37 protein-coding genes and 1 pseudogene (1 of these 38 cut by a window edge) are annotated in these 57671 nt (G+C 71.0%); 33 read left to right on the forward strand and 5 right to left on the reverse strand.

What is annotated here, in order from left to right:
* Window positions 1-687, reverse strand: a pseudogene (locus ACWC24_RS01520) (collagen-like protein); the annotation flags it as partial.
* A gap of 337 nt (window positions 688-1024) precedes the next feature.
* Between ACWC24_RS01520 and ACWC24_RS01525 the strand changes: the two are divergent.
* From ACWC24_RS01525 to ACWC24_RS01580, 12 genes are all read left to right on the forward strand, one after another.
* Complete coding sequence (locus tag ACWC24_RS01525) at window positions 1025-2140, forward strand: glycosyltransferase (protein WP_450660788.1); 1116 nt, start codon at window positions 1025-1027, stop codon at window positions 2138-2140.
* A gap of 103 nt (window positions 2141-2243) precedes the next feature.
* Entirely contained in the window at window positions 2244-3449 is a 1206-nt protein-coding gene (locus ACWC24_RS01530) for a hypothetical protein (RefSeq protein WP_450660789.1), read from the forward strand.
* 48 nt (window positions 3450-3497) lie between these two features.
* Window positions 3498-4274, forward strand: a complete 777-nt coding sequence (locus tag ACWC24_RS01535; RefSeq protein ID WP_450660790.1) for a TIGR03936 family radical SAM-associated protein — start codon at window positions 3498-3500, stop codon at window positions 4272-4274.
* A 274-nt stretch (window positions 4275-4548) separates the two neighbouring features.
* Window positions 4549-8769, forward strand: coding sequence for an Rne/Rng family ribonuclease (locus ACWC24_RS01540; protein ID WP_450660791.1), 4221 nt, complete (start codon window positions 4549-4551; stop codon window positions 8767-8769).
* A gap of 393 nt (window positions 8770-9162) precedes the next feature.
* The gene (locus ACWC24_RS01545) at window positions 9163-10278 is read left to right on the forward strand and encodes a DegT/DnrJ/EryC1/StrS family aminotransferase (RefSeq protein ID WP_450660792.1); all 1116 of its coding nucleotides are present in this window, start codon (window positions 9163-9165) and stop codon (window positions 10276-10278) included.
* A 44-nt stretch (window positions 10279-10322) separates the two neighbouring features.
* On the forward strand, window positions 10323-11300 hold the full coding sequence (locus ACWC24_RS01550; protein ID WP_450661036.1) for a Gfo/Idh/MocA family protein: 978 nt from the start codon (window positions 10323-10325) through the stop codon (window positions 11298-11300).
* Window positions 11301-11422: 122 nt separating this feature from the next.
* Window positions 11423-13093 carry a glycosyltransferase family 2 protein gene (locus ACWC24_RS01555; RefSeq protein WP_450660793.1) on the forward strand — a complete coding sequence of 557 codons (1671 nt, stop codon included), beginning with the start codon at window positions 11423-11425 and terminating at the stop codon, window positions 13091-13093.
* Between the two features lie 9 nt (window positions 13094-13102).
* Window positions 13103-14386: a nucleotide sugar dehydrogenase gene (locus ACWC24_RS01560; protein ID WP_450660794.1), complete on the forward strand. Its 1284-nt coding sequence runs from the start codon at window positions 13103-13105 to the stop codon at window positions 14384-14386.
* A 135-nt stretch (window positions 14387-14521) separates the two neighbouring features.
* The gene (wecB, locus tag ACWC24_RS01565) at window positions 14522-15628 is read left to right on the forward strand and encodes a non-hydrolyzing UDP-N-acetylglucosamine 2-epimerase (RefSeq protein ID WP_450660795.1); all 1107 of its coding nucleotides are present in this window, start codon (window positions 14522-14524) and stop codon (window positions 15626-15628) included.
* A gap of 113 nt (window positions 15629-15741) precedes the next feature.
* Window positions 15742-16947 carry a glycosyltransferase gene (locus ACWC24_RS01570; RefSeq protein ID WP_450660796.1) on the forward strand — a complete coding sequence of 402 codons (1206 nt, stop codon included), beginning with the start codon at window positions 15742-15744 and terminating at the stop codon, window positions 16945-16947.
* 9 nt (window positions 16948-16956) lie between these two features.
* Entirely contained in the window at window positions 16957-17529 is a 573-nt protein-coding gene (locus ACWC24_RS01575; protein ID WP_450660797.1) for a hypothetical protein, read from the forward strand.
* Window positions 17530-17546: 17 nt separating this feature from the next.
* The gene (locus ACWC24_RS01580; RefSeq protein ID WP_450660798.1) at window positions 17547-18953 is read left to right on the forward strand and encodes a glycosyltransferase; all 1407 of its coding nucleotides are present in this window, start codon (window positions 17547-17549) and stop codon (window positions 18951-18953) included.
* Between the two features lie 142 nt (window positions 18954-19095).
* On the opposite strand, the gene ACWC24_RS01585 is transcribed toward ACWC24_RS01580, so the two are convergent.
* Together ACWC24_RS01585 and ACWC24_RS01590 are read right to left on the reverse strand one after the other, a co-directional pair.
* The gene (locus ACWC24_RS01585) at window positions 19096-21330 is read right to left on the reverse strand and encodes a glycosyltransferase family 4 protein (RefSeq protein WP_450660799.1); all 2235 of its coding nucleotides are present in this window, start codon (window positions 21328-21330) and stop codon (window positions 19096-19098) included.
* Between the two features lie 144 nt (window positions 21331-21474).
* The gene (locus ACWC24_RS01590) at window positions 21475-22077 is read right to left on the reverse strand and encodes an acyltransferase (RefSeq protein ID WP_450660800.1); all 603 of its coding nucleotides are present in this window, start codon (window positions 22075-22077) and stop codon (window positions 21475-21477) included.
* Window positions 22078-22428: 351 nt separating this feature from the next.
* Here ACWC24_RS01590 and ACWC24_RS01595 point away from each other — a divergent pair, with 351 nt between their 5' ends.
* The 12 genes from ACWC24_RS01595 to ACWC24_RS01650 all read left to right on the forward strand — a co-directional run bounded on the left by ACWC24_RS01595 (window position 22429) and on the right by ACWC24_RS01650 (window position 47029).
* Window positions 22429-23901: an FG-GAP repeat domain-containing protein gene (locus tag ACWC24_RS01595; protein ID WP_450660801.1), complete on the forward strand. Its 1473-nt coding sequence runs from the start codon at window positions 22429-22431 to the stop codon at window positions 23899-23901.
* A gap of 132 nt (window positions 23902-24033) precedes the next feature.
* On the forward strand, window positions 24034-25629 hold the full coding sequence (locus tag ACWC24_RS01600) for a VCBS repeat-containing protein (RefSeq protein ID WP_450660802.1): 1596 nt from the start codon (window positions 24034-24036) through the stop codon (window positions 25627-25629).
* Window positions 25630-25721: 92 nt separating this feature from the next.
* Window positions 25722-29339 (forward strand): LamG domain-containing protein, encoded by a 3618-nt coding sequence (locus ACWC24_RS01605; RefSeq protein ID WP_450660803.1) that lies wholly within the window; start codon window positions 25722-25724, stop codon window positions 29337-29339.
* Window positions 29340-29459: 120 nt separating this feature from the next.
* Window positions 29460-36365: an RHS repeat-associated core domain-containing protein gene (locus ACWC24_RS01610; protein WP_450660804.1), complete on the forward strand. Its 6906-nt coding sequence runs from the start codon at window positions 29460-29462 to the stop codon at window positions 36363-36365.
* Window positions 36366-36483: 118 nt separating this feature from the next.
* Window positions 36484-36768, forward strand: a complete 285-nt coding sequence (locus ACWC24_RS01615) for a hypothetical protein (RefSeq protein ID WP_450660805.1) — start codon at window positions 36484-36486, stop codon at window positions 36766-36768.
* Between the two features lie 203 nt (window positions 36769-36971).
* On the forward strand, window positions 36972-37292 hold the full coding sequence (gene rplU, locus ACWC24_RS01620; protein ID WP_007381993.1) for a 50S ribosomal protein L21: 321 nt from the start codon (window positions 36972-36974) through the stop codon (window positions 37290-37292).
* A gap of 14 nt (window positions 37293-37306) precedes the next feature.
* Window positions 37307-37561, forward strand: coding sequence for a 50S ribosomal protein L27 (gene rpmA, locus ACWC24_RS01625; protein WP_040253648.1), 255 nt, complete (start codon window positions 37307-37309; stop codon window positions 37559-37561).
* A gap of 145 nt (window positions 37562-37706) precedes the next feature.
* Window positions 37707-39143 carry a GTPase ObgE gene (obgE, locus tag ACWC24_RS01630; RefSeq protein WP_450660806.1) on the forward strand — a complete coding sequence of 479 codons (1437 nt, stop codon included), beginning with the start codon at window positions 37707-37709 and terminating at the stop codon, window positions 39141-39143.
* Between the two features lie 345 nt (window positions 39144-39488).
* Window positions 39489-41042: an alkaline phosphatase D family protein gene (locus ACWC24_RS01635; RefSeq protein WP_450660807.1), complete on the forward strand. Its 1554-nt coding sequence runs from the start codon at window positions 39489-39491 to the stop codon at window positions 41040-41042.
* A 761-nt stretch (window positions 41043-41803) separates the two neighbouring features.
* Window positions 41804-43303, forward strand: coding sequence for a D-ribitol-5-phosphate cytidylyltransferase (locus tag ACWC24_RS01640; RefSeq protein WP_450660808.1), 1500 nt, complete (start codon window positions 41804-41806; stop codon window positions 43301-43303).
* 173 nt (window positions 43304-43476) lie between these two features.
* Window positions 43477-45585 carry a hypothetical protein gene (locus ACWC24_RS01645; protein ID WP_450660809.1) on the forward strand — a complete coding sequence of 703 codons (2109 nt, stop codon included), beginning with the start codon at window positions 43477-43479 and terminating at the stop codon, window positions 45583-45585.
* A gap of 223 nt (window positions 45586-45808) precedes the next feature.
* The gene (locus tag ACWC24_RS01650) at window positions 45809-47029 is read left to right on the forward strand and encodes a glycosyltransferase family 2 protein (protein WP_450660810.1); all 1221 of its coding nucleotides are present in this window, start codon (window positions 45809-45811) and stop codon (window positions 47027-47029) included.
* 66 nt (window positions 47030-47095) lie between these two features.
* On the opposite strand, the gene ACWC24_RS01655 is transcribed toward ACWC24_RS01650, so the two are convergent.
* Window positions 47096-48487, reverse strand: a complete 1392-nt coding sequence (locus tag ACWC24_RS01655; RefSeq protein ID WP_450660811.1) for a polysaccharide pyruvyl transferase family protein — start codon at window positions 48485-48487, stop codon at window positions 47096-47098.
* Between the two features lie 233 nt (window positions 48488-48720).
* Here ACWC24_RS01655 and proB point away from each other — a divergent pair, with 233 nt between their 5' ends.
* The 5 genes from proB (at window position 48721) to ACWC24_RS01680 (ending at window position 53784) form a co-directional block, all read left to right on the forward strand.
* Entirely contained in the window at window positions 48721-49827 is a 1107-nt protein-coding gene (gene proB, locus ACWC24_RS01660) for a glutamate 5-kinase (protein ID WP_450661037.1), read from the forward strand.
* Window positions 49828-49964: 137 nt separating this feature from the next.
* Entirely contained in the window at window positions 49965-50450 is a 486-nt protein-coding gene (locus tag ACWC24_RS01665; protein WP_450661038.1) for a hypothetical protein, read from the forward strand.
* A 123-nt stretch (window positions 50451-50573) separates the two neighbouring features.
* Entirely contained in the window at window positions 50574-51860 is a 1287-nt protein-coding gene (locus tag ACWC24_RS01670; RefSeq protein ID WP_450660812.1) for a glutamate-5-semialdehyde dehydrogenase, read from the forward strand.
* A gap of 180 nt (window positions 51861-52040) precedes the next feature.
* Window positions 52041-52625, forward strand: a complete 585-nt coding sequence (locus ACWC24_RS01675) for an SCO2584 family spore wall biosynthesis protein (RefSeq protein ID WP_450660813.1) — start codon at window positions 52041-52043, stop codon at window positions 52623-52625.
* An 88-nt stretch (window positions 52626-52713) separates the two neighbouring features.
* Window positions 52714-53784, forward strand: a complete 1071-nt coding sequence (locus tag ACWC24_RS01680) for an SCO2583 family membrane protein (protein WP_450660814.1) — start codon at window positions 52714-52716, stop codon at window positions 53782-53784.
* An 87-nt stretch (window positions 53785-53871) separates the two neighbouring features.
* Here the strand turns inward: ACWC24_RS01680 and ACWC24_RS01685 are convergent, their stop codons facing one another.
* Window positions 53872-54999, reverse strand: coding sequence for a M48 family metallopeptidase (locus ACWC24_RS01685; protein WP_450661039.1), 1128 nt, complete (start codon window positions 54997-54999; stop codon window positions 53872-53874).
* A gap of 148 nt (window positions 55000-55147) precedes the next feature.
* On the opposite strand from ACWC24_RS01685, the gene ACWC24_RS01690 reads away from it, so the two are divergent.
* The 4 genes from ACWC24_RS01690 to ACWC24_RS01705 form a co-directional block, all read left to right on the forward strand.
* Entirely contained in the window at window positions 55148-55309 is a 162-nt protein-coding gene (locus ACWC24_RS01690) for a hypothetical protein (RefSeq protein ID WP_450660815.1), read from the forward strand.
* A gap of 145 nt (window positions 55310-55454) precedes the next feature.
* The gene (locus ACWC24_RS01695) at window positions 55455-55619 is read left to right on the forward strand and encodes a hypothetical protein (protein WP_450660816.1); all 165 of its coding nucleotides are present in this window, start codon (window positions 55455-55457) and stop codon (window positions 55617-55619) included.
* A gap of 80 nt (window positions 55620-55699) precedes the next feature.
* Window positions 55700-56431 (forward strand): nicotinate-nucleotide adenylyltransferase, encoded by a 732-nt coding sequence (gene nadD, locus ACWC24_RS01700; RefSeq protein ID WP_450660817.1) that lies wholly within the window; start codon window positions 55700-55702, stop codon window positions 56429-56431.
* A 16-nt stretch (window positions 56432-56447) separates the two neighbouring features.
* Window positions 56448-57671, forward strand: the 5' portion of a protein-coding gene (locus ACWC24_RS01705; protein ID WP_450660818.1) for a LytR C-terminal domain-containing protein. 525 nt of this gene lie beyond the right edge of the window; only the first 1224 of its 1749 coding nucleotides appear in the window; its start codon is at window positions 56448-56450; its stop codon lies off the right edge, out of view.

Consider the following 57671-nt stretch of genomic DNA (forward strand, 5'->3'; position numbering starts at 1 on the left):
GGCGCCTGTGGCTCCGGTGGCTCCGGTGGCGCCCGTGGCACCGGTGGCTCCGGTGGTGCCCGTTCCGGTGGCGCCTGTGGCTCCGGTCGCTCCGGTCGCGCCCGTGGCGCCCGTGGCTCCGGTAGCGCCGGTCGCGCCAGTGACACCCGCTCCGGTGGCACCCGTGGCACCCGTGGCACCCGTGGCACCCGTGGCTCCGGTGTGTCCGGTGGCGCCGGTGGCGCCGGTGGCTCCAGTGGCTCCAGTGGCTCCGGTGTGTCCGGTGGCGCCGGTGGCTCCGGTGTGTCCGGGCTTGCCCTTCTCACCCTTGGGACCCCTGGGCCCCCGGTCGCCCTTCTCGCCCTTGGGGCCCCTGGGCCCCCGGTCGCCCTTCTCGCCCTTGGGACCCCTCGGACCCGTCGGACCGGTGGGACCCGTCGGCCCCTTGCAGCCGCCGTTGCCGCCCCCCATCTCCTCGTCCTCGGCCGCGGTCTCGTCCGGCAGCGACCTGTGGTCGGACTTGCACTTGTCGCCGCCGAGGCTGACCGACGTCCTCTGGGAGTCGGTGACGTTGTTGGCCGCCGCGACCGACGGGCCGGCCACGCTGGCCGCCATCACGAGGGTGAGGGAGGCGAGCATGCCCGCCTTTCTGAACCGCATCCGGGCCACGGGCCCGAGACGCGAGGGGGTCCTGTGCTCAGGACTCATCAGTGCGCTCCTTGTGTCAACCGGTTCGGGTGATCCACCGAACTCGGGTGCGAGCTTGACGGTGTCCTGACGGCCCGACGCGCACCGGCGGACGAGACGCGCCTTTTTACGTTGAATCGGACTAATCCCATGCGTGCGGATGGGGCACTGTTTGCCCGCGGTCACTCGTCCGGCCTGGAACGCGGCCGTTCGGGGAGCGTTGCGGGCCGTCTCCGCGTGGAGCGACGGCGGGGTGCGGCGGCTGTGTCACGTTGACGTCCACAGGGAGGCGGGAGCGGACGGACCCGCACGGAGACGGACAGGTGAAGCCGTGAAGCAGCAGACCCTCTGCCTTTGCATGATCGTCAAGAACGAGGCCCGGGTGATCGAACGGTGTCTGGGCTCCGTACGTCATCTGATCGACACCTGGGTGATCTCCGACACCGGTTCCACGGACGGCACCCAGGAACTGATCCGCAAGGTGCTGGACGGCATCCCCGGCGAACTCCGCGAGGAGCCCTGGGTCGACTTCGGGCACAACCGGACCGCGAACATCCGGCACGCCCGCGGCAGGGCCGACTACATCCTCACCCTCGACGCCGACCACGTGATGCGCCAGGACGCCCCGCTGCCCCGGCTGACGGCGGGCTCGTACATGCTGCGCTACGACACCCCCGGCACCCAGCACCGGTTCAAGCACCTCATGCGGGGCGACTGGGCCTGGCGGTACGAGGGGGTCACCCACGAGTACCCGTGCACCGACGAGCCCGACCGGCAGGAGAACCTCGACGCGCTGGTGATCGAGGACCACGCCGACGGCGGCTGCCGCAGCGACAAGTTCGAGCGCGACGCCCGACTGCTGCGGGCCGAGCTCGAGCGCGACCCCGGCAACTCGCGCACCGTCTTCTACCTGGCCAACACCGAACGGGACCGCGGGCGGAGCGAGGAGGCGATCGCCCTGTACGAGCGGCGGGCCGCCATGGGGGGCTGGGCCGAGGAGGTCTACTGCTCGCTCCTGGAGGCCGGCCAGCTCCGGGCGGAGCGCACCGACGACTGGCCGGGCGCGATCGACACCTTCTCCCGCGCCTGGGAATCCCGCCCCCAACGTCTCGAAGCCTGCTACGAGTTGGCGTCACGGCTGCGCCTGAAGGGCCGTTACCGCACCGCCCACGCCCTGCTCTGCCAGGTCGTCGGCCGACCGGAGCCGGACGACCTGCTCTTCACCAGGTCCTGGGTGTACCGCTGGGGCCTGCTCTTCGAGTTCTCCATCACGGCCTACTGGGTGGGCGAGTACGCCGACTCCGTCCGGGCCTGCGACCGGCTGCTCGCGATGCCGGACCTGCCCCGGGCCATCCGCGACCAGACGGAGATCAACCGGGGTTTCGCCGCCGCGCACGTCGTCGCCGTACCCGCGCCCGCCTCCGCGCGCGGACCCAAGGCCGCGCGCGCCGGGAAGGCCGCCCGGCGCAGGTGATACGCGGGGAGCCGCCCCGTTCCGTCCGGACCCGTCCGGACTCGTCCGGTACGCAGGGCCGTGCGACGGCATCCGTACGGGCCTCTCGTGCGTCTGTACGGGCATGGAGCTGGAGAAACCGTCCGCGCGCGGGGTGCCGCAGCGGCAGCAGGACCCCGAGGGCTGCCTCGTCGTGGCGATCCGCATCCCGGTGCGGATCGTCGCGCTCGTGCTGGTCCTGCCGGTGCGGATGGCGTGGGACGCGCTCGTCGTGGGCGGGCGCTTCCTTCGGCGCACCGTCCTGCGGCCGCTCGGCCAGGCACTGCTGTGGGTGGGCCGGATGTTGTTCGTGTGGCCGGCGGTGGGGTTGTGGCGGTATGTCGTCGTACCCGTCGCCGCCGGGTTCGCCTGGGCCGGGAACCTGCTCGCCGCCGGGCTCGCCCGGCTCGGGAACCTGCTCGCGGTCTCGCTCGGCTGGCTGGGCAGGACGTTCGTCGTCGGGCCGGCCCTGTGGTGTCACCGGTACCTGCTGACGCCGATGGGCCGTGCGCTCGTCGGACTGCTGCGGGGGATCGGCGCGGGGGCGGCCTGGGTGTACGCGAAGGCGCTGACCCCGGCCGGACGCGCGGCGGTGTGGGTGCTGCGGGGGGCCGGGCTCGTGCTGGCCGGCCTCGCGGCCGGGGTGGGCGCGGGCGCGGTGTGGCTCGTGCGGTACCTGGTCGTCGTACCCGCGGTGTGGACATACAGGTGGATCCTCGCCCCGGTGGGGCGGGGGGCCGCCTGGCTGGCGGGCGCGGTCGTCGCCGGGGCGGGGTTCTGCCTGTACTGGATCGCCCGGGTGCTGCTCGTGCTGCCCGCCCTCGCCCTGTGGCGATGGGTGCTCGGTCCGCTCGGCCGGTTCCTCGCCGTCGTCGCCCGCGAGGTCGGGGACGCCCTCGAGCACGCCTGGCGGATCGCCGGACACGTCTCCCTCGCCGTCGGGCGGCTGCTCGGCACCCTCTTCCGGTGGATCTTCGTGGAGCCGGTCCGCCGGGTGTACCGGGCGGTGCTGACCCCGGTCGGGCACTTCGTCCGGGACGCCGTGCTGCGGCCCGCCGCCGCGGCCGCGCGCGAGGTCGGGCGCGCCGTCCGGCAGACGTACGCCGCCGTCCGCGAACCGGTGCGCCAGGCGCTGGCCGCCGCCCGTGACTCGGTACGGCAGACCCGCGCCGACGTCCGGCGGGCGCTCTTCGGCGAGCCCCGGCGGCCGGAGGCGATGCCCCGGCGGGAACCCTCGGGCCGCGAGACACGTACTCTTGGTAGCAGTACGACGGCTCTCACGAAGGACTGAACGACACTGGGCAAGCGACAGCCCGAAGGCCCGCCGCCCGCACCCGCGGTGCAGCGCATCCGACTGCGCTACACCAAGCGCGGCCGCCTCCGGTTCACCAGCCACCGTGACTTCCAGCGCGCCTTCGAGCGTGCGCTGCGCCGTGCCGAGGTGCCGATGGCGTACTCGGCCGGCTTCACGCCGCATCCGAAGGTGTCGTATGCCAATGCCGCACCCACCGGCACCGGCAGTGAGGCGGAGTACCTGGAGATCGCGCTCACCGCGACCCGCGATCCGCAGACGCTGCGCGCCCTCCTCGACGAGTCCCTGCCCGACGGGCTCGACATCGTCGACGCGGTCGAGGCGCGTACGTCGGGACTCGCCGACCGGCTGACGGCTTCCGTGTGGGAGCTGCGGCTCGACGGCGTGGAACCGGCGGACGCACAGCGTGCGGTCGAGGCCTTCACCTCGGCCGGGACCGTCGAGGTCCAGCGCATGGCCAAGAACGGCATGCGCACCTTCGACGCGCGCCCGGCGGTCGCGAGCCTGGAGAGCGTGGAACCGCACGATGCACAGGCTGATAGGCCTACCGACCGGCCCTGTGCGATACTGCGGCTGGTTGTTCGGCACGTGACGCCTGCCGTACGACCCGACGACGTCCTGTCCGGTCTCCGCGCCGTGGCCGACCTGGCGCCGCCGGTCCCCGCAGCGGTGACCAGGCTGGCGCAGGGGCTGCTCGATGAAGAGACCGGCACGGTGACCGACCCGCTCGCGCCCGACCGCGAGGCAGCAGCGACCGAGCCCCCCACGGCCGGCGCCGTTGCCGCCGCGAAGGCGCCGCTGTAGGGAAGGTCCCGCGAAGGGACGGACGTCGTAGCGCCGCCCTCGTACTCGGGAGCCACCTGGGTCGGGCAGCGCACCGACCACAAGACTTTCGCCAGGCCGTACGCATTCGGCGTACGGAACCGGCGAGACAGGACACAGAGAGTTCCCGTGCGGCGCCCGCGCCCCGGACGGCGGCCCTTGCGCACTGCGCGAGCCGCGGACGTCAACGGCGATCGACATGGTCGACGCCGGACCAGGCGCGGCGCCCGGGAGCCTTGACGGGAGAAACGCCCGCATGCTCGAGCCGACCGAATCGACGGAGTCCGTGCAGGATTCCGCATCCGACACCCCCAGCGACACCCTGCCGCCGCGCCGCCGGCGCCGTGCGGCTTCCCGCCCGGCCGGTCCGCCGACCGCGGCGGCCGAGGTCGCCACGCCGGTCGTACCGGCCGTCGAGGCCGTGGAAGAAGCCGCAGAACCCGTGGCCGACGTGGCCAAGGACGAAGAAGCCGACGAGAACGCCGAGGTGGTCGTCGTGACGGCGGAGTCCGGGACCGAAGAGACCGCGGCCGAGGCCGCGCCCGCCCCCCGCGCCCGTCGTCGCGCGACGCGCCGTGCGTCCGCGCCCGCCGGAGCTCCGGCCGCCGCCGAGGCCGCCGAGACCGTCGTACCCGCCGCGGCCGAACCGGCCGCCGGGACCGCCGCGGCCGAGGCCGTGGAGCCCGCCGCGCCGGCCGAGGAGCCCGCGCCGCGCCGTGCCCGCCGCCGGGCCACGCGCAGCGTGACCGCGCCCGCCGGTTCCGCGTCGGCCGAGGAGATCGTGCAGCCGACCGCGCCGGTGACCGCCGCCGTCGAGGCCGAGCCCGAGGCCGAGGCCGAGGCCGAGGCGCAGCCGGAGCCCGTCGGCCGTACCCGCCGTCGTGCCACCCGCCGGGTGTCCGCGCCCGCCGAGGCGCCGGCCGCCGTCGAGCCGGCCGAGGCCGCGCCCGCCGCGGGGACCACCGCCCCGGCCGCCGAGGCCGTGGAGGTCGCCGAGCCGGAGTCCGCCGCCGACGAGGCCGCTCCGCGTCGGGCCCGCCGTCGTGCCACGCGCCGGGTGACCACTCCCGCCGAGAGCGCCGAGAGCGCCGAGACGTCTGTCGAGGCACCGGCCGGGACCGCGCCCGCCGCCGAGACTCCCGCCGCGCAGGCGCCGGCCGAGGAGGACGCGGGTCCGCGCCGTCGCCGCCGTGTCGTGCGCCAGGCCGCGATCGGGTTCTCCGAGCCCGCCAGGCCCAAGGCCGCCGAGTCCGACGCCCCGCGCCGGCCCGCCCGGCCCGCGGTCGCCGTGTTCCAGGCGCCCGTCTTCACCGAGCCGCGGTTCCAGACGCCCGAGCGGGCCGCCGCGCAGGCCGCCGCCGAGGCGGCCGAGGAGATCGCGCAGGCCGAGGAGGCCGAGGAGGCCGCCACCACGGCGCAGGCCGCGGAGCCGGCCGAGGCCCCCGCGTCCGCCGAGGAGCAGACCGGTCCGCGGCGCCGTCGCCGCCGCCGGGGCGCCGCCCCCGAGGAGCCCGAGGCCGCGCCGGCCACCGGCGTCACCGCCCGGGACGACAGTGTCGAGGCCGACGAGGCCGACGAGACCGCGGAGAGCGACGAGGCCGAGGCCGAAGGAGTCGAGGAGAGCTACGAGGGCGACGAGACCGAGGAGACCGGCTCGCGCCGTCGCCGTCGGCGCGGCGGACGTCGCCGTCGCCGTGGCGAGCCCGGGGACGCCGACAGCGACGAGCTCGCCGCCGAACAGGCCGAGCAGGACGCCGAGGACACCGCCGAGCAGGCCGAGGAGGACGCCGAGGAGGAGGCCGAGGACGCCCACGACGAGGAGGCCGGCGGCTCCAGCTCCACCAGCCGTCGCCGCCGTCGCCGTCGTCGTCGCGCCGGTGACGCCTCGGCCGAGCCCGAGTCCGGCGAGAGCGACCCCGAGCGCACGGTCGTCAAGGTCCGCGAGCCCCGCAAGCCCGCCGAGCCGTCCGACGAGGTGCAGTCCATCAAGGGCTCGACCCGCCTGGAGGCCAAGAAGCAGCGCCGTCGGGAGGGCCGCGAGCAGGGCCGTCGACGCGTGCCGATCATCACCGAGGCCGAGTTCCTGGCCCGCCGTGAGGCCGTCGAGCGCGTGATGGTCGTCCGCCAGAGCGGCGAGCGCACCCAGATCGGCGTCCTCGAGGACAACGTGCTCGTCGAGCACTACGTCAACAAGGAGCAGGCCACCTCGTACGTCGGCAACGTCTACCTGGGCAAGGTCCAGAACGTGCTGCCGTCGATGGAGGCCGCCTTCATCGACATCGGCAAGGGCCGCAACGCGGTCCTGTACGCCGGTGAGGTCAACTTCGAGGCGCTCGGCATGGCCAACGGGCCGCGCCGCATCGAGGCCGCCCTGAAGTCCGGGCAGTCGGTCCTCGTCCAGGTGACGAAGGACCCGATCGGCCACAAGGGCGCCCGCCTCACCAGCCAGGTCTCCCTCCCTGGCCGCTACCTCGTGTACGTGCCCGAGGGCTCGATGACCGGTATCAGCCGCAAGCTGCCCGACACCGAGCGGGCCCGGCTGAAGACCATCCTCAAGAAGATCGTCCCCGAGGACGCGGGCGTCATCGTGCGCACCGCCGCCGAGGGCGCGAGCGAGGACGAGCTGCGCCGTGACGTCGAGCGGCTCCAGGCGCAGTGGGAGGAGATCCAGAAGAAGGCGAAGAGCGGCAACGCCCCGACCCTGCTGTACGGCGAGCCGGACATGACCGTCCGCGTCGTGCGCGACATCTTCAACGAGGACTTCTCCAAGGTCGTCGTCAGCGGCGACGACGCCTGGGGCACCATCCACGGCTACGTCTCGCACGTCGCGCCCGACCTGGCCGGACGGCTGTCGCGGTGGACCTCCGAGGTCGACGTCTTCGCCACCTACCGGATCGACGAGCAGCTCGCCAAGGCGCTGGACCGCAAGGTCTGGCTGCCCAGCGGCGGTTCGCTGGTGATCGACCGGACCGAGGCGATGGTCGTCGTCGACGTCAACACCGGCAAGTTCACCGGCCAGGGCGGCAACCTCGAGGAGACCGTCACCAGGAACAACCTGGAGGCGGCCGAGGAGATCGTGCGCCAGCTGCGGCTGCGCGACCTGGGCGGCATCATCGTCATCGACTTCATCGACATGGTCCTGGAGTCCAACCGCGATCTCGTCCTGCGGCGCCTGCTGGAGTGCCTGGGCCGGGACCGTACGAAGCACCAGGTCGCCGAGGTGACCTCGCTGGGGCTCGTGCAGATGACCCGCAAGCGGGTCGGCCAGGGCCTGCTGGAGTCCTTCTCCGAGACCTGTGTCCACTGCAACGGGCGCGGTGTCATCGTCCACATGGAGCAGCCGACCGCCCTCGGGGGCGGCGGCAAGCGCCGCAAGCGCGGACGTGGCGGTGACGGCCAGGGCCACGAGCACGAGCACGAGGCGGTCGCCTTCGAGGGCGTCGAGCAGGAGGCCGAGCAGGAGGCCGAGGCGGAGGTCGTCGCCGAGGTCGCCGAGCCGATCGCGCTGCCCGCGCCCGACTTCGCGCCCGACGAGGAGCTGTACAGCAGCATCGCCGAGGCGGAGGCCGCGGCCGGCCGTGGCCGTTCCCGGCGCCGGACCAGCCGGCGGGCCTCGGCCCCGGCCGGTGCACCGCGCGGCCGCAACGGGCGCGGCGCGGAGCCGAGGGCCGCGGAGCCGAAGCCGGAGGAGACCGAGGCCGAGTTCGCGGCCGTGGCCGAGTCCCCGGTGATGCCGGAGCCGGCCGCCGTCGCGCAGGCCGAGCCGGTCGCGGTGGAGGACCCGGTCGTCGGGTCCCCCGCCGCCGAGGCGCCGGCGGTCGAGGCCCCGGCCGTCGAGGAGGCCGCTCCCCAGGGGCGTACGCGTCGTCGTGCCACCCGCAAGGTGTCCGCGCCGGCCGGTTCGCCCGCCGGGGCGGAGGCCGCCGTGGTGACGGTCGCCGAGGCCGCGCCGCAGGAGGCTCCCGCGGAGCAGCCGGCCGCGCAGGCCGAGCCCGAGCCGCAGGCGCCCGCCGAGAGTGCCGCTCCGGCCCGTCCGCGGCGCCGTGCGGTGCGCAAGGCCACCGCCCCGACGGCGTCCGAGGAGGCGGCCGTGACGGTCGTCGCGTCGGCCCCGGCGGACGAGGCGCTCGTCGCCGAGGTCCCGGCCGCCGCGGAAGCCACCGCCGAGGCAGCCGTCGAGGCCGCCATGGAGGCCGCCGTGGAGGCGGGCGCGGAGGCCGAGGCGGAGGAGGCCGCGCAGGCGGCTCCGGCCAAGAAGGCGGCCGCCCGCAAGACGGCGAAGAAGGCCACGGCGAAGAAGGCCGCGACCAAGAAGACGGCGGCCAAGAAGACGGTCGCCAAGAAGACGGTCGCCAAGAAGGCCACGGCGAAGAAGGCCACGGCCGCCAAGACGACGGCGAAGAAGACCGCCGCCAAGAAGACGACGGTGGCGGCCGAGCAGTCCTCGCCGTCCGTCTCGGCGACGACGGAGGACTGACCCCGTAGCGCGTCGACGGAGCGCGGGACACCGAGACGGACGTCGGTGTCCCGCGCTCCTTCGTCGTCCATTGCGGTCGGAGGTCGTTCCGGTAACGCTTTGTGAATCCTGTGATGGATAGCACCTCAACCGCTGGTTTCCCTGTCGTAACCCTGAGGGAAAGATTTGCATCTCTGCTGGTAACGTGACAGTGGACTCGGCAGCTGGTGACATGTGGGCCGTAGACCACACGAGGTACCCCGGGGCTGGGCCTCGTGGGAGATGTTCGCCCTCGCAAGACAGGGCGAACGAACTTCCCAGGGATGCGGACGTGCCACGCTCGACACCGTCCCTTCCCGACCCGTGCACAAACGTGGTGCGCCCTAGAGGTCACTGATGAAGGAGGGGGAGTCGATGAGCGACGCCCAAGAGTTGATACCCGCCGCCAGGCCCGTGATCGGCGAGGCGGAGATCGAGGCCGCCGTACGCGTGCTGCGCAGCGGCCGCGTCGTGCAGGGCCCCGAAGTCGCGGCCTTCGAGGCGGAGTTCTCCGAGGTGGTGAGCAACCGCCACTGCGTCGCGGTCAACTCCGGCACCTCCGCGCTGCACCTGACGCTGCTCGCCCTCGGCCTCGGCCCCGGCGACGAGGTCATCGTCCCGTCGTTCTCCTTCGCGGCCTCCGCCAACGCGGTGCGGCTCGTCGGCGCCGACGTGGTCTTCGCCGACATCGAGGCCGACAGCTTCTGCCTGGACCCGGCCGCGGTCGAGGCGGCCATCACGCCGCGCACCGCCGCGATCATGCCGGTGCACCTCTACGGCCACCCCGCCGCCATGGACAAGATCATGGCCATCGCCGAGCGGCACGGCCTCGCCGTGGTCGAGGACGCCTGCCAGGCGCACGCGGCCGCCCTGAACGGAACGCCGGTCGGCGCCTTCGGCAACGCGGGCACGTTCAGCTTCTACCCGACCAAGAACATGCACAGCCTCGAAGGCGGCATGATCAGCACCGCCGACGCGGAGGTCGCCCGGACCCTGCGCCTGCTGCGCAACCAGGGCATGGAGCAGCGCTACGCCAACGAGATCGTCGGCGCCAACGTGCGCATGACGGACGTCTCCGCAGCCATCGGCCGGGTGCAGCTCACCCAGCTGCACGGCTGGACCGAGCAGCGCATCGCCAACGCCGCGTACCTCACCGAGCACATCAGCGCGCCGAACGTGGTGACGCCGAGCGTCGCCGAGGGCGCCCGCCACATCTTCCACCAGTACACCGTGCGCATCCGCGGCGACCGCGACGCCGCCATGGCGAGCCTGACCGAGGCCGGCATCGGCAACGCCGTGTACTACCCGACGCCGATCCACCGGCTGAAGCCGTACTGGGAGCCGGACCAGAAGGCCGGCCGAACCTGGGACCTGCCCGAGACGGAGCGCGCGGCCGCCGAGGTCGTCTCGCTGCCCGTCCACCCCGGTCTGTCCGCGGACCACCTGGAGCGCATCGTGTCCGCCGTCAACGCGCTGGGGGAGCAGCTGTGACCACCGAGCGCACCCTGCGGGCCGGACTGGTCGGCCTCGGCTCCATGGGCCGTCACCACGCCCGTGTCCTGGCCGGTCTGGAGGGCGTCGACTTCGTCGGCGTCGTCGACCCGATGGGCGACAAGTTCGGTGCCGCCCAGGGCGCTCCGGTCCTCGACACCGTCGAGCAGCTCATCGCCCTGGGCGTCGACTACGCCGTCGTGGCCTGCCCCACCGGTCTGCACGAGTCGGTCGGCATGCAGCTCGCCGAGGCCGGTGTCTGCGCGCTGATCGAGAAGCCCGTCGCCGACACCGTGGAGGGCGCGCGCCGTCTCGTCGAGGCGTTCGAGTCGCGCGGTCTGGTGGCCGGCGTCGGCCACATCGAGCGGTGCAACCCGGCGCTGCGTTCGCTGCGCGCCCGGCTGGAGGCCGGCGAGCTCGGCGACGTCTACCAGGTCGTCACCCGCCGCCAGGGCCCCTTCCCGCACCGCATCGCGGACGTCGGCGTGGTCAAGGACCTCGCCACCCACGACATCGACCTCACCGGCTGGGTGACCGGTCGCGAGTACGTCTCCATCGCCGCGCACACCGTCTCCAAGAGCGGTCGCGCGCACGAGGACATGGTCTCCGCGGTGGGCCGCCTGGACGACGGCACCATGGTCAACCACCTGGTCAACTGGCTGAGCCCGCTCAAGGAGCGCTTCACCTCGGTCACCGGCGAGCGCGGCTGCTTCATCGCCGACACCCTCACCGCCGACCTGACGTTCCACTCCAACGCCGCGATGGCGACGGAGTGGGAGGCCCTCCAGGCCTTCCGCGGCGTCTCCGAGGGCGACATGATCCGCTACGCCATCCCGAAGCGTGAGCCGCTCCTCGTCGAGCACGAGCTCTTCCGCGACGCGGTGCTCGGCAAGGCCGCCGACATCTGTACCCTGCGCCAGGGAACGCGGACGGTGGAGATCGCGGCGGCGGTGCTCGAGTCGGCGCTGGAGAACCGCAGCGTCTCGCTCGTCTCGGAGGACCTGGCCGTCCATGGCAGCTGAGCACGACACACCGGCGGAACCCCGCCGGGCGGGCACCGCGCCCGAGAGCTCCACCGTTTCGTGAGTCCTTCCTTCCAGCGCGCAGCCGCTCGACGGCTGATGGAGACCAGGAGCCGGAAAACATGAGTACCGCACCTGACGTCAGTGTGGTCGTCGCGGTCTACAACACGATGCCGTACCTGACGGAGTGCCTGAACTCCCTGATCGGGCAGAGCATCGGTCTGGAACGGCTGGAGATCGTGGCCGTCGACGACGGCTCCACCGACGACAGCGGCGCCGAGCTCGACCGCTTCGCGGAGCGGTACCCGGACACCGTCAAGGTGCTGCACCAGGCCAACTCGGGCGGCCCGGCGGCTCCCAGCAACCGCGCGCTGGACATCGCCACGGGCCGCTACGTCTACTTCATCGGCTCCGACGACTACCTCGGCAAGGAAGCCCTGGAGCGCATGGTGGCCTGCGCCGACAAGCACGGCTCGGACGTCGTCGTCGGCAAGATGGTCGGCACCAACGGGCGTTACGTCCACCAGGCGCTCTACAAGGAGAGCAACCCGGACGTCGGTCTGACCGACTCTGCCCTGCCGTGGACCCTGGCCAACACCAAGCTGTTCCGGCGCGACCTGGTGGAGCAGTACAAGCTGCGCTTCCCCGAGAACCTCCCGGTGGGCAGCGACCAGCCGTTCACCATCGAGGCGTGCGTGCGCGCCAAGAAGATCTCGGTGGTGGCCGACTACACCTGCTACTACGCGGTGAAGCGCGGCGACGCCAGCAACATCACCTACCGCGCCGACCATCTGGCGCGGCTGCGGTGCACGGCCGAGATCATGGACTTCACCGCCGGTCTCATCGAGGCGGGCCCGGAGCGCGACGCCGTGCTGCGCCGGCACTTCACCTGGGAGCTGGCCAAGCTCGTCCAGGACGACTTCCCGGCGCTGGAGCGCGAACTCCGGCGCGACATCTGCGCGGGCATCGCCCGGCTCGCCGACGCGTACTTCACCGACGGCATCCGCGACGCCATGGACGTCAAGCGCCGGGTGCGCATCGCCCTGGCCCGGGCCGGCGCGGTGGACGAACTGTGCGAGGCGATCACCTCGGAGAAGGAGAACGGCGCACCGCCGTTCGTCGTCGAGGGCGACCGTGCCTACGCCCGTTACGCGGGTTTCCGCAGCCCGCTGGTCGACGTGCCCGACCGGGTCTACGAACTCGTGGGCGAGGCGGTCCCCGGACGGCTGGCGAACGGCACCCGGCTGCTCGCCTCCGCGTGGGAGCAGACGGGCGAGCAGATCACCTACACCGCGTCGGTGCGGGTGCCCGTCCTCGGTGACGTGGACCACGCCGTCCTGCGGCTGGCCGAGGGCGCCATGCCCAAGTCGGCGGACAAGGCCGGGGCACGCAGACTGCCCGCCGGCCACAGCCTGCCGGAGACGGAGGGTACCCTCACCCGGGAGCCCGCCGAGGACGGCGCCGCCACCGTGCTGCACGCCCGCGTGCCGCTCCGGCAGCGCACCGTCAAGCGGGGCGTCCGGGTGTACCTGGACGTCGCCGGTTCGACGTACGAGATCCCTGTGAAGGGCAAGGGCGAGCCCATGCCGCTGGCACGCCGGTGGGGTTCCTATGCGGACCCGTACCGGGCGTCGGCCCTGGTGAACCCCAAGGGGCGTGTGGTGATCGACACGGCCCAGATGTACCCGCCGAGGAAGCCATTGCTGTCCCGGGTGAAGTCGGCCCTCGGCCGTCGTCTCAAGCCGGCCCTCGCCCGGCGACTGAAGTCCCGCCCCGGTTCCAAGAGGAAGTAACGACCGATCATGAACATCTGTGTAGTAGCGCTCGGCAAGATCGGGCTTCCGCTGGCCGTGCAGTTCGCGTCCAAGGGCCACCGGGTCATCGGCGCGGACGTCAACGAGAAGGTCGTCGAGCTCGTCAACGCCGGCATCGAGCCGTTCCCCGGCGAGCACGACCTCGACGTCAAGCTCAAGCAGGCCGTCGACGCCGGACTGCTGAGCGCGACCACGGACACCGCGTCCGCGGTCGCCGAGTCCGAGGCCGTCGTCGTGGTCGTCCCGCTGTTCGTGGACGCCGAGGGCACCCCGGACTTCGGCTGGATGGACGCGGCGACCAAGGCGATCGCCCAGGGCCTCAAGCCCGGCACGCTGGTCTCGTACGAGACGACCCTCCCGGTCGGCACCACCCGCACCCGCTGGGCGCCGATGCTGGCCGAGGGCTCGGGCCTGACCGCGGGCGAGGACTTCCACCTGGTCTTCTCGCCCGAGCGGGTCCTCACCGGCCGCGTCTTCGCCGACCTGCGCCGCTACCCCAAGCTGGTCGGCGGCGTCGACGAGGCGTCGGCGGCCCGAGGCGTCGCGTTCTACGAGCAGGTCCTCGACTTCGACGAGCGCGACGACCTCCCGCAGGCCAACGGCGTGTGGGACCTGGGCACGGCCGAGGCCTCCGAGCTCGCCAAGCTCGCCGAGACCACCTACCGTGACGTCAACATCGGTCTGGCGAACCAGTTCGCCCGGTTCGCCGACAGCAACGGCATCGACGTCAAGAAGGTCATCGAGGCCTGCAACTCGCAGCCGTACAGCCACATCCACCAGCCGGGCATCGCCGTCGGCGGCCACTGCATCCCGATCTACCCGCGGATGTACCTGTGGAACGACCCGGCCGCCACCGTCGTGCGCTCCGCCCGTGAGGCGAACGCCGCGATGCCGCAGTACGCCGTCGACCTGCTGGCCGCCGCGTACGGCGACCTGACCGGGGTGAACGTGCTCGTGCTGGGCGCGGCCTACCGCGGCGGCGTGAAGGAGACGGCGTTCTCGGGCGTCTTCCCGACGGTCGAGGCGCTCAAGGCGCGTGGCGCGGTCCCCTTCGTCTCGGACCCGATGTACACGGACGAGGAGCTGGCGGCGCACGGGCTGACCCCGCACGCCGGTGAGACGGTCACCGCCGCGATCCTGCAGGCCGACCACGCCGAGTACCGCACCCTGACCCCGGCCGACCTGCCGGACGTCACCGTTCTGGTGGACGGGCGCCGCACCACGGACCCGGAGGCCTGGAAGGGCGTCCGCCGGGTCGTCATCGGCGGCTGAAGAACCTGAACCGCGTCCTCTCCGTCCCGCCCGGTGCCGTCCTGTCCGCAGGCACCGGGCGGACGGGGAGGCAGAGCGCCCCGAGCCTGTGATTCCGTCCGTCCTCCACCGACCCGATCAGAAGAAGAGTGCCCAGTGAAAGTCATCAGCATCGTCGGTGCCCGCCCGCAATTGGTGAAGCTGGCGCCCATCGCGGCCGCGTTCGCCGAGACGGAGCACGAGCACGTCATCGTGCACACCGGGCAGCACTATGACGCCGACCTCTCCGACGTCTTCTTCCAGGGCCTCGGAATTCCCGACCCGGACATCCACCTCGGGGTGGGATCCGGGAGCCACGGAGCGCAGACGGGAGCCGTGCTGGCCGCCCTCGACCCGATCCTGGAGCGGGAGCAGCCCGACTGGGTCCTCGTCTACGGCGACACCAACTCCACGATCGCGGGCGCGCTTTCCGCCGTGAAGATGCACCTGCCGGTCGCGCACCTGGAGGCGGGCCTGCGTTCCTTCAACCGCCGTATGCCGGAGGAGCACAACCGGGTCCTCACCGACCACTGCGCCGATGTCCTGCTCGCCCCGACCGAGGAGGCCATGCGGCACCTCGGCGACGAGGGCCTGAAGGACCGCTCGGTGCTGGCGGGCGACGTCATGGTCGACATCTGCCTGCGCATCCGGGACGCCGTGCTCGCGGGCGAGCACGCGGCGCCGGCGCTTCCCGAGGGCATCGATCCCGAGAAGCCGTTCCTGCTGGCCACGATCCACCGTCCGGACAACACCGACGACCCCGGGCGGCTCGCCGCGATAGTCGACTCGCTCGCCGCGCTGCCGCTGCCGGTGGCGCTGCTGGCCCACCCGCGCCTGGTCGCCCGTGCCGAGCAGCACGGCATCGAGCTGGCGAAGGGCTCGGTCCACGTCGGCCGCCCGCTGCCCTACGCCGGTCTGGTCGCCGCGGTGCTGGCCTCCTCGGGCGTGGTCACCGACTCCGGCGGCCTGCAGAAGGAGGCGTTCCTGCTGGAGCGCGTCACGACCACGATCCGTCCGGAGACGGAGTGGGTCGAGACCGTCGAGACCGGCTGGAACACCCTCGTCCCCGACCCGCACGAGCTGCCGGCCGACCAGTGGGCCGCCACGGTGACCCGTCCCGGGCCGGCCGGGGACAAGGGCGCTCCGTACGGTGACGGCAGGGCCGCGCAGAACGTCGTCCGCATCCTCGCGGAACGGCAGCGCCCGGCCCGGACCGACGGCTGACCGGTCGCGTTCGGTCTTCATGGTGACCGGTGTCCGGGCCCGTCCGGACACCGGCGCACCACAAGGTCGTTGATAAAGTGGTGCATCACCGTGCAATCTCATAAGGAAGTCATATGAATCAGGCGGCATCCCGTGACGCGGCCGTGGTCACACCGTGGTATCCCACGCGGGAGTTGCCTTTCCGAGGGTCGTTCGTCAGGGCCATGGTCGAGGCGACGGCACCAGGCTGTGACAACCTCACCGTGTACCACTGCGACCCGTGGGTGGCCCCCATGGGCGAGGCGGCGACGGCGGCCGTCGAAGCGGCCAACGCCGAGCTGATGGCACGGGCCGTGCACCGGGTGCCCACCGCCGGCGGCGCCGAACTCGTGCAGTTCCCCGTCACCACCCCGCGCGGCCAGGGCTGGGCCGCCCAGGCGCTCAACCACGAGCGCCAGCTGCGCAGCCTGCTCGGCGGACAGCCCATCCCCGCGGACGTCGTCCACGCCCATGTGGGACTCCCCAGCGGCTGGGCCGCCCTGAAGAACGCCCGGCCCGACGCCAAGGTCTTCGTCACCGAGCACGCGTCGTACCTGGAGAGCGTCCTGGAGGACCCCGAGGCCGTCGAGCGCTACGACGAACTCCTGGCGGGTGTCACCAAGTTCCTCGTGGTGGGCGACACGATCACCGAGATCCTCAAGGACCGCTTCCCGCACCGCGTCGACAAGATCGGCCGGATCCCGAACCCCATCTCCTTCGGCGAGTCGCGTCCCGGGCCGGTGAAGGACCTCACCAAGTGGCTCTACGTCGGCAGCCTCACGGAACGCAAGCGGGTCCCCCTGCTGGTCGAGGCGTTCGCCCAGTGCCACGCCGAGGATCCCTCGCTCACCCTCACCCTCACCGGCGAAGGCGAGAGCCACCGGCCGGTCGTCGAGCTCATCGCCGAACTCGGGCTCGAGGACGCGGTCACGCTGGTCGGCTCCATCCCGCACGAGCAGGCGCTGGAGCTGATGCGCGAGCACGACCTGCTGGTGCACGTGAGCCGGTACGAGACCTTCGGCATGACGGTCGTCGAGGCCGTCGCCGCCGGCCTGCCACTGCTCGTCACCCGCTGCGGCGGACCCGAGAAAATCTTCGCCGGCATCGAGGACGCTGCGGGCGAGTTCGTTCCTGTGGAAGAGAACCCCGAGTCGATCAGCGACGGCTACCGGCGCCTGCGCGCCCGCTTCCTCGGCGGTGAGCTGGACCTCCGGCGCACCCGTGCGAAGCTCGACGCCGACTACGGCTACGACGCCGTGGCCCAGGCGCACTACCGACTCTGGTTCCCCGACTCCCCGTGATGGAGTGACATGCAGGTACTGTTCCTGGCCCTCGGCGCCGCGCGGAAGCGGGCCGTGGTCGAAGAATCCGCGGCCGTCGCCGCGGCGGGCGGCAGGGCCGTCGTCCTGGTCGCCGACAAGAAGCGCTGGGCGTCCCAGACCTTCGCTCCGGGCGTGAAGCTGATGACGCGGGGCGAGCTGGAGGCCCGCCACCTGCCGCGCCGCCTGGAGCGCGCCGTGCTCTACCGGGGCCCGCGCCGCGTGGCCGGCGCCCTCGGCCGCGGCCGGCTGCGCGCCGGCACCCAGCGGGCACTCAGGAAGTACGAGAAGAGCGTGGCCGACCGGGTGCACCGCCGCGTCCTGATGCCGCTGCACCGCAGGGTGTGGCCCACCGCCGGGTCCCGCATGGTGCAGCGCTGCTTCGGCCCGCAGGGCGGCCCCGACCTCGTCGTGGTCACCGACGCCCTGTCGGTGCGGCCCGCGGTGGAGCTGATGGCGTCGTGGAACGCCGGCGACCCGGGAACCCCGCGTGTCTGCTACAGCGTCGACTCTGTCGTACCGTCACCCGTTGCCGTGCCCCTGCAGCCCTCAGCCGCTCGCTGACCAACCGAGGAAGATTGATGAAGAACCGTAGCGAACGGCGCCCCCGTGTGCTCTACCTGGCGTTCTACTTTCCCCCGTCCCGGGCGAGCGGCGTGTACCGCGCCCGGGCCACGGCCAACCACCTGGCCGAGCGGGGCTGGGACGTCACGGTCTGCACGGCCCCGCTCGACTTCCTCCACGAGCGGATCGGCTCCGTGGACGAGGAGCTGTCGAAGACCGTCGACCCCCGCATCCAGGTCGAGCGCCCGTCGCTGAACCAGTACGCCTGGCAGCACGACCTGCGTGAGTACAGCTGGCTGCGCCGCAGCTTCCCCCTGGTGGCCAAGCGGATCCACGATTTCAGCCAGACGAAGCTGTTTCCCGAGCGCTACTCGTCCTGGGCGTGGGCGTCCGTCACCCGGGCGCTGAAGCTGCACACCAAGAAGCGCTTCGACGTGGTGATCGCCACCGGCAACCCCTTCGCCTCCTTCGGCGCCGCCTGGATGTTCCACAAGCTCACGGGCGTCCCGTACGTGATGGACTACCGCGACTCCTGGACGCTCGACCTCTTCCACGACGCGCCGGCCTTCCCCGAGAAGCACATAGCCTGGGCGTGGGAGAAGCGGATGCTCGACAAGGCCTCCGCGGCCGTCTTCGTCAACGAGGCGCTGCGCGGCTGGCACGCCGAGCGCTACCCCGAGGTGGCCGACCGCATGATGGTCGTGCCCAACGGCTGGGACGCGGACGTACTGCCCGAAGCCGTCGAGAAGGCCGTGGAGACGGCCGTGGAGACGGCCGCCGACGAAGCCGGGACGACCGGCGAGGAGCGGCCCGCCCCGCTGAAGTTCGCCTACCTCGGCACGCTCACGGTGAAGCAGCCGGTGGAGGAGATGGCCGAAGCCTTCAAGATCGCCCGGCGCCACCCGGACCTGGAGGACGCCGAACTGCAGATCCACGGGCATCTCGGCTTCTTCAAGGAGAGCCCCAGGGCGCTCAAGGTCCGCCTGGGCCTCGACGACGGACCGCGTCCCGAGGGCGTCGAGGACACCGGTCTGCGCTACTGCGGCCCCGTCTCCAAGACCGAGGTCGGCAATGTCTACGAAGAGGCGGACGTCCTGGTCTTCCTCGCGGGCGGCGGAAAGTACGTCACCTCCGGGAAGATCTTCGAGTACATGGCCTTCGGCCACCCGATCGTGTCGGTCCACCAGCCCGGGATCGCCGCTCAGGACGTGCTCGAAGGATATCCCCTGTGGTTCAACGCCGACAGCCTCGACGTGGACGAACTGGCCGCGTCGATGGTGGCCGCGGGCAAGGCCGCACGTGATCTGACACCGGACCAGCGAGCGGCCGCGCGGCGGCACGCGGACACCTACGCACGCGAGGCGACGCTGGCCCCGTTCGAGCAGCGCCTCCGGGAGATCGTGTCGCCTTCCGCGGCGGGCTGACCGGGCCGCGAGACCGTATGCACGAGGACGCCCGGCCGGGAGATCCCGGCCGGGCGTCCTCGTGCGTGTACGGGCCCCGGCGAGGACGCCGGGCCAAGGGCAAAGGGCCCCGGCGTCCTCGCCGGGGCCCTTTCCCATCAGATCACTGAGTGTCGTACACGGAGGGGTCCAGCCGGGTGGTGACCTTCAGGTGCGGATGCGACTTGGCCCACTTCCAGCCCGTCACGGTGGAGTTGATGTCGCTGACGAACACGTGGTCCACCAGGTCCAGGCCGAGATCCGGCAGTACCCGCCGCTTGGTGATCCGGGCGAGGAGCTGCGGCCGGACCTCCTTGTAGCCGCGGTTGAAGACCTTCTTGTGGAAGGCGTTGGCCACCTTGGTGTGGGCCCGCTGCACGCTCGCGACGGCCAGCTCGGGGCCGATCGCCTCGCGGTTCTTCGCGGCGATCTGCCGCGCCCGGCGCAGCACCGCCCGGGGCGCGCGGTAGACGAGAAGGCGCTCGGCGCGGGGGATGCGCAGCTTCTTCTCGGCGTCCTCGACACTCAGCACGGACACGCTCGGATCGAGGTTCAGCCGACCCCACGGCTTGGGCGAGTGGGCGGTCACGACGGTCACCTCGACGCCCTTCGCGACGAGGTTGTTGGCGAAGTCGACGATGCGGCGCGGCTTCGCCGGCGTCAGCGCGAGGACCACGGCCCGTCCGAGGGGTTCGTCCGAGGAGGAGACCGCGACACGGTCGCCCGTGGTGACGGCCCGCCCACCGGCCGCGGACTCGGCCGCGGACTCGGCGGCCGGAGCCTGCGGCACCGGCGCCAGGGCGCCCTCGTACACCTCGATGAGCTGCTTGCCCACGGTCCGGTGGCCCACCCGGGCCTCGAGCGCCGCACGGGCCCGGACCGGGTCGAGTGCGTCGGCACGGTCGCGCAGGAGCCGGTAGGCGTCGACGATGACCCGGGGATCGTCGCTGACGTCCATCAGAGCGCCGGCCGCCGGCTCGAGGCCGGCCATCGTCTCCTCGGGGCCGCCGCAGCGAGTGACCAGCACGGGCAGCCCGGAGGCGATCGCCTCGACGACGGTCATCCCGAACGTCTCGGACTTGCTGGCGTGCACCAGCAGGTCGTGCTCGTGCATCAGCGGGCCCACCGCATCCGGGGAGACCGCCGGGAGGATGCGCAGGCGGTCGTCGCCGAGACCCAGTTCCCCGGCCCGCTCGCGCAGCTCCTCCTCGGCCGAGCCCTGTCCCACCAGGGTGAGCGTGGCACGGGGCTCCTCGGCCGCGACGATCGCGAACGCCTCCAGAAGCTCGTGGACACCCTTCTGCTTGAGCAGGCGGCCCACGTACAGCCAGCGCAGCAGCTCGGGGGAGGAGGCGGTGCCCAGCGTGAATCGGTCCAGGGAGACCGCGTTCGGTACGACGCCGATCTTGTCGGCGTGCTGGGGGAAACGCGCGACGATCTGCTCGCGCAGGGCGGACCCGACGCACATGACCGCGTCGGCGCGGTCCAGCATCTGGCCGTAGAGCTGCTCCGCCTCGGCCTGGGAGAACACCTTGTCCAGGAAGCTCGAGTGCTCGGTCACCACGACGCGCGCGTCCGGGCGGGCGAGCCGCAGCGCCAGCACACCGCCGTAGATGCCGGTGTGCGCGTGCACGACCGGGGCCTCGATCCGGCCGGTGGGCAGGGCGCTGCGGAGCGCCTCGACCTGGGCCTCGACCCAAGGGGCGTAGTTCTTGCGGCGGGTGAGCGGTACCGGGACGCGGACGACGGTGCCCTCGGCGGAGTCCAGGACGTGACCGAGGGCGGACCGCTCCCGCAGTCGCTCGGTGGTGACCCGGATCGCGTCGCCGAGAGGCTGCGGCGCCGAGCCGGCCCAGTCCTCGGTGTGGAAGACGCTGACCCGGCCGAAGTGACCGGCCACGGCCTCCGTGGCCGCCTGGACGAAGGACCCGGCGTAGGGGTTGTTCGGCGAGGGGTACCAGGGCGTGAGGACGGCCAGGTCGGCCGGTTCCACGGTGCGCTCGGCGCCGTGCGGCTCCAGCCGCAGCTCGAGGCCGGGCCGACGGCGCTTGGCCAGCCAGGCGACCGGCAGTGCCTGGGCGTCGCCGGCCACGAGGGTGTCGGCCTCGGCGAACGGCCCGGACCTGTCACCGATCAGCTTCTTGGCCGAGGCCCACGCGCTGCCGTCCTTGTCGGGCGCGACCCGGACGACGTCCACGCCGTCCAGACCGCCGAGCTCGGCCAGGGCCTCACCCCACTCGGGAGCGTCCAGCGCCACCAGGGAGACCCGGGAACCTGCGGACGCGAGCTCCCTCACCTGTTCGCGCGCAGCCCGTATCCGGTAGGTGCCAAGCGCGAGATAGAGCACGTGGCTGTTCATCTGGGATCCCCTTCGCCCTTTCGCCTGCGTGCCGCGCGCCCGTACGACACAATGCGTCCTCACGGGTATGGGTATGGAGACGAAGCGCGGCGCGACCACCCTACCTAAGGCCGCATACCACCCAGGCACACGGCCGCGGCGGCGTCAGTCCTGGCGCTCGACGAGAACGCCGTCCTGTTCCTCGTACCGGGCACCGGTCTGCGGGCACTCCCACAGCCCGGCCTCGGTCGCGTGCCCGACCAGCTTGACGCCGGCCCTGCCGACCCAGCCGACCTGTCGCGCGGGAACACCGACGACGAGGGCGAAGTCGGGCACGTCCTTGGTGACGACGGCACCTGCGGCGATCATCGCCCAGCGCCCGATGGTGATCGGCGCGACGCACACGGCCCGCGCTCCGATCGACGCCCCGTCGGCGATCTTCACGCCGACCGCCTCCCAGTCGCCGCCGCGCTTCTGCTTGCCCTCGGGGTCGACGGAGCGGGGGTTGTGGTCGTTGGTGAGGACCACGGCCGGGCCGATGAAGACACCGTCACCGAGCTCGGCCGGCTCGTAGACGAGCGCGTAGTTCTGCAGCTTGCAGTTGTCGCCCATGTGCACGCCCGAGCCGACGTACGCGCCGCGGCCGATCACACAGCCCTCGCCGAGCCGGGCGCCGTCGCGTATCTGCGCGAGGTCCCAGACGCTGCTCCCGGCGCCGATCTCGGCGGACTCGTCGACCTGGGCGCTGGGCTGGACCCTGTAGTTCACTTCGTTGCCTTTCGGTGTCTGGCTTCGCGTGGGGAGCATACGGGGCGCGGCCCGGACCGGAGCAGGGGCGGTGCCGGGCGGCCCCCGACGGGGTGCCGGGTGTGTTCGCGCGCGTCGGCAGGCTCGCGCGTCAACTGCCGAGCGGAATCTGTGAGTTACACATGGGACGCCTGTGATTCATGTCATGGGTTGGGGAAGCCGATCGGTATTGCATGTGCACTTCACGTGAAGAAAAGATTCCTTGACCTTCTTTAAGCCATCTTTAGCTACGGGTGATCTGTGTATAAGGCAGGGATGACGTGGCGGCGCACTGCTGTCACTTTCGTGACAGGTGCATTACTTGTCTTTGGGGTGGGCGTAGGCGGGACACCCGCCGCCGCCGCTGCCGCGTGCCCGTCCGGAGTCGAGTCCGACTTCAACGGCGACGGCATCCGGGACACGGCGATCGCCGACCCGGAGGCGACCGTCGACGGCGTGGCGAAGGCGGGCCTCGTGCACGTCGTCTACGGCGGTGGCAAGGGCACCCTCGCCCTCTCGCAGGCCACCGACGGCATACCCGGCACTCCCGAGACGAACGACCAGTACGGCTTCGCCCTGGCCGTCTACGACGCCGACCTCGACGGCTGCAGCGACCTGGTGGTCGGCTCCCCCTACGAGGCCATCGGCACCGCGCCCGGCTCCGGTCTGGTGCAGGTGATCTACGGCGCCACGGCCGGCCTGGGCGCCGGCAGCAAGGCCGTGACGGAGTTCTACCAGGGCAGCGCCAAGATGCCGGGCTCGACCGCGGAGACCGACGACTGGCTCGGCTACGCGGTCGCGGCCGGGAAGACCTCGGCCGGCACGCCGTACCTGCTGTTCGGCGTCCCCGGCGAGTCGATCGGCACCATCGAGGACGCGGGCGCCTTCTACTACGTGAGCGGCACCGCGCAGACGGTCGTCGGCGTCAACCAGGACACCGAGACCGCCGGCGCCGTTCCCGGAGTCGTCGAACAGGACGACCGCTTCGGCTCGACGCTCGCCGCGACCCCGACCCACTTCGCGGTCGGCACGCCAGGCGAGGCGCTCGGCACCACGACCTTCGCGGGCGGTGTGGCCTACTTCAGCCACACCCTCACCTCAGGTTGTCCGAAGCCGCTCGGCGGACTCGGTCAGGACCAGGACGCGATCAGTGGGGCCGAGGAGGTCGGCGACCAGTTCGGCGCCGCGCTCGCCATGGTCCCCTACCGGGCCGCGGGCGCCACCTCCACCACCGAGTCGCTGCTCGCGGTCGGTGTCCCCGGCGAGGACCTGTCGACCACCGTCGACGCCGGCGCCGTCCAGGTCTTCCGGCTCGCCGCGAACGGCACCTTCACCGAGACCGCCTGGATCGACCAGAACACCACGGACGTGGACCAGGAGGCGGAGGCCGGCGACTTCTTCGGCAAGCGGCTCGCCGCCGTCAACACCTCCCCGAACGCCACCTCCACCGGTACGAACACCCGGCTCGCGATCGGCGTGCCCGGCGAGGAGTCGTCCGAGGACAACCCGGAGCAGGGCGGCGTCCAGATCGTCCCGCTGGTGGGCGCGCCCGGCGCCTCCGACCAGTGGCTCGAACCCGGTTCCGGCATCCCGTCCGGCCCCGCGCCGCGCATGCTCACCGGCCTCTCGCTGGCGGCCACCCCCTCCCTGCTGTACGTGGGCACGCCCTACGGCCCGGCCGCGGGACAGGCGGTCTACGGATTCCCCTGGGGTGTCGCCTCGGGCGGTGCACCGACCCAGACGTTCAAGCCCGGCGAGGGCGGCATCCCGGCGACCGGCGTCGCCTTCGGGACGACCGTCCGCTGACCTCTCGTACGGCCGTCGGGTCCGTACGTCCGTCGGACCCGCACGGCCGCCAGGCCCGCGGGTCCGACGGACCCCGGACGTCCGACGGCCGCGATGTCACACGCACAGAGAAAGCGAACGGAGAGCTGAACCATGTCCGAAAACGGACATACCTCGACGGGATGCCGTGCCGCGCCCGTCGGCGGACAGGCGCCCCCGGCGGCGAAGGCCTGGCGGCGGGGAGCCGCCGGTGTGCTGGTCGCGGCACTGCTGGGGTTGAGCCTGGCAGCCAGTGGAAGCCCGGCGGCCGCCGCGGCGGCCTGCACTGCCGGTACCCCGTCCGACTTCAACGGTGACGGCATCCGGGACACGGCCATCGCCGATCCCGAGGCCACCGTGTCGGGCCACGCGCGTGCCGGTCTGGTCCACATCGTGCTCGGCGGTGGCAAGGGGGTCGTGGAGATATCCCAGGACACCCCGAACGTGGCCGACGCCCCCGAGGACGGGGACCAGTTCGGGTTCTCGCTCGCGGTGTACGACGCGAACAAGGACGGCTGCAGCGACCTGGCCGTGGGTATCCCCTACGAGGACGTCGGCACGGTCAAGGACGCGGGCTACGTCCAGATCGTCTACGGCTCGGCCACCGCGGTCGGGTCGGAGTTCAACAGCAGGGGCTTCATCCAGGGCGAGACCCAGCCGCTGGGCGGTGGCCCCGAGACCGACGACTGGCTCGGCTACGCCGTCGCGGCAGGCACCTCGCCGACCGGATTTCCCTTCCTGGTCATCGGAGTTCCGGGCGAGGACGGAGCCGGCGGCGTCGACATGGGCCTGATCGGCTATGTGTACGGCACCGACTACCAGGCCGCGTCCGTCAGCCAGGACACCACCGGCGTCTGGGAGGACGCGGAGGCCTACGACCGCTTCGGCGCCTCGATCGCCGCCACGGACCGGTTCTTCGTGGTCGGCGCTCCCGGCGAGAGCATCGGCACGGTCGCCTTCGCCGGCGGTGTCCAGGCCTTCCAGCCGTCGATCAACCAGTACGGCATCCCCAACCCCGTCTTCGGCATGGGGCAGGGCCGCACCCCCGGACCGGACGCCGCCGCCCAGACCGACGACCGGTACGGCAGCGCGCTCGCGATGGCCCCCTACCGCCCGACCGGAGCGGCCACCACCACCGACGCGCTCCTCGCCGTGGGCGTGCCCGGTGAGGACCTCGGCACCACCGTCGACGCCGGAGCCGTGCACGTCTACCAGATCAAGGCCGACGGCACGGTCGTCCTGCTGAACTGGATCGACCAGAACGTGGACGGCGTCGAGGGCGAAGCCGAGGCCGGCGACTTCTTCGGCCAGCGGCTCGCCGCGGTGAACACCACCACCAGCGCGGTCGGTACGGCGGCCACCATGCGCCTCGCCGTGGGCGTGCCGGGGGAGGAGTCGACGGAGAGCGCCCCGGAGGCGGGCGCCGTCCAGATCCTTCCGATGATCGGCGCACCCGGCGCCTCGGACGCCGTGCTCGAACCGGGCAACGGCATCCCCTCCGGCCCGGCGCCCCGGACGTACGCGGGCATCAGCCTCGGCAGCAGCCCTTCGCTGCTGTACGTGGGTGTGCCCTACGGCCCCGCCGAGGGGCGCGCGGTCCACGGCTTCCCGTGGAACTCCGCCTCGGGCGCGGCACCGACCCAGACGTTCAAGCCCGGTGAGGGCGGTATCCCCGCGGACGGCGGGACCTTCGGGACGACGGTCCGATGACGGCCCGCCGATCCCCCGACCCGTCCCGCCGGACCGGACCCTCCGGCACCCGGACCTCCGACACAGACATGACCCGACTGGAGAGTGGACGCGTGTCCGCAGACAGACACAGACCGATACGGCGCGGCCCGGCGCTGCGTGCCGCCGTCGCCGCGGCCGTCACCGGCGCGGTGGTGGCGGGCACCCTGGCGGTCCTGCCGGGCGGCGGCACCCGCGCGGCCCAGACGCCGGTCGCCGCCGACCAGACCGTGCAGACCGAGCAGCAGGCCATGGCCGCCGCGCAGGACAGCGGCAGGAAGACCGAGGTCGTCGGACTGCGCACCGAGCGCAGGGAGATCTTCGCCGAGCCCGACGGCACCTTCACGGCCCGCGAGTACACCGAGCCCGTCCGCACGGTCCAGGGCGGCAAGTGGGTCGACATCGACCCGACGCTGGTCAAGCGGTCCGACGGCAGCTGGGGCCCGAAGGCCGCCACCGTCGACCTGGCCTTCTCCGCCGGCAAGGCGGGCGATCCGTTCGTGACGATGCAGCGCGCGGGCCGCGAGTTCGCCCTGACCTGGCCCTACGGCAAGCTGCCCGCGCCGACCGTCGACGGCGACACGGCCACCTACACCGACGCCCTGCCCGGCGTCGACCTGACCGTGCGCGCCGAGGCCGACGGCTTCGGCCACCTGCTGGTCGTCAAGACGCCCGAGGCGGCGGCCGATCCGCGACTGGCCCGGCTCGACCTGGGCATGACGACCGACGGTCTGAAGGTCACGGAGGACGCCACCGGCGCGATCGTCGCGAAGGACGCCGAGGTCGGCGGCACCGTCTTCGAGGCAGGCAAGCCCGCGATGTGGGACTCGGCCGCCGTCAAGGAGACCGCCGCCGCCAAGCAGGGCCCCAAGGCCGTCGCCAAGGCGCTGACCGCCGCGGCCGCCGACGCGCCCACCACTCCCGTCGCCCCCGAGGCCGCCCTCGAAGGCCCCGGCGGCGGCGGACGCGTCGCCCCGCTGGACGTCGAGGTGGGCAAGGGCAAGCTCAGCCTGCTCCCCGACCAGAAGCTCCTCAAGGGCGCGGACACCGTCTTCCCCGTCGTCATCGACCCGATCCAGCGCACCACCTCGCGCAGCGCCTGGACCGGCGTCATGTCCGGCATGCCGAGCGAGCAGGACTGGAAGTACTCCGGCAGCGCGGGCGTCGGCAAGTGCCCCACCGACTACAACCCGGTCTCCTGCAACGGGGTCGGCACCCGGCGCGTGCTGTTCACGATGCCGCTCTCCTTCTACAAGGGGAAGCAGATCCTCGGCGCGACCTTCTCCGCCCGGGTCGAGTTCATCTACAGCGCCACCCCGACCGCGGAGCCCATCAAGCTCTACCGGGTCGGCGGCAAGAACTACACGATCAACTCCTCCAGCAGCTGGTCCAACACCCAGGACGACTGGGTCGACTACCTCCAGACCGTCGACAAGGCGATCTCCCCGACCTCCTGCTCCAGCCAGGCCAACCTCAACTTCGAGAGCGGCGCGACCGGCGAGCTGACCAGCGAGATCAAGACGGCCGCCGCCGACGGCTGGAACTCGATGACGCTGGGCCTGCGCGCCTCCGACGAGTCCCGCTTCGCCGAGTGGAAGCGGATCTGCGGCAACGCCTACCTGTCGATCAAGTACAACAACCTGCCGCGGCAGATCAAGACCACCGACATGTCCACCGACCCCGGTGGTCTGTGCAAGTGGGGTTCGAGCCGCCCGTACACGGGCGCTCTGCCGAAGTTGCAGGCCATCGCGAGCGACCCGGACCACGGCAACGGCCAGACCGACAAGGTGAAGGTCGAGTTCAAGGTGGAGTGGGGCGGCACCAGCCCGGGTTCGTACACGTACACCACCCCGGACTGGCTCTCCCCGACGCCCGGTACCAAGTTCACGCACACCGTCAAGTCGTCGATCCCGCAGAACACCACCATCTACTGGAGCGCGCGGGCCTACGACGGTGACGGCTGGGGGCCGTGGAGCTCCGAGGGCGACCCGGCCCAGCGCTGCGAGTTCGTCTATGACAAGACCTGGCCCGGCGCGCCGAACGTGCTGTCCAAGCAGTACCCGTCCGACACCGTCTACCACGACGGCGTGGGCACCTACGGCACCTTCACCTTCTCGCCCAACCCGAACGACGCCATCCCGGACACCGACGTCGTCAAGTACCAGTACTCCTTCGACGGCGCCGCGCTGACCACCCTCACCCCGGCCACGGGGGGCGGCTCCGTCTCCGTCCAGTGGATGCCGACCCGCGCCGGCCGGCACGTGCTCGAGGTGATCGCCCTCGACAAGGCGGCGCACGCCGTCAGCACTCCCTACGACTTCCTGGTGAGCGAGGGCAAGCCGGTCGTCGCCCAGTGGAACCTCGCCGACCAGGCGGGCGACACGGAGGCGCACGACGAGAGCGGCGAGTTCTCGGCCACCGTGGGCAGCGCCGTCACGTTCGGCGCGGACGGTCCCGGCGGCAAGGCCGACAAGGCGGCGCACTTCGACGGCACCGCCGAGTCGTACCTCGACGCCGACGAGACCGTGCTCGACACGGCCAAGAGCTTCAGCGTCAGCGCCTGGGTGCGGCCCACCGCGCTGGACCGCAACATGACGGTGATCAGCCAGGACGGCACCGGCGAGCCCGGATTCTTCCTCGGCTACGACGCGTCCGCCGCGACCTGGAAGTTCTCCGTCCCGGTCAACGACGTCGACTCGCTCGGCGAATGGAAGGCCGTCTCCACCGGAATCTCCGTGGTCAAGGACCAGTGGGTGCTGCTGACCGGCGTGTACGACGCGCAGAAGACGGGCGGCCCGCTGCTCCAGCTCTACATCAACAAGGACCTGAAGGGCTCGGCCGGCCGGCGCTCCACCTGGAAGTCGTACGGTCCGCTGCAGATCGGCCGCACCACGGCCAAGAGCGGCTACCACGACAACTTCACCGGTGACCTCGCCGAGGTCCGCGTCTTCGACCGGGTGCTCCCGGCCGCCCAGGTCGCCGACCTGATGACGATCAAGCCGGAGCGCAAGGGCTACTGGCAGCTCGACGCGGCCACCGGCGGCTCGGCGGCCGAGACCGGCGGCGGCCAGGCACTGACCCTCGCGGGCAACGCCTCCATCTACCGCCCGGCCGACCCGCTGTTCGACACGGCGGCCCTGGTCGGCGACGGCAACCTGGTCCTGGACGGCGACGGGGACTACGCGTCCACCGCCACCGCCCCGGTCCCCGGCAACAGCAGCTTCACCGTGACCGCCCGCGCCCAGCTCACTTCGCTGGACCCGGAGAAGTCCCAGACGGTGCTGTCCCTGCCGGGCACCAACGCCAACCGTGTCCAGGTCCGCTACCAGGCGGCCACCGGCCAGTGGGAGCTGGCCGTGGCGAAGACCGACGTCGCCGCCCCCGAGATCGTCACCTTCACCGACGACCAGGAGCTGCCCGACACCGGAGGCTCCGGCCAGCACCTCGCGGTGGTCTACGACGCCTTCGCCAACTCGATCCGCCTCTACGTCGAGGGCCAGCTCGTCGCCGGCGCCTACGGCAAGGACGACACCCTCTGGTCCGCCACCGGCGGCCTCCAGGTGGGCCGTTCGCTGCGCGGGGCGAACGAGTACTTCGCCGGCGCCATCGACGAGGTGCGCGTCTACTCCGGTGCGGCCGACCCGGTCGCGGTGCAGCAGATGGCCTCGCTGACGGCGCTGCCGGACATGTAACCAACGCTCATCCCTCTGTGTGCCGGGCCCCGACGGGCCCGGCACACCCTTCCCCATGCCCTTTTCCTCCGACCAGGGAGTTGTTCGATGTTCTTCCGTGGCCGCTCATTGAGCCGCCGCATGCCCAGATCGGCGGTCGTCGCGACAGTGCTCGGGCTCTCGCTCGCACTGTCCGCGTCGTCGGTCCAGGCATTGGCGCTCGACGACGGCGCCCGGGGCCGCACCAGCCGCCCCGGCGTCCAGGACGACGGGGATCCCGCCAAGGGGTCCGACGCGAGAGCGAAGTCCCGCCCCTCCGACCCGGCGCGCAAGGCCGCGGTCAAGGGGCTCGACAAGGCGGTGTGGCCCGAGCAGGGCGGCGCCGAGGTGAAGCTCGGCGCCACCGCGGCGGCCGGCGGTCTGCCGGTCAAGGTCACCGCGGCGAAGTCCGAGACCAAGGCCAGGGCGAAGGCCAGAGCGGCGCAGGCGGCCGACAAGGTCCGGGTCGACGTCCTCGATCCGAAGCGTGCCGCCCAGCTGGGTGCCGGTGTGCTGCTCGGCGTGCAGCGCGCCGACGGCGAAGGCGAATCCGCCAAGGTCCGTCTGACGGTGGACTACTCGGAGTTCGCGGAGGGCTTCGGCGGCTCCTACGCCTCGCGCCTGCGGCTGGTCCAGCTTCCGGCCTGTGCCACGGTCGCGATACCCGGCAGCAAGGCCTGCCCGGAGCAGCCCAAGGTGCTGCCGACGGTCAACGACGTGAAGACGGGCACGGTCTCGGCCGACGTGACCGCCGCCCCGGCCCCGGTCGAGGGCGCCTCCACGATGGCGGCCACCGCGACCTCCCTGGTCGCCCTCGCCGCCGGCCCGTCGAGCGCGCAGGGCACGTACAAGGCGACCGCGCTGTCCCCGTCGGCCAGTTGGAGCGTCGCCACGTCCTCCGGCGGGTTCAACTGGAACTACCCGCTGCGTACGGTGCCGACCCCGGGTGGCCTGGTGCCGACCGTGGGTCTGGGCTACTCGTCCCAGTCGGCGGACGGCCGCACCTCGGCGACGAACAACCAGGGTTCCTGGCTGGGTGAGGGCTTCTCCTACGACCCGGGTTACATCGAGCGCCGCTACAAGCCGTGCGCCGACGACGGCCACTCCGGTTCCGCCGAGCAGTGCTGGGCGTTCGACAACGCCACGATCATGCTCAACGGTTCGTCCGGCGAGCTGGTCAAGGACGACACCACCGGCGAGTGGCACATGTCGGCCGACGACGGCACCAAGGTCGAGAAGCTGACCGGTGCCACCAACGGCGACGACGGCGGCACCGGTGACAAGGGGGAGCACTGGAAGGTGACGACCCCCGAGGGCACGGAGTACTACTTCGGGCTGAACCGTCTGCCGGGCTGGGCGAGCGGCAACGAGGAGACCAACTCGGTCTGGACGGCGCCGGTCTTCGGCGACGACTCCGGTGAGCCCTGCTACAACGCGACCTTCACCAGCGCGTACTGCCAGCAGGCGTGGCGCTGGAGCCTGGACTACGTCAAGGACACCCACGGCAACGTGATGTCCTACTTCTACGACCGCGAGACGAACTACTACGCGCTCAACGGCAAGACGGACGTCAACGGCACCGCGTACCACCGCGGCGGCTACCTCAAGCGGATCGACTACGGCCAGCAGGACACCAAGGTCTACGCGGCCAAGGCCCCGGCCCGTGTCGTGTTCAACACGGCCGAGCGCTGCCTGCCCACCGCGGACTTCGACTGCGCGGAGAGCAAGCGCACCAAGGCGAATGCCGCCTACTGGCCTGACGTACCGGTCGACCAGGAGTGCAAGTCGGGCACGAAGTGCACCTCGCCGGTCACGACGTTCTTCACCACCAAGCGGCTGACGTCGGTCGTCACGCAGATGCGCAAGGACGCCACGACCTACCAGGACGTGGACGCCTGGACCTTCACGCATCTGTTCACCGACAACGGCGACGACTCCAAGACCCTGTGGCTGTCCAAGATCGAGAACGAGGGCCGGGTCGGTACGGCGGTCAAGCTGCCCACCGTGGACCTCTTCGGCGAGCAGCTCGCCAACCGGGTCGACGCGGTCGGCGACAACATCGCGCCGTTCTACCGCTTCCGTCTGTCGATGGTCCTCAGCGAGACCGGCGCCCAACTGGACGTCAACTACGCGCCCGCCGACTGCACCAAGGCCACACTGCCCAGGGCGGGCGAGTCGACCAAACGCTGCTACCCGGTGAAGTGGGCCCCGCCGGGTTACATCGATCCGATCACGGACTGGTTCCACAAGTACGTCGTTTCGGCGATCATCGAGACCGACCGCACCGGCGGCAGCGACAGCATGGTCACCCGCTACGACTACCAGGGCGACGCGGCCTGGCGTAAGGCGAAGCCGGACGGCATCACCGACGACAAGTACCTGACCTGGGGCGGCTGGCAGGGCTACGGCAAGGTCAAGGTCACCAGCGGCACCGCCGACAAGCAGACCACCCGCGTCGACCACACGTTCATGCAGGGCATGGACGGCGACAAGGACGCCGACGGCAAGACCCGCTCGGTGACGGTCAAGGACTCCACCGGCACCGAGTACACCGACGAGGAGGATTTCACCGGCCAGGAGCTGGAGACCGTCACCTACGACGGGGACAAGCTCGTCGGCAGGACGATCAACACGCCGTGGAAGTACTACACGGCCACCCAGACCAAGAGCTGGGGCACCACCCACGCGACGATCGTGCGCACCCAGACGGGCCGGGGCTTCAGCCTGAAGTCCGACGGCACCTGGAACGAGACGAAGTCCACGACGACGTACGACACCTCCAACGGCACCGGCCGGGTGCTGAACGTCGACGACCAGGGTGACGTCTCCACCACCAAGGACGACACCTGCACCCGCACCACGTACGCGGACAACACGGCGAAGAACATCCTCTCGCTGCCCGCGCGCAGCGAGGTCGTGTCGGTCAAGTGCGCCACCACGCCCGACCGCAAGTCTCAGGTTCTCGGCGACGAACGCACCTCGTACGACGGCGGAGCGTTCGGCGCGGCGCCCACGAAGGGTGACGCGACCAAGACCGAGCGTCTGGTTGCGCACGACGGCACCACGGCGACGTACCAGGTCACGGGCGCCACGACCTACGACGCTTTCGGCCGACCGCTGACGCAGAAGGACGCCAGGCAGTACGGGACCTCGGACCAGACGAAGAGCGCTTACACCGAGACCAACGGCCTGCTGACGAAGGCGACCGTCACCAACGCCCTCGGCCATGTCACTACAACGGACTACGCCCCGGCCTGGGGAATGTCCTCGGGCCAGACCGACCCCAACGGCAAGCGCACCGACCTGGCCTACGACGGCCTGGGCCGGCTGACCTCAGTCTGGCTGGCGGACCGGGCGAGCACACAGACGCCGAGCATCAAGTACTCCTACAACGTCCGCAAGGACAAGGTCACCTCGGTCAAGACGGAGAAGATCGAGAACGACGGCTCCTACGGCGCCGAGTACCAGCTCTATGACAGCATGCTGCGTGCCCGCCAGATCCAGACCGAGGGCCCGGACGGCACCCGTATGTCCGCCGACACCTGGTACGACGGCACGGGCAACGTGAAGAAGACCAACGCCACCTACAACGCGGCCGGCGTGGCCTCGGACGAGCTGTTGCTCGTGAGCAACGGCCAGGTCGGCCAGCAGAGCCTGTTCGAGTACGACGGTCTGGGCCGAGTCACCGCCCAGATCTTCGCGGTCAGCGGTGCCGAGCAGTGGCGCACCACGACCGCCTACGACGGTGAGATCACCCGCGTCGACCCGCCGACCGGTGGTGTGCCCACCACGACGATCACCGACGACCAGGGCAACGTCTCCGAGATCCGTCACCACCGCGGCGCCTCGCCGAACGCGGGCGTGCCGTACGACTCGACGAAGTACACCTACAACACGGCCGGTCTGCTGGAGACGGTCACCGACGCCAAGAACAACGTGTGGCGGTACGAATACGACCAGCTGGGCCGCCAGACCAAGTCGATCGACCCGGACGCCGGAACCTCGCGCACGGAGTACGACGAGCTGGACCGGCCGGTGGTCTCGTACGACGGGCGGAACAAGAAGACGTCCATGGTCTACGACAAGCTCGGGCGAGTCACCACGACCTGGCTGGGCGACGCCGACACGGGCACCAAGCTGACGGAGACGAAATACGACAAGGCGGGTTGGCTGGGACAGGCTTACGGTTTCCTGAGCTATGTCTCGCCGACCGAGTACTTCGCCACGGGCATCCAGTCGATGGACGAGTTCTACCGTCCGTTGAAGACCGGCTACCAGGTCCCGGTATCCCAGGGTTCCCTCGCCGGAACGTACGTTTTCACCTCCTCCTACAACCGGGACGGCACGCTCCAGAGCACCGGCCTGCCTGCCATCGCCGATCTGCCGGCGGAGGCGGTGACCTACACGTACGACACCTTGCAGCGTCCGAAGACGATGACGGGCAGCACCTCGTACGTCACCGACACCGTCTACGACAAGAACAGCCTCCTCAAGCAGCTGGAACTGTCGACGGGCGGAAGCGGCAAGAAGGTCTGGCAGACCTTCGGCTACGAGACGGGCACCGACCGGCTGACCCGCTCGGTGGTGGATGTCTACGGCGCGACCGCCCCGGTCAAGGAGTCGAACTACTCCTACGACCAGGCGGGCAACGTCCTGTCCATCGCGGACACCGCGAACTCGGCTTCGCCGGACGTGCAGTGCTTCGCCTACGACAGTCGGCAGCGACTCCAGGACGCCTGGACCCCGGCGGCCACCGCGACGGCCGCGGCGGGCTCCGGTACCCGTGGCTCCACTACGCCGGTGGGCGGCAGCGGCCCCACGGCCTGTGACTCCGCCGCCGGCGCGACCGCGCTTGGAGGTCCGTCCCCGTACTGGAAGTCGTACGAGACCGACGCCATCGGCAACCGTCTCACCGAGGTCAATCACGACACCGGCTTGAACGCGGCCAAGAACATCACCCGCAGCTACGAGTACGGCGGTGCGGGCGCCCTCGGCGACGGACCGCACCAAGTCACCAAGGTCACTGAGAACACCCCGACCGGGGACCGGCAGTCTACGTACGAGTACGACGACGCGGGCAACACCACCAAGCGCACGATCGGGGGTAATGCCCAGGTCTTGGCCTGGGACGACGCCAGTGCACTGGCCAAGGTCACCGAGGCCGGTGGTTCCGAGACGAGCTTCCTCTACGACGCCAATGGAAACCGAGTACAGCGCAAGGATCCGTCCGGCACCACTGTCTACCTGCCCGGCACGGAACTGAAGCTGTCGGCCGACGGCACCAAGACGGAAGCCACCCGCTACTACGAGTACGCCGGAGAGACCGTCGCGGTCCGTACCGCCGCGAAACTGTCCTTCATCGCCTCCGACCATCACGGCACGGGCGAACTGGCGATCGACTCCGCCACCGGGGCGATTTCCCAGCGGCGCTACGACCCCTTCGGCGTCGAGCGCGGTGAGAAGACCGGCGCCTGGCCGGGAGAGAAGGGCTATGTCGGAGGCACGATCGATGCCTCCACCGGCCTCACCCACCTGGGCGCGCGGGAGTACGACGCGACCATCGGCAAGTTCATCTCGGTCGACCCGCTCATTGACTACACCCAGCCACAGCAGATCAACGGCTACGCCTACGCCAACAACTCCCCGGTCACCCATGCCGACCCCAGCGGCATGATCGTCCCGGAGTGCCGAGAGGGCCTGATCGAGTGCCGTGGCGGCGTGCCCGTCACGAACACGGACCCGGACGTCGTCAAGGCACAGTCGGATCAGAGCAAGGCGTCCAGCGACGTGGCGGCAGCGGAGCAGCAGCAGGCGTCCGCCAGGCAGCGCATCAAGTCCGCAGGCAAGGCGCTGGTCAAGATCGCCCGGGACATTCTCGGGGTGGACGCCGCCCTGGACTGTATCTCCACCGGCGACCTGGGCTCCTGTGGCGAGACCCTGCTCAACATCGCCGGCTCCTTCGCGGGCGGTCTGGCGGGCAAGATCCTCGCCAAGTACGGCGCGCCGTGGAAGTGGGCCAAGGGCCTCAGGCTCGTCAAGCGGGTGACCGGCCTGGTCAAGGACCTGGTCGGCGGTGTCAAGGGCATGTGGAACGCGAGCAAGGCGGTGAGCAAGGCCAGAGCCGGCTTCACCAAGGCCGCGGAGAAACTGGCGGAGGCCAAGAAGAAGGCGGCGGCAGCACTCAAGAAGAAGGGGGGCGACGACGGCATCTCCTGCCCGATCGAGGGGAAGCACAGCTTCCTGCCCGGAACAAAGGTGCTGCTCGAAGGTGGCAAGACCAAGCCGATCGAACGGGTGAAGCTCGGCGACAAGCTCATCGTCACCGATCCGAAGACGGGCACGACGACAGTCCGCGAAGTCGTCGGGACGATCGTTACCGAAGACGACAAGCACTTTGTCGATCTCTCGGTCAAGGGCAAGTCGGGCAAGACCGAGTCTCTGGTCTCCACCACTACCCATCCTTTCTGGACGGAGTCCGAAAAGAGGTGGGTGGAGGCCGGTGACCTCAAGCCGGGCATGTCGCTGCACACTGCGGACGGGGGGTCGACGGAGATCACGGCGGTCCGGTCCTTCGACCGGCGTCAGCGAACGCACGACCTCACGATCTCGGACCTCCACACGTACTACGTCCTGGCAGGCCGCTTCCCGCTGCTCGTCCACAACTGTGGCGAACGGATCTATGAGGCGGGTGGCAAGCATGGCAGCGAAGCCCGTAGCAGCTCTCGCGGCGAGAACAGCGCTGAGCCGACCAATGGCCAGGATGCGCTCGACAACTCCGTGCAGATCAAGGAGACCTCGCCTCGACGGGTGGGAATCGACCGGACCAACGGCGATAGCGTGGTGCTCGACCGTACCCGCGAGGTCCCCTGCGGCTGCACAGTGGAGGGTGGCACCAACGAGGTCTTCCACGGTCACGTGAGAACGGACATCAACACGGATCCGAGTATGGCCAAGGCCAAGAGCGCACTACGCCGGGGGATCAAGAACGGAGATATCAAAACTGAGTAGGCACGACGACTCCGGGCAGTCGAATCCGACCGGTTCGACCGGGCCAGGCTCCTCCGCGTGGCGCGCGAGCCTGACGGCCGAAATCGAGGGGGGTGACGTCGTCCGGGCCACCCAGGCGTTGCTTGCCCTCACGTATGACGATCCGGACCGGGAAGCGGTCGAGGCGCTCCTCCTGGAGTGCCTCGACCCGGCAGGCCTCGCAGTCGATCCACAGGTGACGGCGTTGGCGGTGACCTGCGCGGGGCACATTGCCCGGCTCCACGGCGTCATCGGCCCCCGATTGGTCGCGCGCATACGGGAGCTGCTGCAAGACTCCGTGCTCGGTGGCCGGGCGGAGGACGCGATGGACGACATCGGCGCTTTCGCTCCCGACGCGCTGAGGTGCCGGACAGGGACCGACTGACCGAGAGTGACACCTTCCGGGGCCCGGTTTGACCCCTCAAGCCGGGCCCCGTAACCTTGACCGTCGGCATGTCGACTGACATGCCACATCCCCGTAAACCTCTTCCTCCCGGGCGCTTCGGTGGCCGGGAGAGGCCGCCCGTGTTCGTTCCCGGGTGGCTGGACTGCGGGGGTGCCGTTCCCGAGCGAGAGAGTGAGATCCGCGTGTACGCCATCGTGCGCAGCGGTGGCCGCCAGCACAAGGTTGCTGTCGGTGACATCGTTGAGGTTGACAAGATTTCCACTGCCAAGGTTGGCGACACGGTCGAGCTCTCGACCCTGCTCGTTGTCGACGGCGACGCTGTGACCAGCGACCCGTGGGTGCTGGCCGGCATCAAGGTCCAGGCCGAGGTCGTGGACCACCACAAGGGTGTGAAGATCGACATCCTTCGCTACAAGAACAAGACCGGCTACCGCCGTCGTCAGGGCCACCGCCAGCAGTACACGGCGATCAAGGTCACTGAGATCCCCGCGGCTGCGAAGTAAGGGACTGAGGAGACATGGCACACAAGAAGGGCGCATCGTCCACCCGGAACGGTCGCGACTCCAATGCCCAGCGGCTCGGCGTGAAGCGCTTCGGCGGTCAGGTCGTCAACGCTGGTGAGATCCTGGTCCGCCAGCGCGGCACCCACTTCCACCCGGGCTCCGGCGTCGGCCGTGGCGGCGACGACACGCTGTTCGCGCTCCAGCCCGGTGCGGTGGAGTTCGGCACGTTCCGCGGCCGCAAGGTCGTGAACATCGTTCCGGTCGCCTGATCGGAAGCTTTCGCGAGGCGGACCTCACTTCCCGTTCGGGAAGGCGGGTCCGCCTTTCGCGTGTTACGCAGGAGAGAGACCGGCAGCGCACAGGCCGGCGGCAAGAAGACCGTACGCAAGACTTAAGTGCTGGAGGCACCCCACCATGACCACCTTCGTGGACCGCGTCGAACTGCACGTCGCCGCGGGTAACGGAGGCCACGGCTGTGCCTCCGTGCACCGGGAGAAGTTCAAGCCGCTCGGCGGCCCGGACGGCGGCAACGGCGGACGCGGCGGGGATGTCATCCTCACCGTCGACCAGTCCGTGACCACCCTTCTCGAGTACCACCACTCCCCGCACCGCAAGGCCACCAACGGCAAGCCCGGCGAGGGCGGCAACCGCTCCGGCAAGGACGGCCAGGACCTGGTCCTGCCGGTGCCGGACGGCACGGTCGTCCTGGACGCGGCGGGCAACGTCCTCGCGGACCTGGTCGGACACGGGACCTCCTACGTCGCCGCCCAGGGCGGCCGCGGCGGCCTCGGCAACGCGGCGCTCGCCTCCGCCCGCCGCAAGGCGCCAGGCTTCGCGCTGCTGGGGGAGCCCGGCGACCTCGGGGACATCGTCCTGGAGCTGAAGACCGTCGCCGACGTGGCGCTGGTCGGCTACCCGAGCGCGGGCAAGTCCTCGCTGATCTCCGTGCTGAGCGCCGCCAAGCCGAAGATCGCCGACTACCCGTTCACCACCCTCGTCCCGAACCTGGGCGTCGTGACCGCCGGCTCGACCGTCTACACGATCGCGGACGTCCCGGGTCTCATCCCCGGCGCCAGCCAGGGCAAGGGGCTCGGCCTGGAGTTCCTGCGCCACGTGGAGCGGTGCAGCGTGCTCGTGCACGTGCTGGACACGGCCACGCTGGAGTCCGAGCGCGACCCGGTCACCGACCTCGACATCATCGAGGAGGAGCTGCGCCAGTACGGCGGGCTGGACAACCGTCCGCGCATCGTCGTCCTGAACAAGATCGACGTGCCGGACGGCAAGGACCTCGCCGAGATGGTGCGGCCGGATCTCGAAGCGCGCGGTTACCGCGTCTTCGAGGCGTCCGCGGTGGCGCACATGGGCCTGAAGGAGCTGTCCTTCGCGCTCGCCGACCTGGTGGCGAAGGCGCGGGCCGCCCGGCCGAAGGAGGAGGCCACGCGGATCGTCATCCGGCCGAAGGCCGTCGACGACGCCGGCTTCACCGTCACCCTGGAGGAGGACGGCCTGTTCCGCGTGCGCGGCGAGAAGCCCGAGCGCTGGGTGCGCCAGACCGACTTCAACAACGACGAGGCCGTGGGCTACCTCGCCGACCGGCTCAACCGCCTCGGCGTGGAGACGGAACTGATGAAGGCGGGCGCCCGCGCCGGCGACGGCGTCGCGATCGGCCCCGAGGACAACGCGGTCGTCTTCGACTGGGAGCCGTCGGTCACCGCGGGCGCGGAGATGCTCGGCCGACGCGGTGAGGACCACCGCTTCGAGGCGCCGAGGCCCGCGGCCCAGCGCCGCCGGGACCGGGACGCGGAGCGCGACGAGGCCTCCCGCGAGTACGACGACTTCGAGCCCTTCTAGGTCCTCTTCCGGGGCCCGCCCGAGCCCTCGCGCAGCCCGCCCGGGTTCCCACGGAGCCCGGGCGGCGTTCTTCCCGGGCTCTCGCGAAGTTCTCACGGTGCCGTTCCGGACCCCGTCCGGGACGGCACCGTCATGAGGTGACATCTCTGCCCGGACTGTCCACCCGCAGTCCCCGGGACCCGTTGCGGCAAGGGCGCGTTCGTCCCGCCTTCGCCACCCGGCAACGGGTCCCTTCCTGTCCGTCCGCTTGTCATGCACGCGAGATCCGTTGTTCAGCGGACCGACCGGCCGCCCGTGGGAGCTTGCGAACGACCAAGAGGCCAGCGAGGCAGGGGAGTTCGCCCCATGACCCCAGTGACCGGACCCGAATCGCCCGACCGCCGCCGCCTGTTGACCACCGGTGCCGCCGTGCTCGGCGCCGCCACCACCCAGCTGTGGCTGCCCGCCACCGCCAGTGCCGCCCAACCCAAGCTGCCCGCAGGGGTGTTCAGCCTCGGAGTCGCCTCCGGGGACCCGCTGCCCGACGGCATCGTGCTGTGGACCAGGCTCGCCCCCGACCCGCTGCACGGCGGCGGTATGCCGGCCCGAACCGTGCCGGTGCAGTGGGAGATCTCCGAGGACCCGCGTTTCGTCACGGGTGTGCGCCGGGGCACCGCGCAGGCGCGGCCCGCGTACGGGCACAGCGTTCACGTCGATGTACGGGGGTTACGCCCGGACCGTGCGTACTGGTACCGCTTCCGCGCCGACGGCCAGATCTCGCCCCGTGGCCGCACCCGCACCGCGCCCGACGCGACCGGCCGCGGCCCGCTGCGGGTGGCGCTCGCCTCCTGCCAGAACTGGCAGCAGGGCTACTTCACGCCGTACGCCGACATGCGGGCGCAGGATCCGGACGTCGTCGTCTTCGTCGGCGACTACATCTACGAGTCCCCGCCGTCCGCCACGGGCGTACGCCGGCACGAGGGCGCGGGGGAGCCGCACACCCTGGTGCAGTACCGCAACCGCCACGCCCAGTACCGCAGGGACCCCGACCTGCGGGCGATGCACGCGGCCGCCCCCTGGGTGGTCACCTTCGACGACCACGAGGTCGACAACGACTTCGCCGGGCAGGTCCCGCAGGACCCCGACAAGCAGTCGCACACCGCGTTCGTCGCCCGGCTGACCGCGGCCTACCAGGCGTACTACGAGCACATGCCGGTACGGGCGGGCGCGGTCCCGAACGGCCCGCACATCCGGATGCACCGCCGGCTGGACTTCGGGCGCCTGGCCCGGCTCAACGTGCTGGACACCCGGCAGTTCCGCAGCGACCAGGCGACCGGTCAGGCGGGCGCCCGCAGCCCGTCGCGCACCATGCTCGGCGCCGCCCAGAAGAAGTGGCTCCTCGACGGGCTGCACGGCTCCCCGGCGAGCTGGAACCTCGTCGCCTCGCAGATCATGATGGCCGAGACCGATCTGCTGATCGGCGCGGGCAAGCAGTGGTACTACGACGCCTGGGACGGCTACCAGACCGAACGCAACGCGCTGCTCGCCGAGTTCGCGGCCGTACGCAATCCGGTCGTGCTCAGCGGCGACCGGCACGTCACGATGATCAGCGATCTGAAGCGGAACTTCGCCGATCCGCGCTCGGCCGTCGTGGGCGCCGAGTTCGTCGGCACCTCGATCTCCAGCGGCGGCGACCAGGACCAGGCCGCTTTCCACGCCTTCATGGATCCCCGCAAACCGGACAACCCGCACTGGAAGCTGGTCGACGCGCACCGCGGGTACCACCTCTTCGACATCCGTCGCGACCGCATCGACGCGCAGGTCAGGGTGGTCGACACGGTCCTGCGGACGAGGGCGGGGGCGAGGACGCTGGCCCGCCTGCGGGTCGAGGACGGCAGGCCGGGCGTGCGGCTCGTGTGAGCCGCCCGACACGGCGGCTCCCGGCCTTCTCCGCAGGCCGGGGCCGGTGCGCGAGGAGCCTGGGACTCATCCGAGTCCCAGGCTCCTCTCAGCATGAACTCAGGAACTTCCCCTACCGTCCGTTGACCATGGAGACGCACCGCATGGAGACGGACTGTACGAGAGACGGCATCCCGGTGAACGCCGGCGCGGCCGTCGGGGACCGGGATGCCGCACAATCCCGATAAGGAATTCAGCGGCCTTCGGCTGCCCGGTGAACCGTATTCGAGACTTGTCCGCAACAGCGCCGTCACGCATATGAAGAACATGTGCGGCCCGGCATCGCGGGACGTGCGGACCGACGCGGGAACGGCGGGGCGCGACGGGCCGCAGGGGTTCGTGTGACCGGTGATCCGCGGTGACGGGTGTCCGCCGGTCGGCGCGCCCGTGAAGTGCGCTTCCGCAGCTCGGACGGCACCCGCGCACCAGGTGTCGTGGATGGTGCTCGTGCGGGTACCAGGACACCGTCGCCCCGAGCGGCCGCGGTGACGCCGGGGCCTCGCCGCCGCCGTTCTCGGGCAGGTTCGACTCCCTGTGGAGTTACTCACAGCAAATGTCCGTGAGGAAGCGTGGAAGGTCTTGCCGTGACTTGGCTATCACCATCGGTGCGAGATGAATGACAGGTTGCGCGCACATATGCGTTGGAGGTCACTCACCTTGCACAGCGGTAACCAGAAGTGGGACCCTTTCGAAGTTCCCTGTCGCCCCAAGGTAGGTCACCTGTGTTCCAGCACATAGCCAAGCCCCGTACCACCGCAGTGATCCTGGCCGGTGGCACCGGCCAGCGGGTGGGTCTGTCGATCCCCAAGCAGCTGCTGAAGATCGCCGGCAAGGCAGTCATCGAGCACACCCTGACCACCTTCGAGGAAGCCGACTCCATCGACGACGTCATCGTGCTGATGGCGCCCGGCTACGTGCCGGACGTGGAGAAGATCGTCGCCAAGGCCGGTCTCAAGAAGGTCTCCAGGATCATCGAGGGCGGCGCGACGCGGAACGAGACCACCGAGCGGGCCATCGCCGCCCTCGGCGAGGGCCTGGCCGAGGGCGAGGACGCCAACGTCCTCTTCCACGACGCCGTGCGGCCGTTGCTGTCGCAGCGCGTCATCGACGACTGCGTGGCGGCGCTGGAGCGCTACCAGGCCGTCGACGTCGCCATCCCGTCCGCGGACACCATCATCGTCACGCGCACGCACGGCGAGGACGGCGAGTTCATCACCGAGATCCCGGACCGCTCCCGGCTGCGCCGCGGCCAGACGCCGCAGGCCTTCAAGCTGTCCACCATCCGCCGGGCCTACGAGATCGCGTCCGGCGACCCCAACTTCCAGGCCACCGACGACTGCTCCGTCGTGCTCAGGTACCTGCCCGACGTGCCGATCCACGTGGTCGCGGGTGACGAGTACAACATGAAGGTGACCCAGCCGGTCGACGTCTTCATCGCCGACAAGCTGTTCCAGCTCGGCTCCACCGCCGCCCCGGAGCAGAAGGGCGAGGCCGCCTACCGCGAGCTCCTCACCGGCCGCACGGTCGTCATCTTCGGCGGCTCCTACGGCATCGGCAAGGACATCGCGGAACTCGCCGAGTCCTACGGCGCGCACGTGTACGCGCTGGGCCGTTCCACCACCGGCACCCACGTGGAGAACCCGGAGGAGGTCGACGACGCGCTGTCCAAGGCGTACGCCGAGACCGGGCGCATCGACTACGTCGTCAACACCGCCGGCGTGCTGCGCATCGGCAAGCTGGCCGAGACCGACAACGCCACCATCGAGGAGGCGCTGAAGGTCAACTACCTGGCGCCGGTGCAGATCGCCCGCTCCGCGTACAAGTACCTCGCCGAGACCAAGGGCCAGTTGCTGCTGTACACCTCCAGCAGCTACACCCGCGGCCGCGCCGAGTACAGCCTGTACTCCTCCACCAAGGCCGCCATGGTGAACCTCACCCAGGCCCTGGCCGACGAGTGGGCCGGCGACAGCATCCGCGTCAACTGCGTCAACCCGGAGCGCACCGCCACCCCGATGCGCACCAAGGCCTTCGGACAGGAGCCCGCGGGCAGCCTGCTCTCCTCCGAAGCGGTGGCCCGCACCTCGCTCGACGTGCTGCTCTCCGAGCTGACCGGACACGTGATCGACGTCCGCCAGCAGGACCCGACGGCACCGGCCGGCAAGGCCTCCGGCTTCGAGCAGGCGCTGGCCAGTGTCCTGGACCGCCAGGACGGCGTGGCATAATCAGCGGCAATTAGCCTTCAGACATTCAGGCCTCTGTGATTGCCAGTTCACCCGGCATTCGCAGAGGCCTGAGTCCTTAAGGACTACAAAGACTTCACAAGGTGATTTTCCGGCATATTCCGGACTTTGATTTCGCCCAGACAACCAGCACCCCTCCCAGAGCAGGTTCCTCCGTGATATCCACAGCTATTCGCGTCGCCCGGGTGGGCAGCGTGGCCGAGCTGGCCGCGGCGGCCCTCATGATGCTGGGCTTCCCCTGCCTCATGCTGGCCGCGCTCGTCCCGAGCGTCCCCGCCTTCGCGGCCACGGCCGCGGTGACCTACCTGGCGGACCACTATCTGCACCGCAAGGACAGCTACCTGGTCAACCGCCTGAGCAAGGTACGGGCCGGTCTGTCGACCCGCTTCCTGATCCGCGAGCTGCTCCTGGTCCTGCTGCTCGCCCGCCTGGACCTCGGGGAAGACCTGGTCTTCTACGGCGCCATCGGCTGCTTCATCGCCTTCTACGGGCTCCAGGCCCCGCAGGGCGTGCTGGCCACCCTGATCGACAACCGCCGCCGGATGCCGGTCGACACCCGCAACGTCGACCTGGCCTCCCGCATCCGCATCCCGGACGCGCCGCCGCGCCGCCTGCTGAGCCGCTCCGCCGAGAAGATGTTCCACCTCGACATCGTGGCCGTCGCCGGTCTGCTGGTCTCCGCGGCCACCGGCCGGACCCTGCCCGGCGCCGTCGGCATGGGCGTCACGCTGGTCCTGGGCGCGCTCTACGTCCTCGCGCTCCTGCCCCACCTGCGCGGCAGGCGGATCCCGCCGAAGGCCGACAAGGTGCTGGGCGCGGTCAGCGCCTGGCTGCGCGAGTACCGCCCGGAGACGGTGCTGTACTTCTCCGGCTCCAAGGACTCCGCCTACCAGGTCAACATGTGGCTGGAGACGATGGAGCAGCTGGACACCCGGCCGCTGATCCTCCTGCGTGAGCACGCCGTCATGGAGAAGCTGCTGCCCACCACGGTCCCCGTCATCTGCGTGCCCGGAGGGGTGCACCTGATGAACCTGGACCTGTCGACCGTACGCGTCACGCTCTACGCGGCGAACGTCGGCAAGAACATCCACATGCTGCGCGTCCCCACCATGAAGCACGTCTTCATCGGACACGGCGACAGCGACAAGCTCGCCAGCGTGAACCCGTTCAGCAAGGTCTACGACGAGGTGTGGACCGCGGGCCGCGCGGGCCGCGACCGCTACGCCATCGCCGACGTCGGTGTCCGCGACGAGGACATCGTCGAGGTCGGGCGCCCGCAGCTGGCCCCGATCCGCACCGCCGAGGGCGCGCCGGCCGACGGCCGCATCCCGACCGTCCTGTACGCGCCGACCTGGGAGGGCTGGGACGACAACCCCGGCAACACCTCCATCCTGCTGGCCGGCGAGAACATCGTGAAGAAGCTCGTCGCGGCCGACCCCCCGGTCCGCGTCCTGTACAAGCCGCACCCCTTCACCGGAACCCGCAGCGCCAAGGCCGGCGCCGCGCACCGGCGCATCACCGCGCTGGTCCAGAAGGCGGCCGCCGACCGTGCCGCCGACCCGCGGTTCGCGGGCGACGCGGCCGCCCAGGCCGCGGCGAAGGCCGAGCTGGCCCGCATCACCGCCAGGCTCGCCGAGCTGACCGGGCCCGGCAGCGAGCGGGGCGACGCGGCGGAGGCCGCCCGCGACGGCCTGGTCGACCTCAGGAAGCACGAGGAGGTCGCCCGGCTGCACGCCGAGTGGAACGACGCCTACTGGCGCTCCTTCGGCACGGCCGAGCACCGGGTCGTCACGGGCGCCGAGCCGCGCCTGTACGACTGCTTCAACGTCTCCGACGCGATGGTCTCCGACATCTCCAGCGTGGTCTCCGACTTCATCGCCAGCGGCAAGCCGTACGCGGTGACGGACTCCGCAGGTCTGGGCGCGGAGGAGTTCAAGCGGCAGAACACCGCGGTACGCGCCGCGGTGATCCTCTCCAACGACGCGGACCGGCTCGGCGAGCTGCTGGACGCCGTGCGCGACCCGGCCGCGGACCCGCTGGCCGCGGAGCGGGGCGAGCTCAAGCGGTACCTGCTCGGACCGGACGAGCCGACGTCCATCGAGCAGTTCAACACCGCGGTGGCCGACCTCGCGCTGAAGGCCGAGGCCCGCAACGCCGGTCAGCGCTCGCACGCGGCACTCGACCAGGCGGTGCAGGCGAGGACCGTACCCGCACAGCGGGTCGCGACGGCCGGCGAGACGGACGGCGTGGCGGCGGCCGGCTGACCGCCCCCGCACCAGGAACGGCGCGGCCCCCGGAGAGTCTCCGGGGGCCGCGCCGTTTTTTACCGACGCTCTTACCGTCCCGGTATAACCTGATTCCTCGACGGCAGTTCTGTGAAGTGGATCACAGACGCGACGGAGCGAGACAACCGCTTGCCGAAACCGCCCGTCTACCAAGTAGCCGTTCGGCTGATTCGAGGGGAAGTTCTCGTGACGAGGGGGAAACGTGTCCGTGGCGCAGCCTGATGTGAGCGTGATCATCGGGGCGTACGAGGCCATGCCGTACCTGGTCGAGTGCCTGGCGTCGGTCGAGGCGCAGACCCTCGACGCGGCACGCGTCGAGGTCATCGCGGTCGACGACGGCTCCGCCGACGGCACCGGCGAGTACCTGGAGGAGTTCGCCGCCCGCGCCCCCATGACGGTCACGGTGATCCGCCAGGAGAACTCCGGCGGTCCCAGCGGCCCGCGCAACGTCGGTCTGGGCAAGGCCACCGGACGCTACGTCTTCTTCCTCGACGCCGACGACCGGCTCGGCCCCGAGGCCCTGGAGCGCATGGTCGCCATGGCCGACGAGAACGGCACGGACGTCGTGCTCGGCAAGGTGGAGGGCGTCAACCGCAACGCGCCCAAGTCGATGTTCGGCAAGACGCTGAAGCGGACCGACGTCTACTCCTCCAACATCAAGTTCACGCTCAGCGCGCAGAAGCTGTTCCGCCGCGCCCTGCTGGAACGCCACGGGATGCGCTTCGACGAGTCCCTGTGGACCGGCGAGGACGCGCTGTTCACGATGGAGGCGTACCTGCGCGCCGACGGCGTCTCCGTGGTCGCCGACCACACCTGCTACTACCTGGTCGGCCGTGAGGACGGCAAGCATGTGACCAAGAGCGGGAGCTACAAGCTCCGCTTCGACTCGGCGCGCGCGCTGATGGAACTGCTCGCCCGGATGCTCCCGCCCGGCGCCGAGCGGGACGTGCTGATGGTCCGCCCCTTCCTGGTCACCCTGCTGCCGCAGTTCGGGCCGGTCTTCCTCAGGAACGACGAGGAGACCCGGCGCACCAAGATGGAACTGGCCCGGCCCCTGATGGACGCCCACTGGAACGAGGGCGTCGCCCAACGGCTCCGGGTCCACGAGCGGCTGCGGCTGCACCTGGTGGCCCGGCAGCGCCCGGACCTCCTCATGGACGTCATCCGGTTCATCAAGGAGAAGCAGGAGCCCGCCCCCGTCCTGAAGAAGGGCAACACCCGGCTCTACCTCGCCTACCCGCACTTCCGCTCCAAGGCGGCCGGTGTGCCCGACAGCGTCTACCTCGCCGAACCCCGCGAGGCCAAGGACTACCCCGGCTGGCGCAAGAGTCCGGCGGAGTCGTTCCTGCGCCGGGCGGCCCGCAAGGTGAGGCGCCGGATCTCCCGGATACGAACGGCTCCGCGAAGCGCCACGGCGGGGTGAACGGCCGTCCGGAAGGAGAGTGGCGACGCGTGCGACGCGCCGCCGCCTTCTCCCGGCTCTGCGGGGCTACTTCGACTTCAGCGCCTGCCGCAGCGGACGTCCGACCGCCCGCCGCGCCCGCCGGTAGATCGAGGGCGCGGGAAGCGCAGCCTTGGCGGCGGCCTTCGCGCCGGACCGCGTCTTGGCCAGCTCCCGCTTCAACTGCGTGTTGTGGCCGTCCAGTTCGGTGATCCGCTGCTGCAACCACCCGAACCGGCTGGTCAGGGAGGCCAGGTCGGCGTCGTTCCACGGGCGCACACCCGCCGGGAACGACAGCGACCGCAGCTTCTTCTCGAAGGCCGCGCCGCCGTCGCCGTGCGTGAAGGTGTTCTCCAGGCCGTTCTTGTCCAGGAACGAGGTGAAACGGTCGAAGCGCTGCTTGTGATTGCCGGTCAGCGGGCCGAAGTCCGCCTCCTCGTACAGCTCGGCCGGGTCGAGTTCCGCGGGCGCCTCGCTCAGCAGCCGGTGCGGGATCTCGAAGTAGCGGCACAGCTCCAGCGTGCGCGAGTCGAAGGCCAGCACGGTCGCGGGCGTACCCGCCAGCAGTGCCGCGATGTTTCCGTGGATTCGCGATCCGAAAGAGTAGTCGAAGCCCCGCAGGTCGTCGATCCAGGTGACCGGGTCGACGTAGACCCGGGCCTTGTCCTCCCGGTACATCGGGTGGTCGGGGTGGGTCGGCATCTCGGTGATCCGGCCGGCCGGGGAGTTCACGTCCCGCCAGTGCAGCTGCTTGGCGTCCGTGAGGTTCTGGCCTATGTACAGCAGGTTCGGGTACCGCTCGTGGGCCCGGTCGACGATCTTCGACAGGCCGCCGCCGCGCATCGCGGTGTGCGAGCCGTTCACCGCCACCCGGGAGTCCGCGGTCAGCGCCGCCACCCGCTTCTCGACGGGGAGCCGGTCGCCGTGCATGAACATCGACGGGCAGCCGATCACCTCGACGTCCCGGAAGCCCATGTCGTTGAGGTACTTCTCGGTGAACTCGCCGCGCACGCCGATGGACGCGCTGTGGTCCAGGACCGCGGAACAGAAGGCGCGGACGGTGGGCTCCATGGCCTTCAGCCGCGACGGGTCGTACGTCACACCGGTCTGCGCGCCGACCCCCACGACGACGACCGGGATCTTCAGCTTGCCGATCAGCCGGGTCAGCCGCTGCAACGGGAGATCGAAGGACGGCCGGAAGGCGTTGGCGAGCGGCACGACGAACACGTCGTACTCGTCGTTGATCCGTGAGGCCGCCGCGACGTCGCTCTTCATGCCGTTCGAGACCACCTCGGCACCGGGGGTCTCGAGGATCTTGTGCGTGGCGTCGCTGAAGATCAGGTTGCCGGAGTTGGTGGCGATGACGTCACGGTGGAGAGCTTCCTCCACGGAGAGGACGTCGAAGGGGCTCTTCCCTGATCTGAGGAGAATACGCTTCACGGAGTGAACTGTAGATGGCACACCGTTCACATTAAATTTAGATCGCCTTTAATTTCCATAGGCAACCGGGGCAACTTTTTTGCCGTACGCAATGCGTGAGCAAATGATTACGCAGGGCCTGTCCGGGGGCTGGACCGATGCGCGCCGCCCCACCCGCTTCGCGTAGATTGCCGGGCGGAGCGCCAGACCTACGCGAGGGGACGTCGAGCAAGGTGGCAGGGGCAAGGCAGGCCGTGGGCGAGGCCCGCAGGATCGTCGTCAAAGTGGGTTCCTCGTCACTGACCACCGCCGCCGGCGGACTGGACGCCGACCGGGTCGACGCGCTCGTGGACGTCCTCGCCAAGAGCCGCAGCGGGGGAGAGCGGGAGATCGTCCTCGTCTCCTCCGGCGCCATCGCCGCCGGCCTGGCCCCGCTGGGCCTGCGCCGCCGCCCCAGGGACCTGGCCCGCCAGCAGGCCGCCGCGAGCGTCGGCCAGGGCCTGCTCATGGCCCGCTACACCGCCTCCCTCGCCCGCTACGGCGTCCGCGTCGGCCAAGTCCTGCTGACCGCCGACGACATGAGCCGCCGCGCCCACCACCGCAACGCCTCCCGCACCCTCGACAAGCTCCTCGCCATGGGCGCCCTCCCCGTCGTCAACGAGAACGACACCGTCGCCACCGACGAGATCCGCTTCGGCGACAACGACCGCCTCGCCGCCCTCGTCGCCCACCTCGTCCACGCCGACCTGCTCGTGCTGCTGTCCGACATCGACGGCGTGTACGACGGCGACCCGGGCAGGCCCGGCACCTCGCGGATAGCGGAGGTGCGCGGCCCCGCCGACCTGGCGGGCGTCGAGATCGGCAGCGCGGGCAAGGCCGGCGTCGGCACCGGTGGCATGGTCACCAAGGTCGAGGCGGCCCGGATCGCCGCGGCCGCCGGCATTCCCGTGGTCCTCACCAGCACCGTCCACGCCGCCGAGGCCCTCGCGGGCGGGGACACCGGCACCTACTTCCACCCGGCGGGCAAACGCTCCGCCGACCGGCTGCTGTGGCTCCAGCACGCCTCCACCCCGCAGGGCTCCCTGACCCTGGACGACGGGGCCGTGCGCGCCGTCGTCGAACGGCGCAAGTCGCTGCTGCCGGCCGGGATCGCCGCCGTCGAGGGCGAGTTCAGCGCCGGAGACCCCGTCGAGCTGCGCGACGGCACAGGGCGCGCGGTGGCCCGCGGACTGGTCAGCTTCGACGCCAAGGAGATCCCCCGGCTGATCGGCCGCTCCACCCACGAGCTGGCGCGCGAACTGGGCCCCGCGTACGAACGCGAGATCGTACACAGGGACGACCTGGTGATCCTGCACCCGTAAACCGGGTCGAACGGGCGCTCCCGGTGGGGGACGTTCCGTGAAACCGCCACGCGAAGCCTCCCGGCCTGCTCAACTTTGACTCAGGGAACAATCCGCAGGAGCACTGCGCTGGCGCGAAGGAGGCCGTAGTGAGACGAGTGCGCCCTGGGGCGGGAGCGTCCCGCGGCGGCGCCGAAGGCGCTCGTGCCACCCGCGGTGCCTCCTCCCGCGCCCCCGGTGAGGAGCGCGCCCTGACCAGCGTCGCGGCCGGCGACCGGTACGAGGGCGAGAAGCCCGCGGAGCTGCCCCGGCTGTGGCACATCACCCTCAGTCTCTCCGGCGCCGCGTCCCCGATCAACGAGGTCCGGCGGGCCCTGGAACAGCTGGCGCACGACCACCCCTTCCTGCTGACCAGCCGGTACGCGCAGGACCACGCGGAGATCCGCTACTGGGAAGAGGCCCGCGACCTGCACGACGCCGCCGCCGTCGCCCTGCGGCTGTGGGGCGAGCACCGCCAGACCGCGGGCCTGCCGCCCTGGGAGATCGTCGGCCTGGAGGTCATCGACCGGGAGACCTACCACCAGCGCGTCGCCGAGGGCTACGGCCCTCCACCGGCCACCCCGGTCGGCGTGCATCCCTACTGACCCCGGCCGGCGCGCAACCCTGCCGGGTCCTGCCAGGACAGGGGCCTTTCGGGCCCTTCGGGTGCTGTCTCGGGGTTTGGGATGAGCCCTGGACGGCCCCGCCGCGCGCACTACCCTTCCCTCATGACCACGCTTTCACCGTACGACTCCATGTCACCGGTCACCCAGGCCGCCTACCGGGCCAAGGCCGCCGCCGCCGACCTCGCGCCGTTGCCGCGGTCCGTGAAGGACGACGCGCTGCTCGCCGTGGCGGACGCGCTGGAGGTCCGTACGAGTGAAATCGTCGAGGCCAACGCCAAGGACATCGCCAAGGCCCGCGCGGCCGGCACCAGCGAGGCGATCATCGACCGGCTCACGCTCACCCCGGAGCGGGTGCGGGCCATCGCCTCCGACGTGCGCGACGTCGTGGCCCTGCCCGACCCGGTCGGCGAGGTCGTCCGCGGCTCCACCCTCCCCAACGGCATCGACCTGCGCCAGGTCCGCGTACCGCTCGGCGTCGTCGGGATCATCTACGAGGCCCGCCCGAACGTCACCGTCGACGCCGCCGCCCTCTGCCTGAAGTCCGGCAACGCCGTGCTGCTGCGCGGTTCGGCCTCCGCCTACGAGTCGAACACCGCCCTCGTGCGCGTCCTGCGGGACGCCGTCGGCGGCGCCGGGCTGCCCGCCGACGCGGTGCAGCTCGTCCCCGGCGAGAGCCGCGAGAGCGTCCGGGAACTGATGCGAGCCCGCGGCCTGGTCGACGTCCTCATCCCGCGCGGCGGCGCCTCCCTGATCCGCACCGTCGTCGCCGAGTCCACCGTCCCGGTCATCGAGACCGGCACCGGTAACTGCCACGTCTACGTCGACGCCCACGCCGACCTGGACATGGCGGTCGACATCCTGATCAACTCCAAGGCGCAGCGCGTCAGCGTCTGCAACGCCGCCGAGACCCTCCTGGTCCACCAGGACATCGCCGCCGAGTTCCTGCCCCGCGCGCTGGACGCCCTCGCCGAGGCCGGCGTCACCGTCCACGCCGACGAACGGGTCCTGGCCTACGCCAAGGACTCCAAGGCGACCGTCGTGGAGGCCACACCGGAGGACTGGGAGACCGAGTACCTCTCGTACGACATCGCCGCCGCCGTCGTCGACTCCCTCGACCGGGCCGTCGAGCACATCCGGCTGTGGACCTCCGGGCACACCGAGGCCATCGTCACCACCTCGCAGCAGGCCGCCCGCCGCTTCACCCGGTTGGTCGACTCCACCACCGTCGCCGTGAACGCCTCCACGCGCTTCACGGACGGCGGCCAGTTCGGCTTCGGCGCGGAGATCGGCATCTCCACGCAGAAGCTGCACGCCCGCGGCCCGATGGGCCTGCCGGAGCTCACCAGCACCAAGTACATCGTCACCGGGGACGGCCACATCCGGCGCTGAGACGAGCCTCCGTGCGTTCCCGGCGGCCGGCGGCTCCCCATGAGGCAGGAGCCACCGGTGGGGCGCGTGTGGCCGCTGGTCCGCCGGGCCGGTCCCGCCGCCACGGCGGAGCCGTCTCGGCAGGCGGATGAATTTCCATACCGTCTGCCCAAAATGACCCCCCAGGTCTACTCTGGATCCGTGCCGGAGGACGTGGGGGGCACGCCGTTCCCTGACGGCTGGGAGCCCGACGACGACCACGACCGCGGGGTGTCGGACGAAGAGTTCGCCTCCGTGGTCTTCGACGAGGCCTTCGTGCAGGCGGCCGAGGTGCACGAGCCGACCGCCGTGGAACGCCTCCTGGCCGCCGCCCAGGCGAGAGCGGAGGCCTCCGAGGCCGAGGCCCGCCGCGCCCACGCCAGAGGCGAACGCTACGACGACGGGTACGGCCCCGAGGGGCCCGACGATCTCGGCCATGATCCGGACCTCGACGATCTGACCGACCCCGACGACCCCGATTCCCCCGAACGCCGCTACGGCCCTCTGTGGGGGTACGGCAGGCAGGTCCGCTGGCATCGCCCCGTCGCCTGGATGCTCGCCCTCGTGATGGGGATCGGCATGGTCGCGCTGGCTTTCACCGCGGTCTACCGCGGCGCCTCGTCCGGCGACCGCGACCAGATCCCGCCACCCGCTTCGACAGGTCTCGAACAGGGCGGAGCGGCCACCCCCTCCGCCTCCACCGACCACGCCCGGCCGGCGGTCCCGGCACTCCCGCGCACTCCCTGAACCCGCTCGGCGATCCTGGTGAGAACCTGTCAGAACTTGTCGTACAGCCGGGCGTTTACCGGGGCTCCGCGCGACCTACCCTGAATGTATGGGCGGACCTGGAGACCCACCTGAGGGGACACCCGAGGGCGCTCCCGGAAGTGGCGAGGAAGAATACCGATCCGTCGTCTTCGACGAGTCGTTCGTCCGCGCTGCCCGCATCCAGGAGTACTCCGCGCAGGAGCGCATGACCGACCACACGCCCGCCGTGCGCCGCCGCCCGCCCCTGCGCCGGGGTCTGTCCCGGCAGGCGCTGATCCTGGTCCTGCTGATAGCGGTCGCCTTCGGCACCGCGATCTACATGGGCGTACGCAACCCCTACCAGACCCCCGGGGCTCTCCAGCCGGCCGAACCGCTGCGGATGACCATGATCCCGCTCTCCCCGTCGGGCAAGGTGCCCGGCACGGCCGATGCGGAGTACCTGTACGCGCACAGCCCCGCGGCGCAGTTCCGCCTGGGCGCCGAGGGCGTACCGCTGCCCGCCTCCCGGGCCACCGCGCACTTCTCCGAGGGCCAGGTCGTGACCGCCCTGACCACGGCCAAGGACTACATAGTCCGCTCCGCCCTCTACCCCGAGGTGCTCACCGGACAGCAGGTCCGGCCCGTGCGCGTGCTGCTCGACCCGGACCAACTCGACCAGTTCGACCAGAGCTTCGACCACCCGAGCGCCGACGGCCGGCACGCGCCCACCGGCTGGCTGATCCGCTTCGATCCCGCCCAGGTGGAGCTGGCCGACCCCAGCATCCGGGTGCAGGGCACGCTGGCGTTCGCCGAGAGCGACGCGTCGACCCTCGAGGTCACCGCCGACCACACCTTCGTGTACGCCCTGCGGCCGACCGGCGCCGGAGCGAAGGCCGAGGTCTCCTTGTTCACCGTCCGGCGCGAGCTGCGCTTCCGGTTCGACCACGACGACCTGCGCCTGCGCCAGGCCCAGCTCGTCGTCTCCGTCGCCCAGGCCGGCCCGCTGTCCTGCGCCGACGACTCCGCGAACCGCCTGCACCCCCTGCTCTTCGGCCAGACCGCCAGGAGCGGCGGCCCGGCGGGCACCGACCCGTACGCCACGGGCGACGCGACGGCATTGTGCGGAGCACTGGCCCCGAGCGCCCAGCCGAATGTGTGAGCCGACAGGCCCTGGAGCCAGGGGCAGCAGGACCGCGCGGCCGCGCTCCCGACCCCGTCCTCCCGGTCCCCGTCCGTCCGGGCCCGCTCAGTCCTTGTCGTGCGGTGGGGTGTCCGACGGGCCGTCCTGCGGGTCCGGCCCGTCCGACGACGGGCGGTCCTTCGGCGGCGGCGGGCCGGCGAACCCGCCGAAGCCGCGCCGTACCCGGCCGCCCAGATCGCCCGCCCCGCCCGCGATGTCCGTGACCAGCTTCATCAGCGGGTCCTTGGAGCTTTTGACATGGCCGGCATAGCTGGCGGCGGACTCCCGGAACGAGTCCGTGACCGAGGTGTCCTTGTCGTCGTCGCGCCGAGGGTAGTGACCGTCCATGATCCGCTGGTAGTCGCGGGACGCCGCCCACTTCTTCAGCTCGCCCGCGCGCACCGCGGCGAAGGGGTGGGTACGGGGCAGCACATTGAGGATCTTCAGCACGGAGTCGCGCAGGTCGCCGGCCGCGTCGTACTCCTCGGCCTGCTGAAGGAACGCGTCCACGTTCATCTCGTGCAGATGATTGCCGCCCGCGATCTTCATCAGACCGCGCATCGAGGCCTGGAGGTCCTGGCCCACCAGCAGACCCGCCCGGTCGGCTGACAGCTCCGACTTGCGGAACCACTCCCGCAGCGCGGTCACTATCCCCATGATCGCGAGGTTGCCCAGCGGTATCCAGGCGACCTTCAGCGCCAGGCCGGTCAGGAACAGCAGGATCGTGCGGTACACGGAGTGGCCGGACAGCGCGTGGCCCACCTCGTGGCCGACGACCGCCCGCATCTCCTCCTCGTCGAGCAGCTCGACCAGGCCCGTGGTGACGACGATGATCGGCTCGTCCAGGCCGATGCACATCGCGTTCGGCTGCGGATCCTGAGTGACGTACATCGGCGGGACCTTCTCCAGGTCCAGGATGTAACAGGCGTCCCGCAGCATGTCGTTGAGGTGGGTGAACTGCTGGTCCGACACCCGCACCGAGTCGGACAGGAACAGCAGTCTCAGGCTGCGCTCGGGCAGCAGCCCGCTGAGCGCCTTGAAGACCGTGTCGAAACCGCTGAGCTTGCGCAGCGCCACCAGGGCGGAACGGTCGGCCGGGTGCTCGTACGCCCGGGAGGAGATCCCCTGGAAGCGCCTGCGCTGCCGGCTCGGCGCGCGCTCGTGCCCGTTGTGCGGGCGGCCGTCGTCGGACATGTCTTCCCCCATGTACGTCTGAGTGCCGTGCGGGCGGTGCGCGCCGTGCGGCGCCGCCGTGCGCGGTCGTTCCTGCCTGCCCCCGAGGCTGAGCCCAGCCTAGGCGGAGTTACCGTGTACGGGCAGTACAGCGAAGGAGTCCAACGCCATGGAGCACACCCCCGCAGCCGCCTGGCTGACCGAGGCCGCGAGCGCGGCCGAGCAGCAAGGGACGGGCAATCTGCTCCGGATCGTCCTGATCGTGATGGTCGTCGGTTGTGTACTGACCGGGTGGTTCCTGTTGCGGGGCTACAAGCGGAAGGACGACTGAGGGTCTTCGAAGGTTCCCCAACGGCGGAGTCGGCGTGATCGCCGCCGAGGCGCCCGCATACGATGGGCCGACGTCTTTATCCCGCCCTTCCCTCTTCTCGGCTCCACCGAGCGGGGGGACACCCATCGGATAGGTTCTGCTGAAGATGAGCTTCCACAGCGCCGCAGCCCAGCTGGTCACTCTCGCCGCCGAGGGCGAGGAGCACGGTGGCAACCACGACAGCCTCAACCCCCTGGTCACGGGCGGTGGTGCGTTCATCGTCCTGCTGCTCCTGCTGTGGATCACCACCCGCTTCAACCGCGACCGCTGAATCCGGCGAAGGCCCTCCCGGGGCCGCCCCGGGGAACTCGTGGCCAAGGCTCTCGGACCGGGCCGGTAGGGTCTGCACGCATGGGAGAGCAGGACATGCCTACCGGTCCGGTGAACGGCACGGCCGACCCGGCCGACACGGGGCACGGCACCTTCGGCGGACCGCGGCACCACGGCCCGGCGCAGCCACGGCCCGGTGGACCGGGCAACGGGCCGTCGACCCCGGGCAAGCGCCGCCTGGGCGTCATGGGCGGCACCTTCGACCCGATCCACCACGGACACCTCGTGGCGGCCAGCGAGGTCGCCGCGCAGTTCCACCTCGACGAGGTGGTGTTCGTCCCGACCGGCCAGCCGTGGCAGAAGACCCACCGCAGTGTCTCGCCGGCCGAGGACCGCTATCTGATGACGGTCATCGCGACCGCCGAGAACCCTCAGTTCTCGGTCAGCCGCATCGACATCGACCGGGGCGGCCCGACCTACACCGTCGACACCCTGCGCGACCTGCGCGCGCTCAACCCCGACGCCGACCTGTTCTTCATCACCGGCGCCGACGCCCTCGCCCAGCTCCTGACGTGGCGGGACTCCGAGGAGCTGTTCTCCCTGGCGCACTTCATCGGCGTCACCCGACCGGGCCACCAACTCACCGACCCCGGCCTTCCCGAGGGCGGAGTCTCCCTGGTCGAAGTTCCCGCGCTCGCCATCTCCTCCACAGACTGCCGTGCGAGAGTCGCCAAGGGCGACCCCGTCTGGTATCTGGTGCCGGACGGAGTCGTGCGCTACATCGACAAGCGTGAGCTGTACCGCGGCGAGTGAGCCGAGAGGGGCACCGGTGAACGACCGATACGACGCGGAATACGGTGAAGACCAGTACGAACTCGTCGGTTACGACGAGTACGGCCGGCCGATGTACCAGCAGGTCCGGACGCCGCAGGCGTCCCGGCCCCCGCAGCAGGCGTACGACCCGTACACGCAGCAGCAGGGCTACGGCTACGACCCGTACGCCACGGGCAGCCAACAGCCCGTCTCCCCGTACGACCCCTACGACACCGGGCAGCAGCCGCAGGTGCCCGCCTACGACGACTACGCCCCCGGGACGCACGCCGGCGCGGGCACGCACACCGGCGCGGACACGAACGGCTCGGCCGCCGCCCCGTACGACCCCTACGGGCGGACCGCCGCCGGCGGACAGCAGCCGCGCGTCGCCGAACGGACCGCCTACATACCGCAGCAGACCGGCCCCGCACCGGACCCGGAGCCCTCCGAGGACGAGGCGCCTGACGCCGCCGTCGGGTCGCAACCCGAGTACAGCACCGGGCAGTTCGCCTTCGTGGAGGAGCCCGACGGCGACTCCGAGGACGTCATCGACTGGATGGCGTTCACCGAGAACCGCACCGAGCGCCGCGAGGAGGCCCGCCGCCGCGCCCGCAGCCGTGTCGTCGCCCTCGTCGTCGCCATGGCCCTGTTCGTGGTCGGCGGCGTCGGCTACCTCTGGTACGCGGGCAAGATCCCCGGCCTCGGGAAGTCGGCGGACAAGGCCGGCACCACCACCGCCGCGGGCGCCCAGAACCGCGACGTCATCGTCGTCCACCTGCACAACACCAAGAAGGGCGGCACCTCCACGGCGCTGCTCGTCGACAACACCACCACCAAGCAGGGCACCACCGTCCTGCTGCCCAACTCCCTCGCGGTGACCGGCGACGACGGCGCCTCCACGACACTCGCCAAGTCGGTCGACGACGACGGCTCCTCCGGCACGCGCGAGGCGCTGGACACCGTCCTCGGCACCGACATCGAGGGCACCTGGCGCCTGGACACCCCCTATCTGGAGAACCTGGTCGACCTGGTCGGCAACATCGAGGTCGACACCGATACCGACGTCCCCGACCCCGGCGCCGAGAAGAAGGGCACCGCCCCCCTCGTCCACAAGGGCAAGAACCAGACCCTCAGCGGCAGGATGGCCGTCGCCTACGCCACCTACAGCGCCTCCGGCGAGGCCCAGAACGCCCAGCTGGAACGCTTCGGCCAGGTCATGCAGGGCGTACTGCGCAAGGTG

The organism is Streptomyces sp. NPDC001443, from assembly GCF_053597355.1.

Excerpts from the sequence above, each read along its gene's own strand:
- ACWC24_RS01525 (WP_450660788.1), top strand. The coding sequence starts at position 1,025 with ATGATCGTCAAGAACGAGGCCCGGGTGATCGAACGGTGTCTGGGCTCC.
- ACWC24_RS01530 (WP_450660789.1), top strand. The coding sequence starts at position 2,244 with ATGGAGCTGGAGAAACCGTCCGCGCGCGGGGTGCCGCAGCGGCAGCAG.
- ACWC24_RS01540 (WP_450660791.1), top strand. The coding sequence starts at position 4,549 with ATGCTCGAGCCGACCGAATCGACGGAGTCCGTGCAGGATTCCGCATCC.
- ACWC24_RS01545 (WP_450660792.1), top strand. The coding sequence starts at position 9,163 with ATGAGCGACGCCCAAGAGTTGATACCCGCCGCCAGGCCCGTGATCGGC.
- ACWC24_RS01550 (WP_450661036.1), top strand. The coding sequence starts at position 10,323 with ATGGGCCGTCACCACGCCCGTGTCCTGGCCGGTCTGGAGGGCGTCGAC.
- ACWC24_RS01555 (WP_450660793.1), top strand. The coding sequence starts at position 11,423 with ATGAGTACCGCACCTGACGTCAGTGTGGTCGTCGCGGTCTACAACACG.
- ACWC24_RS01560 (WP_450660794.1), top strand. The coding sequence starts at position 13,103 with ATGAACATCTGTGTAGTAGCGCTCGGCAAGATCGGGCTTCCGCTGGCC.
- ACWC24_RS01570 (WP_450660796.1), top strand. The coding sequence starts at position 15,742 with ATGAATCAGGCGGCATCCCGTGACGCGGCCGTGGTCACACCGTGGTAT.
- ACWC24_RS01575 (WP_450660797.1), top strand. The coding sequence starts at position 16,957 with ATGCAGGTACTGTTCCTGGCCCTCGGCGCCGCGCGGAAGCGGGCCGTG.
- ACWC24_RS01580 (WP_450660798.1), top strand. The coding sequence starts at position 17,547 with ATGAAGAACCGTAGCGAACGGCGCCCCCGTGTGCTCTACCTGGCGTTC.
- ACWC24_RS01585 (WP_450660799.1), bottom strand. The coding sequence starts at position 21,330 with ATGAACAGCCACGTGCTCTATCTCGCGCTTGGCACCTACCGGATACGG.
- ACWC24_RS01600 (WP_450660802.1), top strand. The coding sequence starts at position 24,034 with ATGTCCGAAAACGGACATACCTCGACGGGATGCCGTGCCGCGCCCGTC.
- ACWC24_RS01610 (WP_450660804.1), top strand. The coding sequence starts at position 29,460 with ATGCCCAGATCGGCGGTCGTCGCGACAGTGCTCGGGCTCTCGCTCGCA.
- rpmA (WP_040253648.1), top strand. The coding sequence starts at position 37,307 with ATGGCACACAAGAAGGGCGCATCGTCCACCCGGAACGGTCGCGACTCC.
- obgE (WP_450660806.1), top strand. The coding sequence starts at position 37,707 with ATGACCACCTTCGTGGACCGCGTCGAACTGCACGTCGCCGCGGGTAAC.
- ACWC24_RS01635 (WP_450660807.1), top strand. The coding sequence starts at position 39,489 with ATGACCCCAGTGACCGGACCCGAATCGCCCGACCGCCGCCGCCTGTTG.
- ACWC24_RS01670 (WP_450660812.1), top strand. The coding sequence starts at position 50,574 with ATGACCACGCTTTCACCGTACGACTCCATGTCACCGGTCACCCAGGCC.
- ACWC24_RS01680 (WP_450660814.1), top strand. The coding sequence starts at position 52,714 with ATGGGCGGACCTGGAGACCCACCTGAGGGGACACCCGAGGGCGCTCCC.
- ACWC24_RS01685 (WP_450661039.1), bottom strand. The coding sequence starts at position 54,999 with ATGTCCGACGACGGCCGCCCGCACAACGGGCACGAGCGCGCGCCGAGC.
- ACWC24_RS01690 (WP_450660815.1), top strand. The coding sequence starts at position 55,148 with ATGGAGCACACCCCCGCAGCCGCCTGGCTGACCGAGGCCGCGAGCGCG.
- ACWC24_RS01695 (WP_450660816.1), top strand. The coding sequence starts at position 55,455 with ATGAGCTTCCACAGCGCCGCAGCCCAGCTGGTCACTCTCGCCGCCGAG.
- nadD (WP_450660817.1), top strand. The coding sequence starts at position 55,700 with ATGGGAGAGCAGGACATGCCTACCGGTCCGGTGAACGGCACGGCCGAC.